Origin of the sequence: Bradyrhizobium iriomotense (assembly GCF_018130765.1) — a bacterium.
Lineage (GTDB): Bacteria > Pseudomonadota > Alphaproteobacteria > Rhizobiales > Xanthobacteraceae > Bradyrhizobium > Bradyrhizobium iriomotense_A.
In genome coordinates this window covers 113849-169093 of sequence record NZ_JAFCJZ010000010.1, presented here as the reverse complement: position 1 = coordinate 169093, position 55245 = coordinate 113849, and the positions used below count along the sequence as shown (strand labels likewise).

Here is a 55245-nt window from a genome sequence, read left to right as displayed (position 1 = left end):
CGCCAGGCCCGAGGCGATCAGCGCCGAGCGCACCCGCTCACGCGCCTCCGACACTGCCTTGTCCGGCAGGCCGACGATGGCGAACGCGGGCAGGCCCGGCGCGACCTGCACCTGCACGTCGACCGCGCGGGCCTCGATCCCCTCAAAGGCGACGGTAGAAACCCGTTGAACCATGCCCGAACCAGCCTGCCCTCTGCACAATCGAGGGTAGCAGGAGGCGCGGCGCTCCGCAAGAACAATACGGGAACATTTCCGGGACCGCGCGAGCCCTAATCAATCGTAAACGCGATCCCGACACTACGCTTCGAATGCGAGCTTCTGTTCTCAGCACATTCCAACGAATGTCCGCTACTCCTAGGGCTGCGGGATGGGCCGTGGTCTAACGGGTGAACAATTCAAATGCTGGTAAATCGCCGGAGAAGCGAACGTCGGGTGTGCAGCCGGCTCGCCAAGATTCATTTTGGGGCGGGCTCGCTGCCCAGGGACTGCACGATTACGGATATCTCGGACGGGGGCGTGAAAGTCGTGGCGGAGTTTCTGGAAGTGCCGCCGCAATTCACCATCATCTTCGCGCCGGATTATTCCCGCCAGTGCCGCCTGCGCTGGCGCATCGGCTGCGAATTCGGTGCGGAATTCACCGACTAAGTCCGATCGATACGCGTCCTTAACGGGACTTTAGCGTTAATCGGTAAGCATCTCTGATCAGTTGCCGAGTGATCAGAGTATGCCCAAGCGTTCGTCCCTCGCCTTCCCCCCGGCGAGATTGCTGCTTCCCGCCCTCATCGCGCTTGCCCTCGGTGGCTGTCAGACGACGAGCCTCGAGGACGTCACCGGCGCGCTCGGTGGCAAGCCGGAAACAGCCAGCAAGGCCGACGCCAAGCCGGGCATGGACGCGCTGCGCGAGCGCTATCGCGCCAAGCCCAGCGATCCCGCTATTGCGATCGAATACGGCAAGGCGCTGCGCGACAGCGGCCAGCGCGCCCAGGCGGTCGCGGTGCTCGAGCAGGCCGTGCTCGCCCATCCCAGCAACAAGGCGCTACTCGCCGGCTACGGCCGCGCGCTCGCCGACAACGGCAATTTCCAGCAGGCTTTCGACGTTCTGGGCCGCGCGCATTCGCCCGAGGATCCCGACTGGCGGATCCTGTCAGCGCAGGGCGCCGCGCTCGATCAGCTCGGCCGCAACGAGGAAGCGCAGCAATATTACGCGACCGCGCTGAAGATCGTGCCTGACGAGCCGCAGGTTCTGTCGAATCTCGGCCTGTCCTACATGCTGCAGAACAATCTGCCGAAGGCCGAACAGGTGCTCGGCCGCGCCTATCAGCGCAATCAGAACGATGTGCGGATCCGTGCCAATCTCGCGCTCGTGCTGGGATTGCAGGGCCGCGAGGCTGAGGCTGAAATCCTCGTGAAGGCAGATTTGCCGCCGGACCAGGCCGCAGCCAAGGTCGCGGCGCTGCGCCAGTTGCTGGCGAAGAAGCAGCAGCAGCGGGCTGAGAAGTAGCCCGCGCGCCGCGTTTTCTGTACGCGAAACCTACGACGCCTTGCGATGCGGGGCGGATCCGCGACCCGAGCGGCCCTTCAGCTTCTTCAGCAGCGGCGCGAGCAGCGAGCGCTTCGGCTTCCTCACCTCGCCGCGCCCGGCGAGGCGGTTGGCCATGATCTGGAACAGCTCGGTGGTGCGGTGGTTCTTGGAGACCTCTGCGATCATCTGGCCGTTATTGGCCGCGGTCGAGAACAGTTTCGAATCGAACGGGATCACCGCGATCGGCTGACTCTCCATGGTCTTGGCGAACGCCTTGACCTCGATCTCCGCGCGCTTGTGCATGCCGACCTGGTTGATGCAGTACAGCGGCGGCCGGTCGTTCGGCCGCGCCGCCTTCAGCACGCTCAGCATGTTCTTGGTGTTGCGCAGGTTGGCGAGATCGGGCTCGGCCACGATCACGATGTCGTCGGCATTGACCAGCGCGCGCTTGGTCCAGGCGGACCATTGATGGGGGACGTCGAGCACGATGCAGGGCGTGGTCATGCGCAGCGTGTCGAACACCGCATCGAACGCTTCGGCGCCGAAATCATAGACGCGGTCGAGCGTGGCGGGCGCGGCGAGCAGGCTGAGGTGATCGGTGCATTTGGCGAGCAGGCGCTCCATCAGCGCCGTGTCCGGACGGTCCTGCGACAGCACCGCATTGGCGATGCCCTGTGCCGGGTCCTGGTTGTAATCGAGACCCGCGGTGCCGAAGGCGAGGTCGAGATCGATCACGACGGAATCGAGCGAAAGGTCGCGGGCGATGGTCCAGGCCACGTTATGCGCGACGGTGGATGCGCCGACGCCGCCCTTGGCACCGACCACCGCGATGACGCGGCCGGTGATGATGGCTTCGGATGCCGAGAACAGGCTGCAGATCGAGCGGACCACGTCGAGCGTCTCGACCGGGCCGACCACGTAGTCGTTGACGCCGCGCCGCACCAGCTCGCGATAGGGCGCGGTGTCGCTGGGATTGCCGATCACGACCACGCGGGTGCCGGGATCGCAGACGCCGGCGAGATCATCGAGGCCTTCGAGGATGTCGCGCGTGCCGTCGGATTCGATCACGATCACGTTCGGCGTCGGCATCGATTCATAGGCTTCGATTGCCGCAGCTAAGCCGCCTTCCTTGGCGGTGAGATGCGCCTTGGCAAGCCGGCGATCCTCGCCCGCGGCGGTCACCGCCTTGAGCGTCTGGTCGGTCTCGCAAAAGGCCTGCACGGAGATGCGAGGAACCGGTGCAATGTGTTCCTCGGGGTGCCGCGGATCGTCCGCTTCTTCTTCGTCGTTGAAGCCTGTCATTTGCCTGTGTCGCTGAGTTTGGCCTTCTCGGCGTCGGGATTGGGAGTGGCGATCGGCGTGCCCTTGCGATAGCGCTCGAAGGCGACGTCGCGCCGCGCAGTGTAAACTGCCGTTTCAGAACGCGGCTGCTCGAGGTCGGCGGGATTGTCGATCATCGCCGCGAGGTTGCGCTGGCTGGCACAGCCCAGATTGAAGTACGGGTGGTTCTCGTTGTAGCCGGGGTCGAGGATGGACGGCCCGATATCCTCCGGCCACAGCCCGCAGGGGCCGGCGACCGCGGCGATCTTGGAATAGCTGAGGCGGATGGTGGGCAGCAGGCCGGGATCCTCGGGCCGATAGGGATGCTTGACGATGGCGCGCGACGGCACGCCGCCGGATGCCAGCACGGAACGGATTTCCTGATAGGTCGCCGCCGCGGCGCGCGAATTCGCGGTGTCGGTCGGCACGTCGACGACGACGGAACCGGTGCCTTCGCGCACCCAGTCCCGGGCGATGCCCGCGACGTCGGAGTGCTGCGCGTCCGAGAGGCCGCCGCGCGCCTTGCCGACGAAGATCACGATCGACTTCTTGCCTTCCTGCACCGCGATCGGGTGGCGCTGGCGATAGTCGGTCGGCACCGTCTGGGTGACGATCTCGCCGGTGGTGTTGCAGGCGCCGAGCATGACGGAGAGCCCCGTCAGTGCCAGCGCGATGCTTAAGCCGCGACGTCGATCCGCTGTCGTCTTCGTCATCGCTTGATCCCCTCTTGTCCCGGTCCCCAAACCGTTCGTTTCAGTCGATGATGAAGCCGAAATCGCCGCGATTGCCGTCGATTGGATCGACGCGCCGCGCGATGCCATAGAGGCGGTTCATGCGGCCGAGCAGCGCCGTCTGCGCGTCCGAGGCCGGCGCGAAGCCGTCGTCCGGCCGCGACAATTCCTTCTGGGCGACCGCGCGCACCACATAGGGCGTCACGATCACCATCAGCTCGGTCTCGTTGTTGACGAAGTCCTGGCTGCGGAACAGCGCGCCGATGATCGGCACCTGGTCGACGCCGGGCAGGCCGTTGATCGCCTGCTTGGTCTGCTGCTGGATCAGGCCGGCCATCGCCATCGAGCCGCCCGAGGGAATTTCCAGCGTGGTCTCGGCGCGGCGGGTCTGGATCGAGGGGATGGTGATCGAGCTGGTCGTGCCCGAGGACACCGCCTGCGTCACGGAGATGGCGTTCTGATTCGACAGCTCCGAGACTTCGGTCATCACGCGCAGGCTTATACGTCCCTCGCTGAGCACGACCGGCGTGAAGTTCAGGGAGATGCCGAACTTCTTGTAGGTAATCTGGGTGGTGCAGACGTGGGTGACCGGATCGCAGGAGTAGCCCGCAGGGATCGGGAATTCGCCGCCGGCGATGAAAGTGGCGGACTCGCCGGAGATCGCCGTCAGGCTTGGCTCGGCCAGCGTCCGCATCACGCCGGCGGTTTCCATCGCGCGCATCGTGGCGTTGACGGTGGCCACGCCTTTTGCGAGTCCGGTAACACCGAGCCCGTTGCTGCTGACGAGCGGGCCACCGGAGACCGAGAACGGGTTGGAGTTGTTGAAATTCACCACCGCGGTGCCGGCGTTCAGGCTGGCGCTGAGATCGACGCCGAGCTGCTTGACGATGTCGCGGCGCACTTCGCCGACGACGACCTTGAGCATCACCTGGTCACGGCCGCGCACGACGATGTTGTTGACGACCTTCTCGGCGCCGCCGACGAGCTTGGCGGCGACGTCGCCGGCCTGCTGGGCCTCGACCGGGCTCGACACCGAGCCGGTCAGCATCACGCTGTCGCCGACGCCTTCGATCTGCACGCCCGGCAGCGACTGGCGCAGCGCCGAACGCATGCCGTTGAGGTCGCGTTTCACCGCGATGTCGTAGGCGGCGACCTGCTGGCCGTCGGCGGTGAAGAACACGACGTTGGTCTGGCCGACCTGGCCGCCGATGATGTAGGCGCGCTGGGCCGAGCGGATCACCGCATTGGCGATCTTGGGATCGGCCACCAGCACGTCCTTGACCTCGCGCGGCAGGTCGATGACGACGGACTTGCCGACGCCGAGCGAGAGAAAACGCGTCTTCGCCGGCGCGATCGAGCCGACCGACGTCAAGCCGAGATCCGGCACCTGCATCGGTGCCTGGTCGCCGACCGGCGCATCTGCAGCAGCGCTGACCATGTCAGGAGCTGCGAGCAGCCCCAGCATCAGCATCGCCCCCGTCCAGAACGTGCTTGCGCGATTCCCCCGAATGCGCAGGCCCGTCCGATCATCCCCGTAGTTCATGCTATCCCCATCACTTCTGTGACGTCAGTTGCCGCACCTGCACCCCGTAACGGATCACGTTGACCCCACCGGAACGCTTGGCCGCCTGGTCCTCGACTGTGAGTTCGGTTGCGTTGACATCGACGATGCTGCGCAGCGCGAGCTGCAGCGTGCCGCCCTGGCGTGCGGCCGACAGCGTCGCAACCTGATCGGGCTTGAGCTCGAGCGTGACGGTCTTGCCGATCACGGCGGTCTGGCCGTCCTTTTCCTTCGGCGCCTGGTCGATCGCGAGCACGCGGATATTGGACAGGATGACCTCGGACACGATGAGGTCGTTGCCGGCGGTTGCGCCATTGGCGTCGGGATTCTTCAGGCGGCGCGTCAGGACGACGTCGACGCGGTCGTTCGGCAGGATGAAGCCGCCGGCGCCGGTCTCGGCTGAAATCTCGGTGGAGACGGCCCGCATGCCCGAGGGCAGGATCGCGGCCATGAAGCCGGAACCCTCGGCCCTCACCAGCTTCTGCTCGCGGATCGGCTCGCCCTGCAGCAACGGGACGCGTGCGATCGAGCCGGCGATCTGCATCTGCGCGTCGGGTCTCGCGTCGCGGCGGATGAAGGCGCTGCTCGCGGTCCCGGCCGGCCAGGACTGCCATTGCAGGTCGTCGGGCTTTACGGCCTGGCCGAGCTGGATGTCGTTCTTCGCGACGAGAACCTCGACCGTCGGCAGCTTCTCGGCGACGGGAGCGACGGGCGCGGGTGCATTCTGATATCCGCTCGCCAGATACGCAGCGACGCCGCCGGCGCCCAGCGCGATGACGAGAACGACAATGCGTGCGGTGTTCATACGCTTTTACTCTTACGCGGGGCACTCGAACCGCACCTGGCGGGTTCCCCTGCGTCGATGAGTAGGGAGTAAAAGTATAAGGGTTGTTGCGAGGCCGAATGCGCCGGCCGGTCACGATGCTGGTTTTCGGCAGATGGTGAACGTGGCGTTATTCAGTCGGCCAGCAACCCCGTAGATTCACGCATGCCGGCTCGCGCTTTTGCATGAGGGGCGGGGCGTCATGGTGAACGGGTGGTTAGTGACGCGTGCGATCGCGGTCACGGCGATACCGTAGCATACCGCGCTGATACCGATGATCCGTCATCCCCGCGCAACGGCGGAGCCGTTGTCGCTGGAGGTGCGAAGCTTGCGATGCAACGCATCGCAAGGTGAGCCTCGAAGGATGTGCGGCCGGGATGCAGCCGGGCCGTCGCCCTTCGAGGGCCGCTGAAGAAGCGGCCACCTCAGGGTGACGGTGATGGAGCGGCGACGAACTGACGGGCCGCTACCTCTTCCGCTTCTGCTCGATCACGTCCCAGATCTTCGCCGCCACGTCAGGGCCGCCGAGCCGTGCGATGGCGCGGATGCCGGTGGGCGAGGTCACGTTGATCTCGGTGAGGTTGCCGTTGATGACGTCGATGCCGACGAACAGCAGGCCCTTCTCGCGCAGCGCCGGGCCGACGGTGGCGCAGATCTCGCGCTCGCGCGGGGTGAGCTCGGTCTCCTGCGCGGCGCCGCCACGCACCATGTTGGAGCGGAGGTCGTCGGCGGCCGGCACGCGGTTCACGGCGCCGGCGAATTCGCCGTTGACGAGGATGATGCGCTTGTCGCCGTGCTTCACCTCGGGGATGAACTGCTGGATCACCCAGGGTTCTTTGAATGTCACCGAGAACATGTCGTACAGCGAGCCGAAATTCATGTCCTGCGGCATCACGCGGAACACCGCCGCGCCGCCATGGCCGTGCAGCGGCTTCATCACGACGGCGCCGTGCCTGTCGCGGAACGCGTTGATCTCGTCGAGATCGCGCGAGATCAGCGTCGGCGGCATCAGCTGCGGAAAGTTCATCACGAACAGCTTTTCCGGTGCGTTGCGCACCGAGGCCGGATCGTTGACCACCAGCGTCTTCGGATGGATCCGCTCCAGGAAGTGCGTCGAGGTGATGTAGGCGAGGTCGAAGGGCGGATCCTGGCGCAGCAGCACCACGTCGAAGCCGTTGAGCACCTCGCGCTTGGGCTCACCGAGGGTGAAATGGTCGCCGGGCTCGTCGCGCACCGTCAGGACCTGCACCGGCGCGACCAGCTCGTCGCCGACCATCGAAAGCTTGTCGGGCGTGTAATAGGACAGGCCATGGCCGCGCTTCTGCGCCTCCAAGAGCAGCGCAAAGGTGGAATCGCCCTTGATGTTGATGCGGGCGATGGGGTCCATCTGGACGGCGACGTTCAGTTTCATGGTGTGCCTTTCAGGTCGAGGCGTCGAATGCCGCCAACACATGGCGCGGAAGCGAGCGCGGCGCAATCAGCATGGCGTCGAATCGCAATTCGAATTCGGCATGCTCGGGATGCGCTACGAGCCAGCCTTGGGCGGCGTCGATGATGCGCTGCTGCTGGCGTGGGGTTACGGCAAAAGCGGCGTCATCCAGGCTCGCACGCGCCTTGACCTCGACGAAGGCGATGAGGTTACGGCGGCGTGCCACGATGTCGATCTCGCCATGCGGGGTGCGGTAGCGTTTGGCCAGGATGCGGTAGCCCTTGGCCATGAGATAGGCGGCGGCGCGGCTCTCCGCGGAGATGCCGGTGCGGAACGCGGCGACGCGCTTGGGCGAGGCGACTTTCGGTTCCGCCGGCACCTCAGCCTTCGCCATCGCCGCCCCGCAGATCTTTTGCAAGCTCGAGCGCGCGGGCATAGACCTCGCGGCGCGGCCGGCCCGATAGCGCGACGGCGTGCGCAACGGCATCCTTGACGCTGTGCGCGCCGAGCTGCTCGCGCAGGAGATGGTCGAGCGCATCCGATGTCAGCACCTCGACGTCGGCCGCCGGCGGAGCGATCACCAGCACGAACTCGCCTCGGGTCTCCAGCGTTGCAGCGTCGCGCGCCAGCTCGTGCAGCGTCGCGCGCGAAATCTCCTCGTGCAGTTTTGTCAGCTCACGGCAGATCGCGGCTTCACGATCGCCCATGATCTCGGCGAGCTCGGCCAGTGTGTCCTGGACGCGGTTGCCGGATTCGAACATCACCAGCGTCGCGTCGATGCGGGCGAGCTCGGCAAGGCGGCTGCGCCGCGCGGCGGATTTCGCGGGCAGAAAGCCTTCGAAGAAAAAGCGGTCGGTCGGCAGGGCCGCGACCGACAGCGCGGCCAGCACCGAGGAGGGGCCGGGCAGCGCATACACCGCGTGGCCGGCAGCGCAGACCTCGCGCACCAGCTTGAAGCCGGGATCGGAGATCAGCGGCGTGCCGGCATCCGATACCAGCGCCACCGAACCGCCCTGCGCCAGTGCCTCAAGGATCTTCGGGCGCGCGGCTTCGGCGTTGTGCTCGTGATATTGCCTGAGCTGCGCCGAGATGTCGTAGCGCTCGGTCAGCCGGCGCGTGATGCGGGTGTCCTCGCAGGCGATGACGTCGACGCCGGCGAGCGTCTGCAGCGCGCGCAAGGTGATATCGCCGAGATTGCCGATGGGGGTCGCGACCAGATGGAGGCCCGGCGCCGCCTTCGGGGCCGGGAGCCGATGGGCGTCGATGGAGAAGCCGCGCGGGGCGGCGTCTGTGGCTTCAGGCGTATTTATCGGGGCCGGCTTTGCGCGCATAATGAAGCCAACTTAGGCACGATCCCCATGGCTGGGAACTGCTCTTCGAAAAGATCGCGCCGAGGTGAAGGGGCGAGGAACGGACGGGAATGTGATCGACCCACGGTCACGTCGGGAGGGGGTTAGGGCCCTCATGCCATATTCGCGACGGAAACGCCGCCTTGATGCTGTGTGAGTAACGGCCAGCAGCTGGCCAGGACGGGAAGGCAGCCGCGTTAAGCGGTCATTATCCTTTTGTTTTGGTTAACTATTTGCCGACAATATGCCTGAATCCGCGGCTTGTGTCGCGGCAAAGAATGTTGTGACCGGCTGGCGAGAGCCGGCCGGAAGAGAAGCTGTCATGCTGGGCCCGCGTCATCCAAAATCTCCCGTTCCGGGGCCCCGATCACCGGGTGCGACCCGGCGGAGCGCGCTCGGCCTGTTGCTTGGTGCGCCCCTGCTGTCGGCCTGCGCAGGCGTGCAGCAAAGCCTCAGCCAGTTCTCCAACCCGTTCTCGAGCTCCTCCACTCCGCCGGCCCAGCCGGCCGGGCCGCAGCAGCAGGCGACGACGGCCGGCACCGGCGGGGTCAAGGTTGCGGTGATCCTGCCGCTCTCGGCCGCGGGCAATGCCGGCCTTGCCGCGCAGTCCATGCGCAACGCCGCCGAGATGGCGCTGGCCGAGTTCCAGAACCCGAACATCCAGCTCCTGATCAAGGACGACAATGGCAGCCCGCAAGGGGCGCAAGCCGGCGCGCAGCAGGCTGTCGAGGAAGGCGCCGAAATCATCCTGGGGCCGCTGTTCGCACAGTCGGTACCGGCGGTGGCGCAGGTCGCGCGCACCCGCGGCATCTCGGTGATCGCGTTCTCAACCGATTCCAGCATCGCCGGCCGCGGCGTCTATCTGCTCTCGTTCCTGCCGGAGTCCGACGTCAACCGCATCGTCGAATATTCCGCCAGTATCGGAAAGCGCTCCTTCGCCGTGCTGGTGCCCGACAATGCCTATGGCAATGTCGTCGAGGCCGCGGTGAAGGCGGCGGTGCCGCGGCGCGGCGGACGCATCGTCGCATTCGAGAAATACGGCGCCGACCGCGCCACGCCGGCACGGACCGTGGCGCAGCAGCTCGGCAGCGCCGACGCGCTGTTCATTGCCGATGACGGCGATGCCGTGGTTTCAGTGGCGGATGCGATGACCGCGGCAGGAGCGAACCTGCGCAACATCCAGCTGCTCGGCACCGGCCTGTGGGACAATCCGCGCGTCTATGCGAACGCGAACCTGCAAGGCGGCCTCTACGCCGCGCCCGATCCGGCCGGCTTCCGCGCTTTCTCCGGCCGCTACCGCACCAAATACGGCGCCGAGCCGATCCGCACCGCCACGCTCGCCTATGACGCGGTCGCGCTCGTCGCCGCGCTGGCGCGCACGCAAGGCGGCCAGCGCTTCTCCTCCGATGTGCTCACCAATCCTTCCGGCTTCGCCGGCATCGACGGCCTGTTCCGCTTCCGCCCCGACGGCACCAATGAGCGCGGCCTTGCGGTGATGAAGGTGACGACCGGCGGCGGCGTTGCGGTCGCGGGTTCGCCGAAGAGTTTTGGGGCGTAGCCACATCTTCCGTCGTCCCGGACAAGCGCGCCTCAAGCGCGCGCAGATCCGGGACCCATAACCACAGGACGTGGTTTGGCGAAGACTCGTGGTTGCCAGCTTCGTGCCGCGACTTCTCCCTGTGGTTATGGGTCCCGGATCGGCGCTTCGCTACGCTACGCTTGTCCGGGACGACGATGGGGAGAGAGTTCAGGCCGCCAAATCCGCGACCACCGCATCCAGCACCGGGAAACCGCTGTTGGTCACGCGCAACCGCCCCGTCGAATCCACCGTGATCGCGCCTTCCTCGCGCAGCAGCGCGATGCGCTTGGGATCGAGCGGGCGGCCGGAGAGGGCCTTGTAGCGCTCGGGGTCGATGCCCTCCGCCAAACGCAGTCCCATCAGCAAAAATTCGTCGGCGCGCTCTTCGCTGTTGAGGAGATCGTCGGTGACGACACCGTGGCCGTTGGTCTCGACGCGCAGCAGCCAGGCCTCGGGACGCTTCTCGGTGGCAGTGGCATGGCGCACGCCGTCGATATCGAGACGGCCGTGTGCGCCCGGGCCGATGCCGGCATATTCCTCGCCGCGCCAGTAGACCAGATTGTGCCTGCACTCGGCGCCGCGCCGCGCGTGGTTGGAAATCTCGTAGGCGGGGAGCCCCAGCTTGTCGCAGGTCTCCTGCGTGACGTCGTAGAGCGCGCGCGCGACCGCTTCGTCCGGCGTCTTCAATTTGCCGGCCTGGTGCAGGCCGAAGAACGGCGTGCCTTCCTCGATCGTCAATTGATAGAGCGACAGATGCTCGGCCGCTTCATCGATCGCGTGCCGCAGCTCATCGGCCCACATTGCCGGCGTCTGGTCGGGGCGGGCGTAGATCAGGTCGAACGAATAGCGGTCGAACGAGCGGCGTGCGATGGCGACCGCATCGAGCGCCTCGCGTGCGCTGTGCATCCGGCCCAGCGCTTTCAGCGAGGCATCGTCGAGCGCCTGCACGCCGAGCGAGACGCGGTTGACGCCGGCTGAGCGATAGCCGGCGAAGCGCGTGGCCTCGACGCTGGTCGGGTTCGCTTCCAGCGTCACCTCGACATCGCCGGCAACAGTCCAGTGCTTGCCGATCGCATCGAGCACGGCGCCGACGGTGGCCGGCTGCATCAGTGAGGGCGTGCCGCCGCCGAGGAAGATCGAAGTGACTTCGCGGCCGGGCGCGCGCTCGGCGGTCGTTGCGATCTCGCGCGCGAAGGCCGAAGCAAAGCGCGCCTCGTCGATCGCGGCGTGGCGGACATGGCTGTTGAAGTCGCAATAGGGACACTTCGACAGGCAGAACGGCCAGTGCACGTAAACGCCGAAGGCTTCCTTAGCGCGGCTCAAGGCAGATCTCCGCCAGTTTCACGAAGGCGCGGGCGCGATGCGACAGGCCGAGGCCGAGCGGTGGCAGGCCGTGCTTCTCGATGCTTTCCATCTCGCCAAAGGTGCGGCTGTGGCCATTGGGCAGGAACATCGGGTCATAGCCGAAGCCGGCGGTGCCGCGCGGCGGCCACACCAGCGTGCCGTCGACGCGCGCCTCGACCTCTTCGAGATGATCGTCGGGCCAGGCAACGCAGAGCGCGGAGACGAAATGCGCTGTGCGCTTCGCAGGTATGGCCGCACCGCGCTCCTGCAACAGCCGCTCGATCTGGGCCATCGCCGCGTTGAAATCCTTGGCTGGACCGGCCCAGCGCGCGGAGAAAATGCCGGGCGCGCCGTCGAGCGCGTCGACAACGATACCGGAATCGTCGGCGAAGGACGGAAGCCTGGTCGCTTTCGCGGCGGCGATGGCCTTGATCGCGGCGTTGCTGCGGAAATCGTTGCCGGTCTCGTCCGGCTCGTCCAGGCCGAGCTCACCGGCCGACACCGCCTCGATCCCGTACGGCGCAAGCAGCTCTTTCATCTCGGCGAGCTTGCCGGGATTGTGGGTGGCTATGACGAGCTTGTCCGTGATTCGGCGGTGCATGGGCCTATTGACTACGCGACGGCCAGTTTCTGCAAGTCCACGAGACGCGCGACGCCCTTGCGCGCCAGCGCCATCAGCGCCAGGAACTCGGCTTCCGTGAACGGTTCGCGTTCCGCGGTGCCCTGCACCTCGATGATGCGGCCATCGCCCGTCATGACGAAATTGGCGTCGGTCTGGGCTTCCGAATCCTCAGCATAGTCGAGATCGAGCACCGGCGTGCCGTTGTAGATGCCGCAGGAGATCGCGGCGACGTTGTCGCGGAGCACGTTGGCCTTGATCATGTTGCGCGCCTTCATCCAGTTGATGCAATCGGCGAGCGCGACCCAGGCGCCGGTGATCGAGGCCGTGCGGGTGCCGCCGTCGGCCTGGAGCACGTCGCAATCGACAGTGATCTGGCGCTCGCCCAGCGCTTCGAGGTCGACGATGGTGCGCAAGCTGCGGCCGATCAGGCGCTGGATTTCAACGGTGCGGCCGCTCTGCTTGCCGGCCGAGGCCTCGCGGCGGGTGCGTTCGGAGGTCGCCCGCGGCAGCATGCCATATTCGGCGGTGACCCAGCCGCGGCCCTGGCCCTTCAGCCATGGCGGCAGGCGGTCTTCCAGCGTGGCGGTGACCAGCACATGGGTGTCGCCGAATTTCACCAGGCAGGAGCCTTCCGCATATTTGACCACGCCGCGCTCCAGCGTCACGGGGCGCAATTCATCGGGCGCACGGCGGCTTGGCCGCATGGGAAATCCTCCAAAACTTTCGGAAAAGGGCTATTCGCGGTGCTTGTAGGTGGGGTGAGGGTGGGCGGCAAGGCCTTATTCGCCCCCGGTTTTCCACCCCGCAAACGCCACGCTTGTCAGAACCGTCCCGGATGGACAAATTATGAGCATCTGAGAGGAGTTACCGTCTGTGGCCCATCACGATCCGATCCATCTGATCGCGCCGCGCGCAGGCCTCGCCCAGCTCAACGAGCGTTCCCGCGACATCTTTCGTCAAATCGTCGAAAGCTATCTCGCGACCGGTGAGCCGGTCGGCTCGCGCAACATTTCCCGCCTGATCGCCATGCCGCTGTCGCCGGCCTCGGTCCGCAACGTCATGGCGGACCTGGAACAGCTCGGCCTGATCTATGCCCCGCACACCTCGGCGGGCCGGCTGCCGACGGAACTCGGCCTGCGCTTCTTCGTCGACGCCCTGATGCAGGTCGGCGATCTCAACGAGGCCGAACGGCAGTCGATCCAGGGCCAGCTTGCCACGGTCGGTCAGGCCCAGTCGGTCGAGGCGGCGCTGGACCAGGCGCTGACGCGGCTGTCGGGCCTGACCCGCGCCGCAGCGGTGGTGCTGACGCCGAAATCCAATGCGCGGCTCAAGCACATCGAATTCGTCCGCCTGGAACCGGAAAAAGCGCTGGTGATCCTGGTCGGCGAGGACGGGCAGGTCGAAAACCGCGTGCTGGCGCTGCCGCCGGGAGTTCCCTCCTCGGCCATCACCGAAGCCGGAAATTTCCTCAATGCAAGGATTCGCGGCCGGACCCTGGCCGAGGCGCGGCTCGAGCTCGAAACCGCGCTCGGGGAGGCCCGCGCCGAGCTCGATCAGCTGACACAGAAGGTAATCTCGGCCGGCATCGCCAGCTGGTCCGGCGGCGAGAACGAGGACCGCCAGCTCATCGTCCGCGGCCACGCCAATCTGCTGGAAGATCTGCACGCGCTGGAAGATCTGGAACGGGTGCGCCTGCTGTTCGACGACCTCGAGACCAAGCGCGGCGTCATCGACCTGCTCGGCCGCGCCGAGACCGCCGAAGGCGTGCGCATTTTTATCGGCTCGGAGAACAAGCTGTTTTCCTTGTCGGGTTCCTCCACCATCATCTCGCCCTATCGGGATGCCGCCGGCCACATCGTCGGCGTTCTCGGCGTGATCGGGCCGACACGGCTGAATTATGCCCGTGTGATCCCGACCGTGGACTATGCCGCCCGCATCGTCAGCCGCCTGCTGGGGGGCTGACCGGCATTTGCGCCGATCACGGGCGCTTGATTTTCGTGAGCTTAGGCACGATATCCGGGCCAACAATCCCTGGAAACGAGTTCGAGATTAGAGCCGATGACCGAGCAAGACCGGCAACCTCAAGACACGACTGCAGCGACCGGCGAGCCCGTGGTGTCGAAACCCTACATCATGCCCGACGATCCCGAGCCGGGCTCGGTCGAGACGTTGCAGAAGGAAGCCGCCGAGGCGCGCGACCGCATGTTGCGGACGCTGGCCGAGATGGAGAATCTGCGCAAGCGCACCACCAAGGAGGTCGCCGACGCGCGCCTCTACGGCATCACCGGCTTTGCCCGCGACGTGCTCGACATCGCCGACAATCTCCAGCGCGCGCTCGATGCCGTTCCAGCCGAGGCGCGTGCCACGGCCGATCCCGGCCTGATCTCGCTGATCGAGGGCGTCGAGCTCACCGAGCGCTCGCTGCTCAACGCGCTGGAAAAGCACGGCGTGAAGAAGCTCGATCCGCAGGGCCAGAAGTTCGACCCGAACTTCCACCAGGCGATGTACGAGGTGCCTGATGCGTCGGTGCCGTCGGGCACCGTGGTGCAGATCATGCAGGCCGGCTACACCATCGGCGATCGCGTGCTGCGGCCGGCGCTCGTCGGCGTCGCCAAGGGCGGTGCCAAGGCCGCGCCGGCGGCCAACAACAACGAGTCGAGCGGCGCGACGAACTGAGTTTTGGCGTCATTCCGGGGCGGCTCGAAGAGCCGAACCCGGAATGACAGCACGAAACGCTTACGCGCTCACCGCAATATCGCTCGACTGAATCCGCTTCACGCCGGCCTTGGCCATGTCGGCCCAGGCTTTCGCCAGCGAGCCCTGGGTGTCGATGCCGCGGCAGGCGTCCTCCACCACGTAGACCTCGAAGCCCGCCTTGCGCGCGTCCAGCGCGGTCCAGGCGACGCAGAAGTCTGTCGCGAGGCCAGCGACGAAGACGCGCTTGATCTTGCGGCCCTTCAGGTAGCCGGCGAGCCCGGTCGATGTCTTGCCGTCGGCTTCGAGGAACGCCGAGTAGCTGTCGACGTCCTTGTGAAAACCCTTGCGGATGATGAGCTCGGCATGCGGGATCGACAGGTCCTTCGACAGCGCCGCGCCATCTGTGCCCTGCACGCAATGGTCCGGCCACAGCACCTGCTTGCCGTAGGGCAGGTCGATGGTCTCGAACGGCTTCTTGCCGGAGTGGACCGACGCAAACGAAACGTGGCCGGGCGTGTGCCAGTCCTGCGTCATCACCACGTTCGCAAACGCTTTTGCCATCTTGTTGATGACAGGCACCACCTGCTCGCCTTCCTTCACGGCGAGACTGCCGCCGGGCAGGAAGCAGTTCTGCACGTCGATCACCAGCAGCGCGGATGCATCGTCCGGCTTGATCGATGCCGCCGCAAACAGCGCGGTTGGCGCGAGGGTCGCCAGCGCCGTCGTTCCAAGCGCTGCGAGGATTTGTCGTCGATCAAGCATCGTTCGCCTCCCTCCAGGATGATCCAACCGGGGAAGCCTAGTTCCGTTCGTATACGAACAGAAGCCCGAAAATGCAGCCGGCATTGGTGAGGGGTTGGGCTCTCGCGGCGTGCTCGGTGCACCTCTCCCGCTTGCGGGAGAGGTCGCTGCGCTCGCAGAGCGCGGCGGGTGAGGGCTTTCTCCTCTTGGGGGTTCTCGATTGCGGAGACACCCTCTCCCCAACCCTCCCCCGCAGGCGGGGGAGGGAGCGCATCTCGCGCGTGACTGCGCCTACCCCTTCGGCTGAATCCCGTCGCGCACGGCGCGGAAGCGGGTGAAGGCGGCTTGCCACTGGTCGCGCGGGGCGCTGGCGATGATGCGCAAAGAAGCGCCGCCGCTGGAGAAGCGGATCCACTGCACCACGGTCACCGGCGTCTTGTCCTTGCCGCTGACGCCGTCGATCCGGGTCTCAAAGCCCTGCTGGCCGTTGATGCGGATCGGCTCCGACATGGTGACGCGGGATTCGCGCACGCCGGGGATCTGCAGCGCGGCCTCCTGGGCGAAGCGGGCGCGATCGTCGGCGGCTTGGGGGGTGGCGCCGATCAGGCCGAGGATCATGAACGGCTTCGACTCGTAGCCTGCGCTCTCGTTGCCGTCGGCCAGGATGATGCTGGAGCCCGGCGCCAGCGTGCGGATGTCCTTGAAGTCGGCGAGATCGGTGATCTTGAACGGCATCAGCGCGATCTGCTCTTCGGCCGAGACCTGCTTGCGGGTGGTGGCGCTCGCGAACATCTGGCGCACCGCCTCGTCGGTGTAGATCTTGGTCGCATTCTCCGGGATCTGCACCGCGACATAGCCGGAGAAGCCGGCGCCGGGCACGATCATCGAATAGCGCTTCACCGGGGTCTCGCCGGCCTTGCCGCTCTCGGTGGTGAAATAGGCAAGGCCCGCGGGCGTCTCGATCTTGTCCTGCTTGACGCCGCCAGTGCCGGCCGGATTGGAATTGAAGGCGCTCACGACCTCGCCATAGGCGGCCGGCGGCAGCTCGGTGATCAGCACCTTGACGCTGCCGTCCTCGCTCTCGAAGCCCGGAAAGGTCTTTGCCGTGCTGAGGCCGACCAAGGGCACCATGCCGAGGCGCAGGCCGGGCGGGAAGACGGCGTCGGCAGCCAGGGCAGGAAGCGCGGAGGCAACGAGAAGGGCGAGCGCGGCGAGGGGACGGGTCAGCTTCATGGGCACTCTGATTGGTTCACATTGAGGCCGTTCGATGGTCGGCCACCGGGCGCTTTGTCGCGCGAGGCAGCGTTGGCGCCGCTGTCGGCCGGCCCGCCTTTTAGCGGGTTTGGCCCCGTCGTAACAGGGTGTGGCGGGTTGCCGGGGCGGCGTAGCGGATCGGCGGACCTGTTAATATTTCCTCACCCGCAAGGGCGGTTGAGCCCGGATATCAGCTCCTAAAACCCAATGTTTTCACGGCCGAAACGTTGCTTCGGTCCTTGCGGCCCCCTCCCCCCCTCCTATATGAGCCTCAATCATCGCAATATCGCGGATGTTTGATCTTAGGGGGTTTCGGTTCGGGTGCCTTCTGGGCCCAGCCAACCTGCCGCAAAAAGAAGGATATCAGGACCATGGGAAAGGTCATTGGGATCGACCTCGGCACCACGAACTCGTGCGTCGCCGTGATGGATGGCAAAAACGCCAAAGTCATCGAGAATTCCGAAGGCATGCGCACGACGCCTTCGATCGTCGCCGTAACGGACGACGGTGAGCGCCTCGTCGGCCAGCCTGCCAAGCGCCAGGCCGTTACCAATCCGGAGCGTACGTTCTTCGCAGTGAAGCGCCTGATCGGCCGCCGCTACGACGACCCGATGGTCGAGAAGGACAAGAAGCTCGTTCCGTACAAGATCGTGAAGGCTTCCAACGGCGACGCCTGGGTCGAGGCCGACGGCCAGACCTACTCGCCTTCGCAGGTCTCCGCGTTCATCCTGCAGAAGATGAAGGAGACCGCGGAAGCCCATCTCGGCCAGAAGGTCGACCAGGCCGTCATCACCGTTCCCGCCTACTTCAACGACGCCCAGCGCCAGGCGACCAAGGACGCCGGCAAGATCGCGGGCCTTGAAGTGCTGCGCATCATCAACGAGCCGACCGCGGCCGCGCTCGCCTATGGCCTCGACAAGACCAAGGCCGGCACCATCGCCGTGTACGACCTCGGCGGCGGCACCTTCGATATCTCCATTCTCGAAATCGGCGACGGCGTGTTCGAGGTGAAGTCGACCAACGGCGACACCTTCCTCGGCGGCGAAGATTTCGACATGCGCCTCGTGGGTTATCTGGCCGACGAGTTCCAGAAGGAGCAGGGCATCAACCTGCGCAACGACAAGCTCGCTTTGCAGCGTCTGAAGGAAGCCGCTGAAAAGGCCAAGATCGAGCTGTCGTCGACGACGCAGACTGAGATCAACCTGCCCTTCATCACTGCGGACCAGACCGGCCCGAAGCATCTGACGATGAAGCTCACCCGCGCCAAGTTCGAGGCGCTGGTCGACGACCTCATCCAGAAGACCGTCGAGCCCTGTCGCAAGGCGCTGAAGGACGCCGGCGTCACCGCCGGTGAGATCGGCGAAGTCGTGCTGGTCGGCGGCATGTCGCGCATGCCGAAGGTCCAGGAAGTCGTGAAGCAGCTGTTCGGCAAGGAGCCGCACAAGGGCGTCAACCCGGACGAAGTCGTGGCGATCGGTGCCGCGATCCAGGCCGGCGTGCTCCAGGGCGACGTCAAGGATGTGCTGCTGCTCGACGTGACCCCGCTGTCGCTGGGCATCGAGACGCTGGGCGGCGTGTTCACCCGCATCATCGACCGCAACACCACGATCCCGACCAAGAAGAGCCAGGTGTTCTCGACGGCTGAAGACAATCAGAATGCCGTCACCATCCGCGTCTTCCAGGGCGAGCGTGAAATGGCGGCCGACAACAAGATGCTCGGCCAGTTCGACCTGATGGGCATTCCGCCGGCCCCGCGCGGCATGCCGCAGATCGAGGTGACCTTCGACATCGACGCCAACGGCATCGTCAACGTCTCGGCGAAGGACAAGGCCACGGGCAAGGAGCAGCAGATCCGCATCCAGGCCTCCGGTGGTCTTTCGGAAGCCGACATCGAGAAGATGGTCAAGGACGCCGAGGCCAATGCCGAGGCGGACAAGAAGCGCCGCGAGGCCGTCACCGCCAAGAACGAGGCGGATGGTCTGGTGCATTCGACCGAGAAGGCGCTTGCCGAGCACGGTTCGAAGGTCGCCGAGACCGAGCGCCGCGCCATCGAGGATGCCGTCAGCGACCTCAAGGAAGCGCTGAAGGGCGACGATGCCGAGGCGATCAAGGCCAAGACCCAGACGCTGGCCCAGGCTTCGATGAAGCTCGGCGAGGCCATGTACAAGCAGCAGGCCGAGGCCGACGCCAAGAAGGACGCGGCCAAGGACGACGTCGTCGACGCGGAGTTCACCGAAGTCGACGACGACAAGAACAACAAGAAGTCCGCCTGAACCCCAAGAGGGTGATGATGCGGACAGCTTGGACCCCACACGCTTCTCTGGCTTCCCCCCTCAGGGGGGAGGCCGTCGTGTCGGGCTTAACGGGCGGGATGCCCGTTACGATCAATCAATTCCCAGCATCTATGTTCAACACTGCCATGCAGCCCTCTGCCGCAAAGCAGAAGGCTGCCTATATGGTCGCGTGGCGACGTTGTTTCGCTCCGACTTGATTCGCGATTGGATAGACCGAGCCCGCCATGTCCACCAAGCGCTGCTATTACGAAACCCTCGAAGTCGAACGCACCGCTGACGATTCCGTCCTGAAATCGTCCTTCCGCAAGCTGGCGATGAAGTTCCACCCCGACCGCAATCCCGGGGACGACACCAGCGAGGTCAAGTTCAAGGAAATCAACGAGGCCTACGAGGTCCTGAAGGACAAGGACAAGCGCGCCGCCTATGACCGTTTCGGCCATGCCGCCTTCGAGCAGGGCGGCGGCGGTGCCGGTTTCGGCGCAGGCTTCGCCTCTTCCTTCTCCGACATTTTCGAGGATTTGTTCGGCATGGCCGGACAGCGCGGCCGCGGTGGCCGTGAGCGCGGCGCCGACCTGCGCTACAACATGGAGATCACGCTCGAGGAAGCCTTTGGCGGCAAGACCGCGCAGATCGAGATTCCGGTCTCGGTCACCTGCGAGGCCTGCTCGGGCATCGGCGCCAAGGCCGGCACCAAGCCGAAGACCTGCTCGAGCTGCGGCGGCGCCGGCCGCGTGCGGCAGTCGCAGGGCTTCTTCACGCTCGAACGCACCTGCCCGGGCTGCCAGGGCCGCGGCCAGATGATCGAGGACGCCTGTCCGTCCTGCTCGGGACAGGGCCGCGTCACCCGCGAGCGCACGCTTTCGGTCAACATTCCCCAAGGCGTCGAGGACGGCACGCGGATCAGGCTCGCCGGCGAAGGCGAGGCCGGTGTCCGTGGCGGTCCGCCCGGCGACCTCTACATCTTCCTGTCGCTGGCCCAGCACCAGTTCTTCCGGCGCGACGGCGCCGACCTGCATTGCCGGGTGCCGATCTCGATGGTGACGGCCGCCCTCGGCGGCGAATTCGAGGTGCCGACCATCGACAAGGCCAAGGCCAAGGTGAAGGTGCCGGCCGGGACCCAGTCCAACCGTCGATTCCGCATTGCATCAAAAGGCATGCCGGTGCTGCGGTCGCGCCAGACCGGCGACATGTATGTCCAGGTCGTGGTCGAGACCCCGCAGAACCTCACCAAGAAGCAGCAGGAATTGCTGGCCGAGTTCGAAAAGCTCTCCTCCGGCAACACCCAGCCGGAATCCGAGGGTTTCTTCGCCAAGGTCAAGGACTTCTTCGGTAATCGGGCGAACTGAGTCGGCTTGACCGTATCGCCTGCGGCCTATACCTGTTTATGACCATTTTCTGACACGCCGCGGTCCCGCGGTCCCGTCCGGTCCAGACATGCCATTGCCATCGTCCGCGCGTGCGTTGAAGAAGCCTCGTCTCGATGACGAGGTGCGCTTTCTGAGATCGTGGATCGAAAAGCCGCTCCACATGGGCGCGGTGATGCCGTCCGGCAAGCTGCTGGCCCGGACCATGGCTCACTATGTCGATGTCGACTCCGACGCCCCGGTGGTCGAGCTCGGGCCCGGTACCGGCGCCATCACCTCGGCGCTGATCGAGCGTGGCGTCGACCAGAAGCGTCTCGTCCTCGTCGAATACAATCCCGGTTTCTGCGCGCTGCTGCGCGATCGCTACCCGCAAGCCAAGGTCGTGCAGGGCGATGCCTATCGCCTGCGTGACACGCTCTGGAACGTGCTGAGCACGCCCGCCAGCGCGGTCGTCTCGGGCCTGCCGCTGGTGACGAAACCGATGCTGACGCGGCTGCGGCTCATTCGCGACGCCTTCACGGCGCTCGCGCCCGGCGCGCCCTTTGTCCAGTTCACCTATGCGGTAGTACCGCCGATCCCGAAATCGCTGCCCGGCGTGTCCACAGAGGCCTCGGAACGGATCTGGATGAACCTTCCGCCGGCCCGCGTCTGGGTGTATCGCAAGCACTAATTCCGCCGGCATTGCTCTCTGCGCGGCGGGCTCGTTTCGCCGAACGCAATGGATCGGATGTCCGCACCCAAAATCCTGGTCATTCCCGGCTCGCTACGCACCGGCTCGCACAATGCGAAGCTGGCGGCGGTCGCCGCCTATGAATTCGCCCGGGCCGGCGTCGACGTCACCCGCATCTCGCTCGCCGATTTTCCGCTGCCGATCTACGACGGCGATCTCCAGGCCAAGTCCGGCGTGCCCAAGAACGCGATCAATCTCAAGCGCATGATCGGTGCGCATCACGGCGTGCTGATCGTCTCGCCCGAATACAATGCCTCGGTGCCGCCGCTCCTGAAGAACGCGATCGACTGGGTCAGCCGCGTCCACGATCTGCACGAGGTGCGCGGCGAGGTGTTCCGCAATCGCACCTTTGCGCTCGCCGGCGCTTCGCAGAGCCGGTTAGGTGCCGCCCGCGCGCTCCAGGCATTGCGGCTGATCCTGACCTCCTGCCACGCCAATGTGATTGCCAGCCAGCTCACGCTCGCCTTTGCCAACGATGCCTATGACGATATGGACAGGCTGAAGAACGAGGGCGATATCGCCGCGTTGAAGGAGCTGGTAGCGCAGTTGATCGACGTTTCCCAACGCATGATGTGAGGTGACATGCAGCCCGCCGAAATCGCCCCGAAAGACCGCCTGATCGTCGCACTCGATCTGCCCAGCGTCGATGCCGCGGAGGCGATGATCGCAAAACTCGGCGACAGCGTCTCGTTCTACAAGATCGGCTATCAGCTCGCTTATGCCGGTGGACTGCCGTTGATCGGCAAGCTCGCCGACAGGGGCAAGAAGGTCTTTGCCGATCTCAAGATGCACGACATCGGCAACACGGTGACGCGTGGTGTGGAGAGCGTCGCGAAGCTGGGCGCGACCTTCGTCACAGTGCACGCCTATCCGCAGACCATGAAGGGCGCCGTCGAAGGCCGCGGCAGTGCCAGCGTGAAGATTCTCGCCGTCACGGTGCTGACGTCCTACAACGACGACGATCTGCACGCCGCAGGTTATCGGCTCAGCGTCTCCGAGCTGGTCGAGGCGCGCGCGCAGCAGGCGCAGGTGCTCGGTGTTGATGGCCTCGTGTCCTCACCCGAGGAGGTAGGTAGCCTGCGCAAGATCGTCGGCCATCAGATGAGCCTCGTCACACCCGGCATTCGTCCGGCGGGCGCTGCCAGCGGCGACCAGAAGCGCATCATGACGCCCGGCCGTGCGATCACCGCGGGCGCCGATTATCTCGTCGTCGGACGGCCGGTGGTGGAAGCCACTGACCCGAAGGCTGTCGCGGACGCCATCCACGCTGAGATCGCGCAAGCGCTCGGCTAACCACCAACAACAAGGGAGAAGAAGAATGGCAAAAGGCTACTGGATCGGACGCGTCGACGTGAACAATGACGAGGGCTACAAGCCCTACGTCGTCGCCAACGGCCCAATCTTCAAGAAATGGGGCGGCCGCTTCGCCGTCCGCGGCGGCAAGTTCACCACCGTCGAGGGCGCCAGCCGCACCCGCAACGTCGTGATCGAATTCCCGGACTACCAGACCGCGATCGCCTGCTACAACTCGCCGGAATACCAGGCCAACATCAAGGTGCGCCAGCCGCACTCGATCGCCGACCTCATCATCATCGAGGGCTATGACGGCCCGCAGCCGCAGGACGGCTGAGGCCCATTGTCATTCCGGGGCGATGCGCAGCATCGAACCCGGAATCTCGAGATTCCGGGTCTGGTCCTTCGGACCATCCCGGAATGACGGCCTGTGATTCCCCCTCGGTTGCCGGAACTGCATCCCCCCGCTACAACGGCGTCCGAAGAGGATCACACCATGTCCGACATGCGCTTGATTGTTGCAGGAGCCGGCGGCCGGATGGGCCGCGCGCTGGTTCGGGCGATTGCCGAGAGCAAAGGCGCGGTGCTGGCGGGGGCGCTGGAGGCGCCGGGCTCCGACTTGCTCGGCAAGGATGCCGGCGTGCTCGCAGGCCTGCCGGCCAATGGCATCAAGCTCTCCGCTGATCTCTGGGCGATGTCCAAGGACGCCGACGGCATCCTCGATTTCACCGTGCCGGCCGCGACCATCGCCAATGTCGCGATCGCCGCCGAGCGCGGTATCGTGCATGTCATCGGCACCACCGGGTTGTCCGGATCCGACAACGCGGTGATCAAGAGCGTCACCAACCGCGCGGTGGTGGTGCAGTCGGGCAATATGAGCCTGGGCGTCAATCTGCTCGCCGCCGTGGTCAAGCGCGTCGCCAAGGCGCTCGACCAGACCTTTGACATCGAGATCGTCGAGACCCATCACCGCATGAAGGTCGATGCGCCCTCGGGAACTGCACTGATGCTGGGCCAGGCGGCAGCCAGCGGCCGCGGCGTTACCCTCGATGAACATTCCGAGCGTGGCCGTGACGGCATCACCGGTGCGCGCCGGCCGGGCAATATCGGTTTCGCCTCCTTGCGCGGCGGCACCGTGGCCGGCGACCACAGCGTGACCTTCCTCGGCCCGTTCGAGCGCCTGACGCTGTCGCATCAGGCCGAGGACCGCATGCTGTTCGCGCACGGTGCGCTCAAGGCAGCGCTGTGGGCGCACGGCAAGGCGCCGGGGCACTACTCCATGGCCGACGTGCTCGGCCTGTCCGACATCTGAACTGAACAACACGGAAAGCAGTTGATGAGTGAACGTCTCCTCGTGCTCGTGCGCCACGGCCAGAGCGAATGGAATCTGAAGAACCTGTTCACGGGCTGGAAGGACCCTGACCTCACCGAGCTCGGCGTGAAGGAAGCCAAGGAAGCCGGCCGCAAGCTGAAGGCGCAAGGCCTCGTGTTCGACGTCGCCTTCACCTCGGTCTTGACGCGCGCGCAGCACACGCTCGACCTCATCCTCGGCGAGCTCGGCCAGGAGGGCCTGCCGACCTCGAAGGACCTCGCGCTGAACGAGCGCGACTATGGCGATCTCTCCGGCCTCAACAAGGACGACGCTCGCAAGAAATGGGGCGAGGAGCAGGTGCATGTCTGGCGCCGCTCCTACGACGTGCCGCCGCCCGGCGGCGAAAGCCTGAAGGACACGCTTGCGCGGGCATTGCCCTACTACGTGCAGGAGATCCTCCCCGGCGTGCTCAACGGCAAGCGCACGCTGGTCGCCGCTCACGGCAATTCGCTGCGCGCGCTGATCATGGTGCTGGAGAAGCTGTCGCCGGAAGGCATTCTGAAGCGCGAGCTCGCCACCGGCGTGCCGATCATCTACCGGCTGAATGCGGATTCGACGGTCGCGTCGAAGCTGGATCTGGCATCGTAAGGCGCATCCAGAATCTCGGTGTCGTCCCGGCGAAGGCCGGGACCCATAACCACCGAACTGAATTTGGCGAAGACTCGCAGTTGTCCAGTCCCGCGCGGGATTGATACCGCCTGCCGCGGATAAATCACGCGGTATGGGTCCCGGCCTTCGCCGGGACGACGAGCTACTGCACCCCCACCCGCCCGGCTTCCCAGCCCAGCATCGCCTGCTTGCGGGTGATGCCCCAGTGGTAGCCGGTGAGTGTGCCGCTCTTGCCGAGCGCGCGGTGGCAGGGCACGACGAACGAGACCGGGTTCTTGCCGACGGCCGCGCCGACGGCGCGCGAGGCCTTCGGCTTGTCGATGTTGCAGGCGATGTCGGAATAGGACACCGCGCGGCCCATCGGAATCTTCAGCAGCGTCTCCCACACCCGCACCTCGAAATCGGTGCCGATCAGCACCACGCGCAGCGGCTGGTCGGGCCGCCAGAGCTTCGGGTCGAAGATGCGCGCGGCGAGCGGCGCGGTGCCTTCGTGATCCTCGACATAGGTCGCGTTCGGCCAGCGCCGCGTCATGTCGGCGAGCGCGATCTTCTCCTCGCCGGGATCGGCGAAGGCGAGGCCCGAGAGGCCACGGTCGGTCGCGATCACGATGGCGGTGCCGAACGGCGAGGGATGGAAGCCGTAGCGCAAGGTGAGCCCCGCGCCGCCGTTCTTCCATTCGCCCGGCGACATCGCTTCATGGGTGACGAAGAGATCGTGCAGTCGGCCCGGGCCTGAAAGCCCTGAGTCGAGCGCGGCGTCGAGGATGCTCGCGGAGTCCCGCAGCAAGCCCTTCGCATGGTCCAGTGTGAGCGCCTGCATAAAAGCCTTCGGCGTGATCGAGGCCCAGCGACGGAACAGATGATGCAGCTCATCGGGCGTGACGCCGGCCGCATCCGCCATCGCCTCGATGGTCGGCTGCGCACGCCAGTTCTCCGAGATGAACGCGATCGCCCGGCGCACGGAATCATAGTCGCGCAGCGCGGCGTTCTGGGAGCCCGGCTTGGCCAGGCGCTGGTCATGGATTGCGAGTGTCATCATGACCGGAAATGTAGGAGAGGGGCGGGTTTGAAACCACCCGATTTCCGACTGGGATCAGCTGATCGGGTTGTAGGTCGGGCCACGCTTGGCGGCGTTCAGAGCCTCAATCAAGCCTTTGTAAAAGCTAGCCTTTTCCTCCGGACCCAGGAATCTCGCGATCTGGATCTGGTGGCCGCGCGAGATCAGATAGAGATGCTCGATGCCGAAATCCTCGTCGACTTCCATGTCGAGGCGGACCCAGAGCGGATTGAAGGTCCATTCAGCGACCTGGCCGCGATGGCTGATGCGCCTCACGCGCAGCTCGGAGGTCGTGACGGTGATCTCCTCGCGCGCCCGCCCCGTGCCGAAATTGACCTTGAAGGCCCACCAGACCACGAGCACGTCGAGACCAAAGAAGCCGAGCACGGGCCAGGCGCCCTTCATCAGGAAGGCGAGGCCGGTGGCAAAGCTGACGACGCTCAGGAACAGCATCACGGCGAGGAAGCCGGTGCGGTTCAGCGAGCGGTGCGGCGTCAACAGCGCAGAGAAGATCTGCACCTCGTTCTCGCGCTCAATTTCGTTGCCTGTGCTCATCGTCCCTCAGTATATCCCGATCATGGCGAAAATCACCCGCAAGCCGGTCCCGCGCAAAGCCGCCGTGTCGATGAAAAAGGCAAAGGCGACCGCCGCCAAGCCGAGTGCCCCGGCGAAGAAATCGCTCAAGGCCATGAAACCGTGGACGCCCGCCGAGATCCGCGAGGTCTTCAGCCGCTTCCGCAAGGCCAATCCGGAGCCGAAGGGCGAGCTCGAGCACGTCAACCCGTTCACGCTGCTGGTCGCGGTGGTGCTGTCGGCGCAGGCGACCGACGCCGGCGTCAACAAGGCGACACGGGCATTGTTCGAGGTCGCCGACACGCCGCAGAAGATGCTCGATCTCGGCGAGGAGCGCTTGCGCGACTACATCAAGACCATCGGCCTCTATCGCACCAAGGCCAAGAACGTGATCGCGCTCTCGGCAAAGGTGCTCAGCGATTTCGGCGGCGAGGTGCCGCGCACGCGCGCCGAGATCGAGTCATTGCCCGGCGCCGGACGCAAGACCGCGAACGTGGTGCTCAACATGGCCTTCGGCGAGCACACCATGGCGGTGGATACCCATGTCTTCCGCGTCGGCAATCGCACGGGGCTTGCGCCCGGCAAGACGCCGCTCGAAGTCGAGCTTGGCCTCGAAAAGGTGATCCCGGCCGAGTTCATGCTGCACGCCCATCATTGGCTGATCCTGCACGGCCGCTATACCTGCCTCGCGCGCAAGCCGCGCTGCGAGGTGTGCCTGATCAACGATCTCTGCCGCTGGCCGGAGAAGACGGTCTGAGCCGCCCGCGCGCCGGCCGTCGTCAGCGCATCTGGCGCGCCGGCTCGATCAGCTCCGGTCGCGGGCCCGACAGCCGCTTGTGCATGTGGACCATGAAGGCCATGCCGAAGATCGGCGTCGCCAGATTGACGATCGGGATCGAGACGAAGGCGGCGATGAAGAGGCCGGCGGTGAAGATGGTCGCGGCATTGTCGCGCCGCATCGCCTTGGCTTCCTCCGGCGGGCGGAAGCGCATCGCGGCGAGCTCGAAATATTCGCGGCCGAGGAGCCAGGCGGCGGCGATGAAGAAGATCAGGAAGCCCGCGCCGGCGAACAACACCAGCGGCAGCGCGGCCAGGTAAACCAGGATGGCCAGCAGCGCGGTCTTGACGCCCTCGAGGATCGCCTGGCTGAACGGCAGCGCGACGCCCGGCCGCTCGGCGGGATAGTGCTCGCGCTCGACGATCTCGGCGACATCGTCGACGAACAGGCTCGCCACCACCGACGTGATCGCCGGCATCAGGAAGATGCCGCCGAACACGACGCCAAGCCCCGCCGCGATCGAGACGATCCAGGAGAGAACCTCGAGCGAGGAGTGCCAGCCCGGCCCGAGCAGGCCTTCCAGCCAGACCTCGCCGTAGGTCGCAAACCAGCTCAAGAGCCGCTGCAGGCCGATCGCCAGCACGGTGATCAGCACGAGCGCGAGCCCGATCGAACGCCACAGGATCGAGCGCATCGGCGGCGAGATCATTTGCGACAGCGCCTTCACGGCGGCATCCAGCATGGGGGATCCTCTGAGGTAAACACTTCGCGAGAGGTAGACACCGAATGCGGCTTCGGCAAGGGCGGGCGGCTTCCCTTCTCCCCTTGTGGGAGAAGGTGGCGCGAAACGCCGGATGAGGGGTATCTATCCGCGCGGAGTGCTCGGAGACATACCCCTCACCCGTCTCACCGCTCCGCGGTGAGCCACCCTCTCCCACAAGGGGAGAGGGGTCGGCACCGTGTGTGCGGCTCGTGCCTACTCGTGCCGGTGCCCGTGCTTGCGCGCCTTCACCTGCTTGCCGTCGCCGGTCGGGATCATCACCACGCGGCCGTAGCGCACGCCGCGTTCGGCGATGATGTGGTCGGCGAAATGCCGGACCTCATCGGCTGCGCCGCGCAACGCCGTCATCTCCATGCAATTGTTGTCGTCGAGATGGACGTGCAGCGTCGCCAGCGCGAGGTCGTGGTGGCCGTGGAATTCCTGCACCAGACGTTTCGACAGATCGCGTGCGGCGTGGTCGTAGACATAGACGAGACCGGCGACGCATTGGCCGGTCTGCGCGGTGTCCTCGGTGCTCTGCTGCAGCCCGGCGCGTGCGAGATCGCGGATGATCTCGGAGCGGTTCTGGTAACCGCGCGCCTCGGCCGCAGCGTCGATCTCCGCCAGGAGGTCGTCCTCGATCGTGATCGTTATCCGCTGCATCAGGTCCTCTCCGCGCATATCGCCGAATGGACCTGTTTTACACGGATTTTGCGACACTCACAGCCGCGTCGCACGAAGCCGCAGCGCGTTGCCGACCACGCTCACCGAGGACAGCGCCATCGCCGCCGCTGCGATGATCGGGGAGAGCAGCAGGCCGAACGCCGGATAGAGGATGCCGGCCGCGATCGGGATGCCGGCGGCGTTGTAGATGAAGGCGAAGAACAGGTTCTGGCGGATGTTGCTCATGGTCGCCTGCGACAGTTTTCGCGCGCGCACGATACCGACCAGATCGCCCTTGAGCAGGGTGACGCCGGCACTTTCCATGGCGACGTCCGTGCCGGTGCCCATGGCGATGCCGACTTCGGCGGCAGCCAGCGCCGGCGCGTCGTTGACGCCGTCGCCGGCCATCGCGACGCTGCGGCCGGCCTTTTGCAGCTTGGTCACCACCGCGCTCTTCTGGTCCGGCAGCACCTCGGCCTCGACCTCGGCGATGCCGAGCCGGCGCGCCACGGCCTCGGCCGTCGTGCGGTTGTCGCCGGTCAGCATGATCACCTTGATGCCTTCGCCCGCCAGCGCCTTCAGCGCCTCCGGTGTCGAGGCCTTGACCGGATCGGCGATCGCGAACAGGCCGGCAAGCCGGCCGTCGACGGCCATGTTGATCACGGTCGCGCCGTCGCCGCGCAGCCGCTCGGCCTCGGCGTCGAGCGCCTTGGTGTCGATACCGATCGACGACAGATATCTGGCATTGCCGAGCACGACGGTCTTGCCGTCCACCTTGCCGGTCGCGCCTTTGCCTGTCGGCGAATCGAACCCCTCGACCGTTCCGAGAGCGAGCTGCTTCTCCTTCGCCGCACGCACGATGGCGTCGGCCAGGGGATGCTCGCTGGCGCGCTCGACGGTGGCCGCGATGCGCAGGATGTCGTTTTCCGCAAAGCCGGCTGCCGGCACGATTCCGACCACCTTGGGCTTGCCCTCGGTCAGCGTGCCGGTCTTGTCGACCACCAGCGTGTCGATCTTCTCCATCCGCTCCAGTGCTTCGGCGTTCTTGATCAGCACGCCACCTTGCGCGCCGCGGCCGACGGCAACCATGATCGACATCGGGGTTGCGAGGCCCAGCGCACAGGGGCAGGCGATGATCAGCACGCTGACGGCGGCGACGAGGCCGAAGGCGAGCCGCGGCTCCGGTCCGAACCAGGACCAGGCGGCAAAGGCGGCGACGGCGACGACGATCACGGCCGGCACGAACCAGCCGGCGACCTGGTCGGCCAGGCGCTGGATCGGCGCACGCGAGCGCTGCGCATCCGCGACCATCTGCACGATCTGCGACAGCAGCGTCTCGCGCCCGACCTTGTCGGCGCGCATGATGAAGCTGCCGGACTGATTCAGCGTGCCGGCGATGACTTTCGCGCCGGCTTCCTTGGTGACCGGCATGGATTCGCCGGTGACGAGCGATTCATCCAGCGACGAGCGCCCCTCCAGGATGACGCCGTCGACCGGCACTTTCTCACCCGGACGTACGCGCAGCCGGTCGCCGGCATGGAGCGTGTCGATCTCCACCTCATGCTCGCTGCCGTCAGCGTCGACGCGGCGCGCGGTCTTGGGCGCGAGCTGCAGCAGCGCCTTGATCGCACCCGAGGTCGCATCGCGGGCGCGCAGCTCCAGCACCTGGCCGAGCAGCACCAGCACGGTGATGACGGCGGCCGCCTCGAAATAGATCGCAACCGCGCCCTCATGCCCGCGGAACGCGGCGGGGAAGATCTGCGGTGTGACCGTGCCGAGCACGCTGTAGACATAGGCAACCCCGGTGCCCATCGCGATCAGCGTGAACATGTTGAGGTTGCGCGTCAGCAGCGACTGCCAGCCGCGGACGAAGAACGGCCAGCCGGCCCACAGCACCACGGGTGTGGCGAAGACGAACTGGATCCAGTTCGACAGCGTCGGATCGATCCAGCTGTGGGGGCCTGCGAGATGGCCGCCCATCTCAAGCACCACCGGCGGCAGCGACAGCACGCCGCCGATCCAGAACCGCCGCGTCATGTCGGCGAGCTCCGGATTGGGGCCGGTCTCGAGGCTTGCGACCTCCGGCTCCAGCGCCATGCCGCAGATCGGGCAGGTGCCGGGGCCGACCTGACGGATCTCGGGATGCATCGGGCAGGTGTAGATCGTGCCCGCGGGCATCTCAGGCTCGGGTGCCTTCTCCTTGGCGAGGTATTTTGCGGGATCGGCGGCGAACTTGGTGCGGCAGCCGGCCGAGCAGAAATGGAAAGTCTCGCCGTGATGTTCGAAGCGATGCTTTGACGTCGCGGGATCGACCGTCATGCCGCAGACGGGATCTTTCACCTTGGTTCCGGCATCACCGTGGTCATGGCCGTGATGATGGGCATGGCCGGAATGATCGCCGTGGCCGCCGCAGCATGAGGAGGCTGCGGGCTTCGCTGCCGGCGTCGCCGCCTTCGTGGAACAGCCGCATCCGGAATGCGTTTCCGCGTCGTGATGATGCTCGTGTTCGTTCTTGTTCATTCCCATGCTCCGGTCCTGCACCTGGTCTCGTCCTTGGGTCTTGCAACCCATACCCGGTAGGGGTATATAGACCGCATGCGCAAAGACATCAAGGCATCTGTCGGAAAACGCCTCGGCCGGATCGAGGGCCAGGTTCGCGGCCTCTCGAAAATGGTAGAGGAAGACCGCTACTGCATCGACATCGTAACGCAGATCTCGGCGGTGCGCGCCGCGCTGCGCCGGGTCGAGGAGGAGGTCCTGAAGGACCACGTCGCCCATTGCGTCGAGCACGCCATCACCAGCGGCGACAAGGCCGACCAGCGCGCGAAGATCGCAGAGCTGATGGCGGTGATCGGACGGGCGGAGCGGTAGGGGCGTGCGCTGCCGCCTGTGAGGTGCGCACAATACCTCCGCGAGTCGTCCCGGCGAAGGCCGGGACCCATAACCACAGGGAGTGGTGTGGCGAAGACTAGTCGCTCGGTATTTCCATCGAGCATGATCGATAGATCACGCGGTATGGGTCCCGGCCTGCGCCGGGACGACACTGAGGATTAAGCCGCCACCACCCGCGCCCGCGCGCGGTACGTTGCGAGCTCGCTAAGCAGCACAAAATGCTCGGAGAAGGTCGCGCCCATCTCCGCGGGTTGCGCGTTCACTTCCTCAGCCGGAATTTCAGCCGGCGTCTCTTCGTCAACCGCTTCAGGAACGAGCGGCGGCGCACGGAGCGTTTCTGGAAACACACTGAATGTGCCCGCCACCTCCTCGAGCGGCTTTTGCTTGTCCGCCCAGTGCAGGGCGGTGTAGTCGAATCCGTTGACGATGGTCGGCTTCACCACCTCGAAATAGGGCGAGATGTCGAAGTCGCGGGGCATGTAGAGCGAGGAATCGCGGATGTGCAGGATCTCGCGGCGAGCGGCACGGCTGCCGGCCTTGGTGATCTTCGGCAGGATCGGATAGCGCACCGCGTCGAAAGCCTGCGCGATCAGCGCCGAGCAGATGATCTTGGTCGGGTCGCCCGAGCCGAGCGCGATCATGCGCCGCCGCCAGCGCTGCGGCACCGGCAGCGGAAACAGGAAGCGCATCAGGTCGAGGATGTTCTTGGTGTCGTAGCCGAAGCCGATGCGGTTGATCGCATAGCGGCAGACCGTGGTGCGGTCCTCATGGGACAGCCCGACCGGGCGGCAGACGCGGGTGTGATAAGGGAAATATTTCGACAGCGGTGCCGAGGTGACGCCTTCGCCGATATTGGCCTCGATCAGCACATGCGGCTCGCCGTTGGGCTCCGTGGCGCCCTCGACCGGACCGACATAGAGCGCGGCATGCGACCAGGTCGACTGCGTCAGATATTTGATGATGCCGGAGATGCGGTTGTTGCCCTCGACCAGCAGCACGTCGCCGGGCTCGATGATGCCGCGCAGATGCTCGGGGTCGCTCGGCGTGAACGGCTCATAGCCCGGCACCTCCTTCGAGAGGTACGCGGCAATCAGCTTGCCGACTGAATCAAGGACCGTCCCCATGTCGAACTCCCCCAAGGCCTTTTCCGGCCGTCTTTTTTCCCTTCTCTATCATGGTCGAAACGTGTTGCAATTCGGTTCATCACTCTGTGAGATCAAGCACGATTGATTCACCATGATGGTTGCCGTGCAACATCAGATGCGCCAAGGTTCGCTGGCTGTTCCCGTTCGCCGCAAGTCTCCGGAAACCATGACATGACAATCACGCGCCGCGGCTTCCTTTCGGCGTCGGCGGCCCTTGCCGCCATGCCGGCCCTGCGCGCAACCGCCGCACCTCTGCCGCGCGAGGCCGACATCGTGGTGATCGGCGCTGGCGCCGCCGGCATCGCTGCAGCGCGGCGCATCATGGCCGCCAATCGCAAGGTCGTGGTGGTGGAGGCGGCCTCGCAGGTCGGCGGCCGCTGCATCACGGATACCACGACCTTCGACGTGCCGTTCGACCGCGGTGCGCGCTGGATGCACAATCCCGAGACCAATCCGATGATCCGCCTGGCGCGCAGTGCCGGGCTCGACGTGGTGCAGGCGCCGGCCGGCCAGAAGATGCGCATCGGCCGCCGCAACGCACGCGCGGGCGAGACCGAGGAATTTCTGGCGGCGCTGGTGCGCGCCAACCGTGCCATCGACGAGGCCGCGCGCGGCAAGCTCGATACGTCCTGCGCGTCCGTGTTGCCGAAGGACCTCGGCGACTGGGCCGGCGCGGCCGAGTTCATGCTGGGCGCGAGCTTTGCCGGCAAGGATTTGAAGGAGCTGTCCGCGATCGACAAGGCGCGTGCGCAGGATCGCAATGCCGCGATCGCCTGCCGTCAGGGGCTGGGCACGCTGATCACCAAGCTCGGCGAGCAGGCGCCGGTCGCGTTGTCGACACCGGCGAGCCGGATCGCCTGGAGCAACCGCGACGTCAGCGTGGAGACGCAATCCGGCAAGATCGCCGCGCGCGCCGCCATCATCACGGTCTCGACCAATGTGCTGACCTCAGGCGCGATCAAGTTCGCACCCGATATCCCCAAGCGCACGCTCGATGCCGCGTCTAAGCTCTCCCTCGGCAGCTACGACCACATCGTGCTGCAGCTTCCCGGCAATCCGCTCGGCCTGTCGCGTGACGACATCCTGATTGAGCAGAGCAACTCGACCCGCACGGCGCTGATGTACGCCAACATAGGCGGCTCCTCGCTGTGCTCGATCGATGTCGGCGGCTCGTTCGGCCGCGATCTCTCCGAGCAGGGCGAGAAGGCCATGGCCGCCTTCGCGAAGGAATGGATCTCAAAGCTGTTCGGCAGCGAAGCGGCGGTCGCCGTGCAAAAGACCAGCGCGACGCGCTGGAATGCCTCGCCTTACGTGATGGGTGCGATGTCGGCGTCGTCGCCCGGCGGCCAGCTCTCGCGAAAGATCCTGACCGAGCCGATCGGCAATGTCTTCCTTGCGGGCGAAGCCACCCACGAGACATTGTGGGGCACCGTCGACGGCGCCTGGGAAAGCGGCGAACGCGCCGCGGATGCCGCCCTGCGCAAGATCGGCGCGATCAAGGACGAGCCGGCCGACGTGCCGACGCAGTCGACGAAGAAACGGCGGGCGCCAAGGCAGTAGGGCAACTAAGCTGCAACAAACTCCACCGTCGTCCCGGATCTGGGCTGACGCTTGTCCGGGACGACGGCTGAGATTGTCAGCGCAACACCCCGTCCAACGCCGGCAACCCAAAAATCACCGCCATCGCAATCAGCGCGTAGCAGATTCCGCGAAACACCTTTTCGCTGGCGCGGCCGAACAGCGAAGCGCCGAAGGCGACGCCGAGCGCATAGACCGGGCCGACGATCAGCGAGAGCACCAGCGATTCGCGGCTGATCAGGCCCGTGCTGGCGTAGCTGACCATCGAGAACAGATCCGAGGCGCCGAAGAACAGCACGATGTTGGCGCGCGCGACGATCGGCGCGATGGGACGACCGAGCCAGTAGCCGACGATCGGCGGACCGCCGGTCTGCGCGAGGCCGCTGCAGAAGCCGGAGAGGCCGCCGATGCCGACCGAGAGCCAAGCGTGGTCCTTGCCGCGATAGCGCCAGCCCGACAGCAGCAGAAGCAGCAGTGCCGCAACGAAGCAGGAGATGATCCAGCGCGTGGTGACGGGCTCGAGCACGCTGAGGAAATAGGTGCCGACGGGGACGCCGATCAGCGCGCCCAGCACGATCACGGCGGTGGCTTTACGATCCGCCTTCCGCCACGCATCCGGCAGCAGCGGCGCGGCCGCGACGAAATCGATCACCAGCAGCAGTGCGGCAACGAGCTGCGGCGCTGCGATGCTGCTCGCCAGCGGCATGAAGATCAGCGCCGAGCCAAATCCGGAAAAGCCGCGCGCGGTGCCCGAAACGAAAGCGACGGCGCAGAGCGCCGCCGCGATAGTGAGGCTGACGTCCTTCGGGAGGAAATCAGCGAGGGTCATCCGCGCAGAAGGCCGCCGGTCTTCTTGGTGACCTCGGCAACGATCTTCGCAGCGACGGCCTCGATCTCCTGATCGGTCAGGGTCTTCTCGCGCGGCTGAAGCGTGACCGCGACCGCGATCGACTTCTTGCCATCGTCGATGCCCTTGCCCTCGTAGACGTCGAAGACGTTGACGCCGGTGATCAGCTTCTTGTCGACGCCCTGCGCAGCGCGAACGATGTCGCCGGCCTTGACGCCGCGATCGACGATGAACGCAAAATCGCGCGACACCGGCTGGAAGGCCGAGAGCTCGATCAAGGGCTTGGCGCGGGTCGGCTTCTTCTTCGCCTCCGGGATGCGGTCGAGGATCACCTCAAACACCATCAGCGGCCCGTCGGCGCCGAGCGCTTCGAGCGCGCGCGGATGTACTTCGCCGAAGGTGCCGAGCACGTTCTGCGGCCCGATCTGGATCGTGCCGGAGCGACCCGGATGCAGCCAGGACGGTCCGCCGGCAACGATCTGCAGCGCTTGCATCGGCGCGCCGGCCGCGGCCAGCACCGCCAGCGCATCGGCTTTCGCGTCGAACACATCGGCCTGCGTCGAGCCGGTCCAGTGCCGTCCGAGACCTTCGGACGAAGCAAAGCCGCGGCGAACGCCACTCGCCGCCATGAACTGGTCCTGCGGGCGATCGCCCTTGAACACCTGACCGACCTCGAACAGCGCGACATCGCCAAAGCCGCGATCGGCATTGGCCTGCGCCGCCGCGATCAGGCCGGCGAGCAAGGTCGGACGCATGTCGGAGAGATCGGACGCGATCGGGTTGGCCACCTCGAGCACACGCTGGCCGCCGCCGAACAATTCGGCCGCAGGCTTGGCGATGAACGACCAGGTGACGGCTTCGACCATGCCGCGGCTCGCCAGCGCGCGCCGGGCGCGGCGGGTGCGCAGCTGCAGCGGCGTCAGCACGGGCTTGCGCGCGTCCTCGCCGCGCTCGAACGGCGTCATCGGCACCTTGTCGACGCCGAAGATGCGGACGATCTCCTCGACGATGTCGGCCTTGCCGTGCACGTCGGAGCGCCAGGACGGCACCGCGACCTTCACCACCGGGCCGGGGCCCGCCATCATGAAGCCGAGATGGGTCAGGATGCGCTTCATCTCGACCTGCGGCACCTCGATGCCGGACAGGCGCTTCACTTCAGTGATCGGGAAATCGATCACGCGGTCGTCGCCGAAGGCCTTGCCGACCACGACGTTCTCGGACGGCGCGCCGCCGCACATCTCCATCACGAGTTTCGTCGCGAGCTCGAGGCCGGGCACCATGAAGGCTGGATCGACGCCGCGCTCGAAGCGATAGCGCGCATCGGAATTGATGCCGAGCTTGCGGCCGGTCTGGGCGATGTTGATCTCGTTCCACAGCGCCGATTCGATCAGCACGTCGGTGGTGTTCTCGTCGCAGCCCGAGGCCTCGCCGCCCATGATGCCGGCGAGCGATTCGACGCCGTGCTCGTCTGCGATCACGCAAATGGCGGGATCGAGATTGTAGGTGCGGCCGTCGAGCGCCAGCAGCGTCTCGCCGTCGCGCGCGCGGCGCACGACGAGATTGCCCTTCACCTTCTTGGCGTCGAACACGTGCAGCGGGCGCGCGCGGTCGTAGGTCATGAAGTTGGTGATGTCGACCAGCGCGTTGATCGGGCGCAGGCCGATCGCGGTGAGCCGCTTCTGCAGCCATTCCGGCGACGGCCCGTTCTTGACGCCGCGCACGAGGCGGAGCGCAAAGCCCGGGCAGAGCGTGGCGTCCTCGACCGTGACCTTCACCGGACACGGGAATTCGCCCTTGATCTGCTTGATGGTCGGGTCCTTGAACTTGCCCATGTCGGCGGCGGCGAGATCGCGCGCGATGCCGTGCACGCCGGTGCAGTCCTGCCGGTTCGGCGTCAGGTTGATCTCGAGCACGGGATCGCCGAGCGCGGCCCATTCGGCGTAAGCAGCGCCGATCGGCGCGTCCGCCGGCAACTCCATGATGCCGTCATGGTCGTTGGAGATCTGCAATTCGGCCGCCGAGCACAGCATGCCCCGGCTCTCGACACCGCGAATGGTGCCGACGCCGAGCGTGATGTCCTTGCCGGGAATGTAGGTGCCGGGGGCTGAGAACACGCTGACGAGGCCCGTCCGCGCATTCGGCGCGCCGCACACGACCTGCACGGGCGCACCACCGTCGCCGGTGTCGACCATGCAGACGCGCAACCGGTCCGCGTTCGGATGCTGCTCGGCCGAGATCACCTTCGCAATGGTGAACGGCTTCAGCGCCTTCGCCTTGTCCTCGATGTTCTCGACCTCGAGCCCGATCATGGTGAGCTTGTCGGCGAGTTTTTCGAGCGGCTCGTCGGTCTCGAGATGGTCCTTCAGCCAGGAGAGGGTGAATTTCATGGCCGCTTTTTCTCCACGAGGACGGTCTGCTCCCTCTCCCGCTTGCGGGGGAGGGTTGGGGTGGGGGCTCTCTCCGCGACGGTGGTCGCGATTGTTTCGAGAACGCCGGCACGATTGGTCATGACGTCGAGATTGCTGAAGCGAAGCACTTTGAAGCCCTTCGCTTCGATCGCGGCAGAGCGACGCGCGTCGGCACGCTCGCCTTCGTCCGAGAAATGTTGGCCGCCATCAAGTTCGATAACGAGCTTTGCCGCGTGGCAGATGAAATCAGCGATGTAGTGCTCGATCGGCACCTGACGGCGAAAGCTCGCGCCATTCAGCCGGTTGCCGCGCAACTCCGACCAGAGGATTCGTTCTGCGTCGGTTGAGTCGCGCCTGAGTGCGCGAGCATTGGCACGCAGCTTGACCGTTACTTTCCAGCTCGGATGTTCAGGATCGACCATTGGCAACCCCATCGAGGAGAGACCCCCACCCCAACCCTCCCCCGCAAGCGGGAGAGGGAGTCCGACCGTCCTTGCGGCTGGAGCAATCGTATCCCGGCAAGCGTTCACGTGCTCAATCCTCCCGCCAGCGTCGGCACCTCCAGCGGCTTGAAGCCGTAGTGGGACAGCCAGCGGACGTCGCTGTCGAACAGCTGGCGCAAATCGGCGATGCCGTATTTCAGCATGGCGATGCGGTCGATGCCCATGCCCCAGGCAAAGCCCTGGTACTCGTCGGGATCGATGCCGCAGGCGCGCAGCACGTTCGGATGCACCATGCCGCAGCCGAGAATCTCCAGCCAGTCCTCGCCCTCGCCGAAGCGGATCTCGCCCTTGTCGCGGCGGCACTGGATGTCGACTTCCAGCGACGGCTCGGTGAACGGGAAGAACGAGGGCCGGAAGCGCATGTTGATGTGGTCGACCTCGAAGAACGCCTTGCAGAACTCGTGCAGGATCCATTTGAGGTGGCCGAGATGCGAGCCCTTGTCGATGACGAGGCCTTCGACCTGGTGGAATTGCGGTGTGTGGGTCGCGTCCGAATCGATGCGGTAGGTGCGGCCCGGGCAGATCACACGGATCGGCGGCTTCTGGCTCAGCATGGTGCGCACCTGCACCGGCGAGGTGTGGGTTCGCAGCAGCATGCGCGAGCCGTCCTCCTTCGGATGGAAGAAGAACGTGTCGTGCATCTCGCGCGCCGGATGGCCTTCCGGGAAATTCAGCTTGGTGAAGTTGTAGTCGTCGGTCTCGATGTCAGGGCCTTCGGCCACCGAGAATCCCATGTCGGCGAAGATGGTGGTGAGCTCGTCCCAGACCTGGCTCAGCGGATGGATGCGGCCGGCCTCGGCTGCCGCATCGCGCAGCGGCAGCGTCACGTCGATGGTTTCCGAGGCGAGCCGCGCATCGAGCGCTGCCGACTTCAGCACGTCGCGCTTTGCGGCGAGGGCCTGCGTGACGTTGTCCTTGGCGAGGTTGATCGCGGCGCCTTGCGTCTTGCGCTCGTCCGGCGACATCTTGCCGAGCGTGGCAAGCAGCGCCGAGATCGAGCCCTTCTTGCCGAGGGCCGCGACGCGCACCGTTTCCAGGGCGGCTTCATCGCCGGCGGTGGCGATCTGGTCGAGGATGGATGTTTCGAGCGTTGCGAGGTCGGACACAGTCAAATCCTTGCTGCCAAAATTCGGCTGGGTTGTCGCCGCCCGAAGGCCGTAACGTCAAGCAAAAAGCCGGTCATTTCGGGCACATGGCCGGCTGGGTTGAACCCTGCGCGGGGACCCGGCACCAAGGGGAATACGAGGAGACCTTTGCGATGCTTTCGAGACCCTGTCTTACCGCTCTTCCTGCCGTTCTGGCGGTCATCCTGTCGGTCGCAGGCACCCCTGCGCACGCCATGGTCTGCATGGAGACATCCATGACGCTGGATGAGGTCGTCGACACCATCAACAAGCAGAAGGGCTGCGAAAGCGCGATGAAGGTGTTTCAGGATTGCCAATTGACCGCGAGCGGCGATGTCCAGCTCGGCGCCGCCGTCGAGAAGAAGTGCGAGGCGGACTTCATGCCCGGTCTCACCACGGCGCAGCAGCAGGCTTACAAACGCGAGATGCGCGTCTGCGACCAGAAATACCGGAACAAGTCCGGCACCATGTATCTCTCGTTCGCAGCTTTTTGCCGGGCGGAGGTCGCCCAGCGCTATTCGCAACGCGCGCTGAAGGCCGCGGGCCCTAAGGCCCGCTAGCGCAAGCCTTAAGCAGCCAGAGCGGCCTTCGCCGTATTACGCCGCAAGGGCGGCTTTGGCCTTCTCGGCGATCGCCTGGAACGCGGCGGGCTCGCTGATCGCAAGATCCGACAGCACCTTGCGGTCCACGGTGATCCCGGACTTGGCCATGCCGTCGATAAATTTGCTGTAGGTCAGGCCGAACGGACGGACGGCGGCGTTGATGCGCTGGATCCAGAGCGCGCGGAACGTCCGCTTCTTACGCTTGCGGTCGCGGAAGGCGTATTGCTGGGCCTTTTCCACGGCCGGCTTGGCGGCGCGGATGGTGTTCTTGCGGCGGCCGTAGAAACCCTTGGCGGCCTTGTAGACTTTCTTGTGCTTGGCGTGGGCGGTCACACCGCGTTTGACGCGAGACATGACAAAAATCCTTCAGAGATGACTTCGGTTTCGGATCGCCGCGAAAGCTGCGGCGCGCGAGGTGGCAGTGATCGTGGACGCGATCAGGCGTTCGGCAAGAAGTACTTCTTGACGTTGTCGCCGTCGGTCTTGAACAGCACGCGGGTGCCGCGGAGCTGACGGATCTGCTTCTTCGTCCGCTTGATCATGCCGTGACGCTTGCCGCGCTGGGCGTGCATCACTTTGCCGGTGGCAGTCACCTTGAAGCGCTTTTTAGCGCCCGATTTGGTCTTCAGCTTGGGCATTTGGCTCTCCTAATGGCCATAGAGATCCGCCCGCGAAGGCGGCTGGCCGTCAAAAATGCTCGTTAGAGCGTTGATTGTGCTCAGGTTTTACGGACAAGCGCGAAACCCGCACGAAACACCGCCACGGCAGCCCTTAATCAGCCGGGCGATGAAGGCTGGGCTTATGACAGAGGACAAGCCAATTGGCAACGATGAACCGCCGAAACCTGCCCGCCGACTATTGGAGGTTGCTACCCTCATGTCCAAGTCTTGTCGCCTGAAGCAGGTCCAAAATGGCCCATTTCCCGCAATTTCTCTGCTCGCTGGCAGATTTCGCCCGCCCGCGCCATCTGGCGCTGTTCGCCGTGCTCGCCACGGCTGCGTTGCCGTCAACCGCCGACGCCCGCGCCGGCGGCTATGACGGCATCTGGAACGTCACCTTCGCCACCACCCGCGGCAATTGCAGCTCGGGCTACAGCGTTCCCTTCACCGTGATTGGCAGCCGCGTCTCGTCCGCCGGCGGTGGCCGGGTCTCGGGCCGGGTCAACCGCTACGGCGCTGTCGCCGTCCAGGTCTCGGTCGGCGCCTCCCATGCCAGCGGCGGCGGCCGCCTTGCCGGCGTGAACGGAGCCGGTTCGTGGAGAGGAATTATCTCCGGCGACCAGTGCAGTGGCACCTGGCAGGCGACGCGGACCTGACACACAAACGGCCCGCCGGAGATCCGGACGGGCCGTTGAATTCTTAAAGTCCTAACGAGCTGCTGTCAGCGCGGTGCCAGCACCATGACGACCTGGCGACCTTCGAACCGCGCGTCCTGCTCGACCTTGGCGAGTTCGGCAACGTCGGTCTTGATCTTGTCCAGCAGCTTGGTGCCGATCTCCTGGTGCGCCATTTCGCGGCCGCGATAGCGCAGTGTGATCTTGACCTTGTCGCCCTCTTCGAAGAACCGCTGCATCGCGCGCATCTTCACGTCGTAATCGTGGTCGTCGATCATCGGGCGGAGCTTGATCTCCTTGATCTCGACGGTCTTCTGCCGCTTGCGGGCTTCCGCGGCTTTCTTCTGAGCGGAATACTTGTACTTCCCGTAGTCCATGATCTTGCAGACGGGAGGGCTGGTATTCGGCGAAATCTCGACCAGATCCATGCCAACTTCCTGGGCCATCCGGATGGCGACGACGGTCTCGACCGTGCCTTTGTTATCACCGGTCTGATCGATCAGCTGGATCTGCGCATTGCGGATATCATCATTGATGCGCGGCCCGTCTTTGCTGGCAGCGGGCGGAGCTTTATTAGGACGGCGAATGGGTGGTTCTCCAAAGTTGTGAAAGAAGCGGCTATTTTGAAGGAAGATGCGTTTGCCGGCAAGCAAGTCGCTCGTGCCGCGGTCGAAATACCCTCAAATGCGAGGCATTTTGGCCACGCCCTCCGGCACGTTGACCGACATAGACACCTTGCTTCTGTTCCGCAAGCGTCCCAAAGGGCCAATGCCGATGCCGGGTGTGCTTTCGGAACAGGTCCGGACAGCTCAAACCGTACAGCCAGAGTAAACGTTCCATGACCAACGCAATTTCCGATGCCGTGCTCGACTTCATCGAATTGGGCGAGGGACCGTCCGCGCGCCGGATCGCGGTGCGCCACCGCGCCGGAAAAGGGCCCGGGCTGGTGTGGCTCGGTGGTTTCAAGTCCGACATGCAGGGCGGCAAGGCCGTGGCGCTGGACGCCTGGGGCAGGGATCACGGCCGCGCGGTGGTCCGGTTCGATTATTCCGGCCACGGCGAATCCAGCGGCGATTTCGCCGACGGAACCATCGGAAGCTGGCTCGAGGACAGCGTCGCCGTGTTCGAGCGGTTCTGCGACGGTCCACAAATCCTGATCGGCTCCTCCATGGGCGGCTGGATGGCGCTGCTGCTCGCGCGCGAGATCAAGAAGCGAAGCAGCAAGGGATCATTAGCAGGCCTCGTGCTGATCGCGCCGGCGCCCGACTTCACCGAGGAACTGATGTGGAAGAATTTTTCGCCCGCGGTGAAGAAGGAGATCGAGACCAAAGGCTTCTGGCTGCGGCCGTCGGACTATGGCGACGGCTCGCCCTATCCGATCACGCGGAAGCTGATCGAGGAGGGCCGCAATCATCTCGTGCTCGGCAGCGCCATCGATCTCGGCTGCCCCGTCCGCATCCTGCAGGGCGCGCAGGATCCCGATGTTCCGTGGCAGCACGCGTTCGCGCTGACGCATCGCCTGCCGGCCGACGACGTCGTGCTCACCATGATCCAGGACGGCGACCACCGCTTGTCACGCCCGCAGGATATCGCACGCATTCTTGCCGCGGTCGCCGAGATCGGGTGAGGTTGTCTTTCTTCCTTCTCCCCTTGTTGTGGGAGAAGGCGCGAAGCGCCGGATGAGGGGTTCTCTCCGCGTATTCGAATGAGAGTTGCGTTCGCGGAAGCAACCCCTCACCCGTCTCAATCGCGCCAGGCGCGATCGATCCACCCTCTCCCACAAGGGGAGAGGGGAAGAAGAATACCGGGAGGCAATTCGATGACCACCACCGCCATGCTGCGCGCCTTCTGCGACGCTGTCGAGCAGCGCAACGGCCGCGCGTTCGCCGAGCTGTTCACCGAGGACGGCGTCTATCACGACGTCTTCTACGGAGCGTTCGCGGGCCGCGAGAAGATCGCCGCGATGATCGACGATTGGTTCTATCGCACGGCGACCGACTTCCGCTGGGACATGCATGATCCCGTGTCCGACGGCATCACGCTCTATGCACGCTACACCTTCAGCTACAAATCGACCCTGCCCGAAGCGAACGGCGCGCGGGCGATGTTCGAGGGCGTCGCGATCATGACGCTGCGTGACGGCAGGATCGCTGGGTATCACGAAGTCGCCAACACCGCGCCGGCGTTCGTCGACCTGAAGTTCGCGCCGGAGCGCATCGCAAAGATCGTCGCCAAGCAGGGCGCCGAGCTGAAGGCGCGGCCGGAGATGAAGCGGCATCTGGCGTAGGCGCGCCTCTCTCCACATCGTCATTCCGGGGCGCGACGAAGTCGCGAGCCCGGAATCCATAACCACCATCGGGAGTATGGATTCCGGGCTCGCGCCCCAAGAGGGCGCGCCCCGGAATGACGGAGGGGAGAGGGGGCGCGGCCTATCGCTTGGACGGATTTGCCATCGGCTTGCGCTGCGCCAGCGCTGCGACCGTGGCGGTGCCGATCGGGCCCTGTTCGTCATAGAGCCAGCATTCGCCGATTGCGACGCCGTCGGTGGCGTGGTGGTTCACCACGTCGAAGCCGATCCAGTTCGTCACCGGCAGACGGTGCAGATAGATCGTGACGTCGCTGTTGATGTAGCCGAGTCCCTTGTCGCCGGCATTGGCGAAAGGGCTCGCGAAGTCGGCGCCGACAGCGACATGCACGAACGGCGTCATCGCAACGCCGGCAACGAGCTCGCGCACCTCGCTCATCCACAATCGGCGCGGCCCGAGCGAGCCCATGTGCCCGACGATCGGGCGCGTCGTCCATTTGCCGTTCATGCCGAGCCTGGGATCGGTCGGCTTTGGAATATCTGATGGCTTCGGCACCTCCCAGTTCGGCGGCGACCAGACATTGCCGTCGGGATTCTGGGTTTTGCGCAGCAGCTGGCACGAGGCGCGCGCCATGCTGACGCCGCCGGAGACGAACTCCGCTTCGACCACGCGGATGCGCAGTCCATCGCGGACGAGTCGTGTCGTCACTTCGATCGGCTTGTCGATGGTCGGCAGCCGGAACATGTCGACGGTGAGCCGCGCCGGCACGAAATCGGGACCGGAATGGCGCTCCTCGATGGCAAAGCCGAGCAGGCCGACGATGACGCGTCCGTGCAGCGATTTCGGGTCCCACGGACCATTGGCGACTTCCGTCGGATGGAATGTATCGCCCTCGCGGGTGAAGAAAGGCATGTTTGTCATGGCGCGCGACTTTGCGGGAACGGGTGGCGAAATCAAGTCAGGAAGCGGCCCGCCACTCCTGACGCACACTCTCGTCGTGCTCGTTGCCCGCCGCGGCAGATTTCATCGCCTCAAACTCTTGCCGCTCCACCAACTGCCCCAGCGCCCACACCGCAGCCCCGCGCACCAGCGCGCTCGCGTCATCCAGCAATCGCCGCGCCTCGTCCGCCAGCGCCACCTCGCCGGAGTTGCCGATCGCAATCAGCACGTTGCGCAGGAACCGGTCGCGGCCGATGCGCTTGACCGGTGACTTCGTGAACAGCGTGCGAAACGCCGCATCGTCGAGCCGCGCGAGTTCGGCAAGCGATGGCGCGCGCAGCTCGTCGCGCGCCGCGAGTTTTGCTTCGCGCCCCTCCTGCGCGAACTTGTTCCACGGACAGGCGGCAAGGCAATCGTCGCAGCCATAGATGCGATTGCCGATGCTTTTGCGAAATTCGTGCGGGATCGGTCCCTTGTTCTCGATGGTGAGATACGAAATGCAGCGCCGCGCATCGAGCTTGTAGGGCACGGGAAACGCCGCGGTCGGGCAGATGTCGAGACACGCCCGGCACGAGCCGCAATGATCGATCTCGGCATCGTCGCGCGGCAGTTCCAGCGTCGTGTAGATCGCGCCGAGAAACAACCACGAGCCGAACTCGCGCGAGACCAGATTGGTGTGCTTGCCCTGCCAGCCCAGATGCGCGGCCTGCGCCAGCGGCTTTTCCATCACCGCCGCGGTGTCGACGAACACTTTCACGTCCGACGGCGCGGTCGCGACCAGCCAGCGCGCCAGCGCCTTCAGTCGCTTCTTGATGAGGTCGTGATAGTCGTCGCCCTGCGCGTAGACCGAGATCGCCGCGCGCGTGCGCTGCTTCAGGATCGTCAGCGGATCGGAATCGGGACCGTAATTGACGCCGAGCATGATGACCGAGCGCACGTCCGCCCACAGCCCGCGCGGATCGACCCGGCGCTCCGGCTGCGCGGCGAGCCAGTCCATGTCGCCATAGCCGCCGGACGCGATGAATTCGAGGAAGTGCTTTCCGGCCGCCTCGATTGTTCCGGGCGCGGTGATGCCGATGCAGTCGAAGCCGAGCGCGCGCGCCTCGCGTTCGAGCGCCGCCTTCAGTTCAGTCGGATCGGAGCTCAGAAATCCAGGTCCACGTAGGTCCGCGACGCCGGCACGCCGGCCAGCCATTCGCTCAGCAGCGGGCGGAACGACGGGCGGGATTTCACCCGCGCGTACCACGCCTTTGCTGCGTCGTCCTCGCTCCATGGCACGTCGCCTAGATAGTCGATCGCCGAGAGATGCGCCGCGGCGGCGAGATCCGCGTAGGTGAGCCGGTCTCCGGCGAGGAAGTTGCGCGTCTGCGCCAGCCAGCCGATATAGGCCAGATGATAGCGCACGTTGGCCTTGGCCGCGCGCATTACGTCGGCGGAGGGCGCGCCCCCGCCATTCTCCTCGCTCATGAAGCGCTTGTAGATGCGCTCGGTGACGAGAGGATGCGAGACCTCCTCGAAGAACTTCTCGTTGAACCAGGCCATCAGCCGGCGCACCTCGACGCGCTCGGTGACCGTCTCCGGCATCAGGCGCTTGGGTCCCATCCCGGCGCCATAGGCCTCGTCGACATATTCGGCGATGATCGCCGCGCCCGGGATCGGCGGCTGCTCGTCGTCCACCAGCACCGGCGTCGTGCCTGCCGCGTTGAGCAGCAAAAATGCCTCGCGCCGTTCCCAGCTGCGCTCCTCGACCAGCTTGAGGTCGAGCCCGTATTCGCCCGCGATCAGGCGGATGAAGCGCGAATGCGGACAGAACGGATGATGAAACAGCGTAAACATGAAGCCTTTGACTATTTGATGGTGCTTAAGAATCCATCAATGTTTGTGCGGCGCCACACTAGTCCTTCAAAACCGCGAAGCAAGAGCGCGATGCCGCATTTAGCGATTGCAGCATTGGGGGGAATAGGCGAGAAGAGCCCCGCTTTTCCAGCGGAAATGGACCGTAAATATGTCAGACGCAATACGGGCAGTGATCCTCGGCATCATCGAGGGTGTGACCGAGTTCCTTCCCGTGTCCTCGACCGGCCACCTGCTGCTCGCCGAGCGTTTCTTCCATCTTGGTGAAGGCGCCTTCTGGGATTCGTTTACCGTCCTGATCCAGCTCGGTGCGATCCTCGCGATCGTCGGTCTGTATTTTAGGAAGCTCTGGGGTGTCGCGATCGGCATGTTCACGGGCGATGCCTATGCGCGCCGCTTCGTGATCGGCGTGCTGGTGGCATTCCTGCCCGCGGTCATCGTCGGCCTCGTTGCCGGCAAATACATCAAGAGCGTGCTGTTCAACCCCTGGGTCGTCTGCTTCACGCTGATCGTCGGCGGCGCCATCCTGCTCTGGGTCGACAAGCTCGACCTCAAGCCGCGCGAGCACGACGCCACCAGGTTCCCGCTGCTGATGTATCTCTATATCGGCATCGCGCAGTGCGTGGCGATGATCCCGGGCGTGTCGCGCTCCGGCGCCAGCATCGTTGCCGCGATGCTGCTAGGCGCCGACAAGCGCGCGGCGGCGGAATTCTCGTTCTTCCTCGCCATCCCCACCATGATCGGTGCATTCGCCTACGACTTCTACAAGAACCGCTCCGAGATGACGATGGACCATATGGGCATCGTCGCGATCGGCTTCATCGTGTCGTTCATCACCGCGATCATCGTGGTGAAGACGTTCCTGACCTACGTCACCCGCCACGGCTTCGTGGTGTTCGCCTGGTGGCGCGTCATCGTCGGCACGCTCGGCCTGATCGCGCTGGCGCTGGGGCGGTAACCTCTCGAATCTCGTCGAGACCTCAACATAATATAAGCTTTTGACCGGTAGGCAGTTTCCATAGCGAGGTGGTGCACGCACCTCGCACAGGAGCTGAACCATGACCCTCGTCTCCGGCTGGGGACGCTTCCCGGTCGTCGATACCGATCTGCTGCGTCCGCGGTCGTTCGAGGCCGTGGGCGGCGCCGTCGCTGATGTGACCGGCTCGGTGGCGCGGGGCAACGGCCGGGCCTATGGCGATGCAGCGATCGGTGCTGCCAGGACCGTCGCGATGACCGGCTTCGACCGGGTCAGGTCGTTCGATCCGGCCACGGGCCGTCTTCGCCTCGAGGCCGGCGTGCTGCTGGCGGACCTGATCGACACTTTTGGTCCGCGCGGCTTCCTGCCCTTCGTCGTGCCCGGCACGCGCTTCGTGTCGGTGGGCGGCGCCATTGCCGCCGACGTGCACGGCAAGAACCATCATTGCGAGGGCGGCTTCGGCCGCTATGTCGACAGCATTCAGCTAGCGACCGGCGAGGGCGAGATTATCGAGGTCTCGCGCGAACAGAATTCCGATGCCTTCTTCGCGACCGTCGGCGGCATGGGTCTCACCGGCGTGATCCTCGAAGCGACGATGCGGCTGCGGCCGATCGAAACGGGATGGATCCGCGAGCGGGTGATCTCCGCATCCGATCTCGACGCGGCGATGCGCGCGCTCGATGCGGGCGACACCGCGACCTATTCGGTGGCGTGGATCGATTGCGCCGCGCGCGGGCGAAGTCTCGGCCGATCGCTGATCTATCTCGGCGAGCACGCCAATAAGGATGAGCTCGCGGACGGTGCCGACGCATTTCCGGTCGGCAAGAATCCCGGCCTCAGCGTGCCAATCGACCTGCCGTCGATGACGCTGAACCGTTATAGCATCCGTGCCTTCAACGAGCTCTACTACCGCATGGGTGCGCGCCGCGCCGGCGGCAGCCATGTGGTCTCGCTCTATCCCTATTTCTTCCCGCTCGACAGCATTGCCGACTGGAATCGCATCTATGGCAAGCGCGGCTTCCTGCAGCACCAATGCGTGATCCCGGAAGCTGGCGCGCGCGACCTGCTCGGCGACATCCTCGACCGCGTCGCGCGGCGCGGCGATGCCTCCTTCCTCGCCGTGCTGAAGAAGCTCGGCCAGGGCGACGGCCTCCTGTCGTTTCCGCTGCCTGGCTACACGCTCGCGCTGGATTTCCCTGTGAAGGGCGACATCCTGGACTTCCTCGACGAGATCGACCGTCTGGTCGTCGCGGCCGGCGGCCGGCTTTATCTCGCCAAGGACGCACGCCAGTCGCGTGCCACGTTCGAGGCCGGCTATCCTGCCTTGCGCCGCTTCAACGCGATCCGCAAATCGCTCGATCCCAACGGCAACATCCGCTCGAAACTTTCGCAACGCCTGTTTGATGAGGTCTAGGCCGTGACGTCACGCAAGACAGTTTTGGTGCTGGGTGGCTCCTCCGATATCGGCCGCGCCGCCGCGCGCGCCTTTGCCAAGGCGGGCTACGATGTCGGCCTCGCAGGCCGCGACGTCGCCGCGCTGGAGCCTGACGCCTCCGATCTGCGCGCGCGCTACAGCGTCGATGTCGGTGTCTACAGGTTCGACGTGCTCGACACCGCCTCGTTCGAGAGCTTTGTCGGCAGTCTGCCGGCGCTGCCCGATGTCGTCATCTCGATCGTCGGACTGCTCGGCACGCAGGACAGCGCGCAGAGCGATCTCGCCCACGCCACCACGATCATGCGCTCCAACTACGAAGGGCCGTCGCTGATCCTCGGCCTGTTCGCGGAAAAGTTTTTAGGCCGCGGCAATGGCACGATCGTCGGCGTGTCGTCGGTTGCCGGCGATCGCGGCCGCGCCTCCAACTATGTCTATGGCTCGGCCAAGGCCGGCTTCTCTGCCTTCCTCTCTGGCCTGCGCGCCCGCGCCAGCCGTGGCGGCGTTCACGTCGTCACGGTGAAGCCCGGCTTCGTCCGCACCAAAATGACCGAGGGCATGAAGCTGATCGGCCCGCTCACTGTCGAAGCGCCGGTCGTCGGCGATGCGATCCTCAGTGCCGTCGAGAAGAAGACCGACGTCGTCTATGTCAGCGGCAAATGGCGCCTCGTGATGCTCATCATCAAGACGCTGCCGGAAGCGGTGTTCAAGAAGCTGAAGTTTTGACGTGTCGCCGCGCGGTCGGTGCGCTCCCTCTCCCGCTTGCGGGAGAGGGTAGGGGAGAGGGTGCCTCCACAAAGAGACTCCCCCAGAGGAGAAAGCCCTCACCCGGATTGCTTCGGACGATGCTTCGCATCGCCGAGCGCAATCCGACCTCTCCCGCAAGCGGGAGAGGTGAAACCAACTCACACGCTCATGCGCTGGAACTGACCGGCCGAGCGGAAGCGCCAGAGATATTGCGGAGCGATCGCCTCCAGCGAATCGGCCGCGATGCCGAGGCCTTCCAGCGTCAGCCCGGCCGCCTTCGCCGCATCCGACACCACATTGTCGCGCTCGAGCAGCGTGACCTGGTCCGGCGTCAGCTTGAACGCGCCCGGCGCGAATTGCAGGAAGTTGGCCTGGAAGCGGGCGAGGCCGAACGACAGCGGCACCAGCATGCGCTTGCGGGCGGTGATCTCGAGGATCGCCTCGATGATCTCGCGCATGGTCAGCACTTCCGGCCCGCCAAGCTCATAGGTCGCACCGGCCTTGGCCTTGCCGTCCACGGCATCCGCGATCGCGGTGGCGACGTCGCCGACATAGACCGGCTGCATCCTCGTCTCGCCGCCGATCAGCGGCAGCACCGGCGACATCCGGGCCAGGGCCGCAAAGCGGTTGGTGAACTGGTCCTCGGGGCCGAAGATCACGGAGGGACGGAAGATCGTGGCCGAGGGCACCGCGGCCAGCACGGCCGCCTCGCCGGCCGCCTTGGCCTTGGCATAGTGCGAAGGCGATTCGGCGTCGGCGCCGATCGCGGAGACATGCACGAGGCGCGCGCCGGCGGCCGCGGCCGCCTTGGCGACGGTCTCGGCGCCCTTGGCCTGGACAGCGTCGAAGGTCTGCGCGCCGCTTTCGGCCAGAATCCCCACGAGGTTGATCACGACGTCCGAATCACGCAGCGCCGCCTCGACCGAGGCCGGATAGCGCAGATTGGCCTGCACGACATGGACCTGCCCGACCTTGCCGGAGGGCTGCAGGTATCCGGCCAGTTCCGGCCGCCGCACCGCAACACGGACCCGGTAATCCCGCCGGCACAGCTCCCGGACGACATTCCGGCCCAAAAACCCCGATCCGCCGAAAACCGTGACGAGAGTTTCCAGATTCGATGCCATGGGGTCTGATCCTGCAGGAAGAGTGCGTATTATCAGGCTTGTATCGGGCCGGTTTGCGATGCGCAATCCGCATCACAACGCATGAATTGACAACGGCGTCACCGAACCGTAGTAACCGCCTCCGTGCCCCAAACGGCATGCCCAGGTGGTGGAATTGGTAGACGCGCTGGCTTCAGGTGCCAGTGGCTTAACGGCCGTGAAGGTTCGAGTCCTTTCCTGGGCACCACTCCCTTTTCAATTTGACGAAATCGCTGATTTGCCGGCTCGGGGGTGTCTCGCTTAGGGGGGTACCCGCCGCCGGCTGGCCGCGAACGAATCCCGGCGTGGGTTGGCGACCCCAAGGGAGGGTTGGCCGAGCAGGGTGTGGCATTGCTGCCACGCTGGTGAGGATTTTTCGACGCGGCCTCCGCGCAAGGATGCAGCCCGATCAAGGGCAGCTTCATCCTCCCGTTGCTCATCGGTGGCTCTTCGGTTCCATTTGGTGGTAGCAAACGATTCCATTGGCCAATCGCTCTCAACCATCGCGATGCCGAACACGCGATGCACGCAGACCTTTTGAGCGACACGCCATGAACGCCACGACCCGGGAAGACATCCATCGCGTCTGGGACGAACTGTCCGATTTCGAAGTCGCTCAGTCCGCGCAGGCCGTCGCTCACCTGATGGCGTTCCTCTGCGATCAGGGTGACGCGTCGAACGCCACCTGGGCCGGTGCGATCCGCGTCGACGGGAATCGCAATGACGATCCGCTGCAAGGGTGGCGCGTTGGTGCGGTTCAGGCGCTCCACGCGATCGCCCCTCATCCCGATGAAGAACATTTCAAGGAAATTCTGCAGGTCTGGGATCGGCGCGAGATCGATCCTTCCTTTCTTCTCCCGATGCGAGACGTCGGCGCCTTCAGGACCTATTCGTTCCGGAGGGAATTGCCGGCGGATTGGTTCGGATCGCCCTTCTATGAGCGTCATTACGGCTCCGTTGGTACGTTCGATGCTGTCTTCGTTGCGTTTCCCCTCAATGAGGACTGCGAGTCGCATTTCGGCTTCTACTCGCGCAAGACGTTTACCGACGAGGAGATTGCGCTGCTCGCCTATGCGCTGCGCGGAATCAAATGGTTTCACCGCTATCTGATGCTGAGCCACGGTCTGCTGATGGCGTCCTCGCCGCTGACGCCGGCCGAGCGCAAGGTGCTGCAGCTCTTGCTGACCGATGCCACGGAGAAGCACATTGCCCATCGGTTGGAGATCGCGGCGTCCACGGTCCATCAGTACATCGTCGGCATCTACCGCAAATTCGGCGTGCGCAGCCGCGCGGGCCTGATGAGCCTGTGGCTGAACCGCGCCGGCTGATACCGTTGACGTGCCGGCGAAGTCGACCCCTACTGTTTAGTGGATATGACGTTCCCGCACCGGCCCGGTATTCACGGATTCAACCCACGGCGATGAAGCCGGCCAAGGCGTGTTTCGCGCCGACGCGGGGGTGACGCATGTCGTCGAATTGGGGGTGGGGATTTGATCGGGGTATTTCAACTTGCGCGCCGGACGCAGGCGCCGCGCATCGCGCAGTCATCCGTCGAGGAGCGCGCAACCGATCGGGGCGGGCCCGGCAAGGCCGAGATGTCAGGGAACGGGTCATTCTCGCTCGCCCGCAGGCACGCGCCGTGTATTCCCCGTGCCCTGCTTGCCACCACGTCCATGGCCGCGCTTGGACTGGCCCTGGCGACGACGCCGTCGTTCGCCAGCGACTGGACCGGCGCGACCTCAACCGACTGGTTCGATGGCACGAACTGGTCCGCCGGCGTTCCGAGCAGTGGAGTCGATGCGAAGATCGACACAACCACGCCCAACGCGACGGTCATCAGCACGGCCGGGGCGAACGCGCCAGGAGTCTTTGTCGGCTATTCCGGCACCGGCACCGGCACGCTGACGATCCAGAACGGCGGCACGCTGAGCGTTGGCCAAAGCGAAATCGGCAACTTTGCTGGCGCGGCCGGCACCGTGACAGTCACCGGCAACGGCTCGTCCTTGACCAATACGTTTCTCTTCGTCGGCAATATGGGCACCGGCACGTTGACGATCCAGAATGGTGGCAAGGTCAGCAGCGCCGTTGGCTGGATTGGCACCACAAGTAGCGCGACCGGTAGCGTGACGATCGACGGCGCGGGCTCGTCCTGGACCAATTCCGGCCATTTCTACCTGGGCAATGACGGCGCCGGCACGCTGACAATCCAGAACGGCGGCACGGTGAATGCTGGCGGACCTGTGCGCGTTGCCTGGGACCTCGGGTCCGCCGGAACTCTGAACATCGGTGCCGCCTCCGGTCAGACCGCAGTGGCGCCCGGCACGCTGAACGCCTCCTCCGTTGTCTTCGGAGCCGGCACCGGCCGCATCGTGTTCAACCACACCGCCTCGGATTACATTTTTGCTCCGGCCGTTTCGGGCGCGGGGTCGGTGACGGTCGAGGCCGGCACCACCATTCTCACGGCTGCCAACACCTACACCGGCCCAACCACGATCAATGGCGGCGCGCTGGCCGTCGAGGGCTCGATCACATCGGGCACGACGGTGAACGCGGGCGGCACGCTGTCCGGCGTCGGCACGGTCGGCAGCGTCGTCATCAACACGGGCGGCGCTCTGGCGCCGGGCAGCCCAATCGGCACGCTGACGATCAATGGCGATCTGACGTTCAACCCCGGCAGCTTCTACCGCGTCGCTCTCTCGCCGGCGTCGGCCAACGTCTCGGGCACGGCGACGCTGTCCGGCGCCAGCGTGCAGGCGGCGGTCGTCCCCGGCAGCTCTGTCGTCAAGCAGTCCACCATCCTGCACGCGGCCGGCGGCCTCGGCGCCACCACCTTCAGCGGCGTCAGCGCGCCGAACTTCGTCGCCAGCCTGAGCTACACGCCGACGGACGTGCTGCTGAATCTTACCGCCGCGCTCGGCGCCGGCGCGGGGCTGAACACGAACCAGCAGAACGTCGCCAACACGCTGAACACTTTCTTCAACGATGTCGGCACACTGCCGGCGAATTTCTCCGGCGTGTTCGGCCTGACCGGCAACAACCTCGGCACCGCGCTGTCGCAGCTCTCGGGCGAAGCCGCGACCGGCGCGCAGCAGGGCGCGTTCCAGTTCATGGGCCAGTTCTTCGGGCTGATGCTCGATCCGTTCATCGATGGGCGTGGTGGCACGCCCGGAATGGGCGGCGCGCTCGGCTTTGCGCCCGAGCGCGAAGTGCTGCCGGACGATGTCGCGCTCGCCTACGCCAAGGTGATGAAGGCACCGGCTTACAAGGCGCTGCCGGCTGGCTTCGAGCAACGCTGGACGGCGTGGGCAAGTGGATTCGGTGGCTACAACAAGACCAGCGGCGATCCGGCCACTGGCAGCAACGATCTCACCGCACGGGCTGCCGGCGTTGCCGCGGGCCTCGACTACCGCGTCAGCCGCGATGCCGTGATCGGCTTCTCGCTCGCCGGCGGCGGCACCAGGTGGGACCTGGCGCAGGGGCTCGGCGGCGGCAAGAGCGACACGTTCGCAGGCGGCGTCTATGGCGCTGTGCGGTCCGGTCCGGCCTATGTCGCCGCATCGTTTGGTGGCGGCAATCATTGGCTGTCCACCGACCGCTTCGCCGCGTTCGGCGATCATCTCACCGCGCGCTTCAACGGCGAGAGTTTTGGCGGCCGCATCGAGGGCGGCTATCGCTTCGGTGTCGGTTCCGGCGGCCTCACGCCTTATGCCGCGCTGCAGACCCAGAGCTTCCACACGCCGACCTACAGCGAAACGGACCTGACCGGCGGCGGCTTCGGCCTCACCTACCAGGGTCGCACCGCGACCGACACACGCAGCGAACTGGGCGCCCGTTTCGATCAGGTGGCGCTGGTCAATCCGAATGCGGTGCTCATCGTCCGCGGCCGGCTCGCCTGGGCGCATGATTGGGTCAGCGATCCGGCGGTCGCAGCCGTGTTCCAGGCACTCCCCGGCGCGAGCTTCATCGTGAACGGCGCGGCGCCCGCAAAAGACACCGCACTCGTCTCAGCCGGCACCGAGCTGAAGCTTGCGAAGGGGATCAGCCTGCTCGGCAAGTTCGACGGCGAGTTCGCCGGCCGCGCACAGACCTATGCCGGAACCGGCACCATCCGTTTGAGCTGGTAGGGCGGGGGCTCAACAGACCAGATCCCCGCCGCCCCTCACACCACCCGCTTCCCCGCCCGCTCCGCCACCGCCTTCTGCACGAAATACATCGCGACCAGCGTGACGATCGTCGTCATGACGACGACGTAGCCGATCCGGTCGAAATGGATCAGCGCGCCGTCGGGCGCCTGCGCGATGATGGCGCCGGCGAGCACCGAGCCGAGGCCGCCGGACAGTTGCTGCAGTGAGGCGCTGACGGCGCTGAACGAGCCGCGCTGGCTCGCGTCGGGGATCGCCGACATCAGCGCCTGCGACGGGATCATGCGCGAGAAGATGCCGACGAACATCAGCACGTTGACGGTGATCGCGGTCACGAGCGAGACGTGCCCGAGATGGGTGTAAATCAGCACCATGACGACGGTCATCGCGCAGCCGAACACGAAGGTCGGATATTTGCCGAAGGCGTCGCTGGCCCGCCCGACCAGCGGTCCGGTGACGATGCTGAACAGGCCGGAGACGAGATAGATCGTCGGCAGATGCAGCATGTCGATGCCGAGATTGTGCACGGTGTAGGCGCTGGAGAACGGCATCAGCATGTAGCCGCCGGTCGCAAGCAGCGTCGTGACCGCGAAGGCCAGCGTATAGCGCGGCTCGAAGACCGTCGCGATCAGATGGTGGAACGGGTTTCTGTCCTGCTTCAGCTTCAGATGTGCATCGACCGGCTCCATGACGAAGGCGATGATGGCGATCGTGACGATCGACAGACCGACGATCGCGACGAAGCAGACCTGCCAGCTCCAGTGATTGGCGAGAAACAGCCCGGCGGGAATGCCGAGCACCTGGCTCGCG

At 65.5% G+C, this 55245-nt stretch carries 55 protein-coding genes, 1 tRNA gene and 1 pseudogene (2 of these 57 only partly in view); 26 read left to right on the top strand and 31 right to left on the bottom strand.

The features are described 5' to 3' along the window. Window positions 1-174: pseudogene (locus JQ635_RS18970) on the bottom strand (magnesium chelatase domain-containing protein); its annotated part reaches 471 nt to the left of the window's first position; the annotation flags it as partial. Between the two features lie 225 nt (window positions 175-399). On the opposite strand from JQ635_RS18970, the gene JQ635_RS18965 reads away from it, so the two are divergent. Both JQ635_RS18965 and JQ635_RS18960 read left to right on the top strand, forming a co-directional pair. Beyond that, window positions 400-645 (top strand): PilZ domain-containing protein, encoded by a 246-nt coding sequence (locus JQ635_RS18965; RefSeq protein ID WP_130364001.1) that lies wholly within the window; start codon window positions 400-402, stop codon window positions 643-645. 79 nt (window positions 646-724) lie between these two features. Continuing rightward, a complete protein-coding gene (locus tag JQ635_RS18960; RefSeq protein WP_211411342.1) occupies window positions 725-1501 on the top strand; it encodes a tetratricopeptide repeat protein in 777 nt (258 codons plus the stop codon). Window positions 1502-1531: 30 nt separating this feature from the next. Here the strand turns inward: JQ635_RS18960 and JQ635_RS18955 are convergent, their stop codons facing one another. The 7 genes from JQ635_RS18955 to rsmI form a co-directional block, all read right to left on the bottom strand. Next, window positions 1532-2824: an AAA family ATPase gene (locus JQ635_RS18955; RefSeq protein ID WP_211411341.1), complete on the bottom strand. Its 1293-nt coding sequence runs from the start codon at window positions 2822-2824 to the stop codon at window positions 1532-1534. Continuing rightward, window positions 2821-3555: a CpaD family pilus assembly protein gene (locus JQ635_RS18950; RefSeq protein ID WP_211411340.1), complete on the bottom strand. Its 735-nt coding sequence runs from the start codon at window positions 3553-3555 to the stop codon at window positions 2821-2823. The genes JQ635_RS18955 and JQ635_RS18950 overlap by 4 nt, the downstream gene beginning before the upstream one ends. A 40-nt stretch (window positions 3556-3595) precedes the next feature. Then, complete coding sequence (locus JQ635_RS18945; protein ID WP_211411339.1) at window positions 3596-5116, bottom strand: type II and III secretion system protein family protein; 1521 nt, start codon at window positions 5114-5116, stop codon at window positions 3596-3598. Window positions 5117-5126: 10 nt separating this feature from the next. After that, entirely contained in the window at window positions 5127-5939 is an 813-nt protein-coding gene (gene cpaB / locus JQ635_RS18940) for a Flp pilus assembly protein CpaB (RefSeq protein ID WP_211411338.1), read from the bottom strand. Between the two features lie 484 nt (window positions 5940-6423). Next, entirely contained in the window at window positions 6424-7368 is a 945-nt protein-coding gene (gene gshB / locus JQ635_RS18935; protein ID WP_211411337.1) for a glutathione synthase, read from the bottom strand. Between the two features lie 10 nt (window positions 7369-7378). After that, on the bottom strand, window positions 7379-7780 hold the full coding sequence (locus JQ635_RS18930) for a YraN family protein (RefSeq protein WP_211411336.1): 402 nt from the start codon (window positions 7778-7780) through the stop codon (window positions 7379-7381). Next, window positions 7767-8717, bottom strand: a complete 951-nt coding sequence (gene rsmI, locus JQ635_RS18925; RefSeq protein WP_211411335.1) for a 16S rRNA (cytidine(1402)-2'-O)-methyltransferase — start codon at window positions 8715-8717, stop codon at window positions 7767-7769. Before rsmI ends, JQ635_RS18930 begins: the two co-directional genes overlap by 14 nt. Window positions 8718-9057: 340 nt before the next feature. On the opposite strand from rsmI, the gene JQ635_RS18920 reads away from it, so the two are divergent. Then, window positions 9058-10293, top strand: a complete 1236-nt coding sequence (locus tag JQ635_RS18920) for a penicillin-binding protein activator (RefSeq protein ID WP_211411334.1) — start codon at window positions 9058-9060, stop codon at window positions 10291-10293. A gap of 189 nt (window positions 10294-10482) precedes the next feature. Here JQ635_RS18920 and hemW read toward each other — a convergent pair whose 3' ends face one another. From hemW to rph, 3 genes are read right to left on the bottom strand one after another with little or no spacing between them, the layout of a single operon-like run. After that, entirely contained in the window at window positions 10483-11637 is a 1155-nt protein-coding gene (gene hemW, locus JQ635_RS18915) for a radical SAM family heme chaperone HemW (protein ID WP_211411333.1), read from the bottom strand. After that, window positions 11624-12259, bottom strand: coding sequence for an RdgB/HAM1 family non-canonical purine NTP pyrophosphatase (rdgB, locus tag JQ635_RS18910; RefSeq protein WP_211411332.1), 636 nt, complete (start codon window positions 12257-12259; stop codon window positions 11624-11626). Before rdgB ends, hemW begins: the two co-directional genes overlap by 14 nt. 11 nt (window positions 12260-12270) lie before the next feature. After that, window positions 12271-12984 (bottom strand): ribonuclease PH, encoded by a 714-nt coding sequence (rph, locus tag JQ635_RS18905; RefSeq protein WP_080133847.1) that lies wholly within the window; start codon window positions 12982-12984, stop codon window positions 12271-12273. A gap of 169 nt (window positions 12985-13153) precedes the next feature. Here rph and hrcA point away from each other — a divergent pair, with 169 nt between their 5' ends. Together hrcA and grpE are read left to right on the top strand one after the other, a co-directional pair. Further along, window positions 13154-14242, top strand: coding sequence for a heat-inducible transcriptional repressor HrcA (gene hrcA, locus JQ635_RS18900; RefSeq protein WP_211411331.1), 1089 nt, complete (start codon window positions 13154-13156; stop codon window positions 14240-14242). A 96-nt stretch (window positions 14243-14338) separates the two neighbouring features. Beyond that, window positions 14339-14956, top strand: a complete 618-nt coding sequence (gene grpE, locus JQ635_RS18895; RefSeq protein WP_211411330.1) for a nucleotide exchange factor GrpE — start codon at window positions 14339-14341, stop codon at window positions 14954-14956. A 60-nt stretch (window positions 14957-15016) separates the two neighbouring features. On the opposite strand, the gene pncA is transcribed toward grpE, so the two are convergent. Continuing rightward, on the bottom strand, window positions 15017-15739 hold the full coding sequence (pncA, locus tag JQ635_RS18890) for a bifunctional nicotinamidase/pyrazinamidase (protein WP_211411329.1): 723 nt from the start codon (window positions 15737-15739) through the stop codon (window positions 15017-15019). A 270-nt stretch (window positions 15740-16009) separates the two neighbouring features. Continuing rightward, complete coding sequence (locus JQ635_RS18885; RefSeq protein ID WP_211411328.1) at window positions 16010-16951, bottom strand: hypothetical protein; 942 nt, start codon at window positions 16949-16951, stop codon at window positions 16010-16012. A 392-nt stretch (window positions 16952-17343) separates the two neighbouring features. Here JQ635_RS18885 and dnaK point away from each other — a divergent pair, with 392 nt between their 5' ends. The 8 genes from dnaK (at window position 17344) to JQ635_RS18845 (ending at window position 24613) form a co-directional block, all read left to right on the top strand. Next, window positions 17344-19245 carry a molecular chaperone DnaK gene (gene dnaK, locus JQ635_RS18880; protein WP_018645013.1) on the top strand — a complete coding sequence of 634 codons (1902 nt, stop codon included), beginning with the start codon at window positions 17344-17346 and terminating at the stop codon, window positions 19243-19245. A 245-nt stretch (window positions 19246-19490) separates the two neighbouring features. After that, entirely contained in the window at window positions 19491-20612 is a 1122-nt protein-coding gene (gene dnaJ / locus JQ635_RS18875) for a molecular chaperone DnaJ (protein ID WP_211411327.1), read from the top strand. A gap of 88 nt (window positions 20613-20700) precedes the next feature. Further along, window positions 20701-21300: a class I SAM-dependent methyltransferase gene (locus JQ635_RS18870; protein WP_211411326.1), complete on the top strand. Its 600-nt coding sequence runs from the start codon at window positions 20701-20703 to the stop codon at window positions 21298-21300. A 57-nt stretch (window positions 21301-21357) separates the two neighbouring features. After that, the gene (locus tag JQ635_RS18865; RefSeq protein ID WP_211411325.1) at window positions 21358-21936 is read left to right on the top strand and encodes an NADPH-dependent FMN reductase; all 579 of its coding nucleotides are present in this window, start codon (window positions 21358-21360) and stop codon (window positions 21934-21936) included. Window positions 21937-21942: 6 nt separating this feature from the next. Continuing rightward, window positions 21943-22653, top strand: coding sequence for an orotidine-5'-phosphate decarboxylase (pyrF, locus tag JQ635_RS18860; protein WP_211411324.1), 711 nt, complete (start codon window positions 21943-21945; stop codon window positions 22651-22653). Between the two features lie 25 nt (window positions 22654-22678). Then, window positions 22679-22990: a DUF1330 domain-containing protein gene (locus JQ635_RS18855; protein ID WP_211411323.1), complete on the top strand. Its 312-nt coding sequence runs from the start codon at window positions 22679-22681 to the stop codon at window positions 22988-22990. A 159-nt stretch (window positions 22991-23149) separates the two neighbouring features. Further along, window positions 23150-23965, top strand: coding sequence for a 4-hydroxy-tetrahydrodipicolinate reductase (dapB, locus tag JQ635_RS18850; protein ID WP_211411322.1), 816 nt, complete (start codon window positions 23150-23152; stop codon window positions 23963-23965). A 24-nt stretch (window positions 23966-23989) separates the two neighbouring features. Further along, on the top strand, window positions 23990-24613 hold the full coding sequence (locus JQ635_RS18845) for a 2,3-bisphosphoglycerate-dependent phosphoglycerate mutase (RefSeq protein WP_211411321.1): 624 nt from the start codon (window positions 23990-23992) through the stop codon (window positions 24611-24613). 163 nt (window positions 24614-24776) lie between these two features. Here JQ635_RS18845 and JQ635_RS18840 read toward each other — a convergent pair whose 3' ends face one another. Together JQ635_RS18840 and JQ635_RS18835 are read right to left on the bottom strand one after the other, a co-directional pair. Continuing rightward, a complete protein-coding gene (locus tag JQ635_RS18840) occupies window positions 24777-25673 on the bottom strand; it encodes a methylated-DNA--[protein]-cysteine S-methyltransferase (RefSeq protein WP_211411320.1) in 897 nt (298 codons plus the stop codon). Between the two features lie 54 nt (window positions 25674-25727). Further along, window positions 25728-26246 carry a DUF2244 domain-containing protein gene (locus tag JQ635_RS18835; protein ID WP_211411319.1) on the bottom strand — a complete coding sequence of 173 codons (519 nt, stop codon included), beginning with the start codon at window positions 26244-26246 and terminating at the stop codon, window positions 25728-25730. 22 nt (window positions 26247-26268) lie between these two features. Here JQ635_RS18835 and nth point away from each other — a divergent pair, with 22 nt between their 5' ends. Beyond that, window positions 26269-27021: an endonuclease III gene (nth, locus tag JQ635_RS18830; protein ID WP_211411318.1), complete on the top strand. Its 753-nt coding sequence runs from the start codon at window positions 26269-26271 to the stop codon at window positions 27019-27021. A 22-nt stretch (window positions 27022-27043) separates the two neighbouring features. Here the strand turns inward: nth and JQ635_RS18825 are convergent, their stop codons facing one another. From JQ635_RS18825 to JQ635_RS18815, 3 genes are all read right to left on the bottom strand, one after another. Next, on the bottom strand, window positions 27044-27784 hold the full coding sequence (locus tag JQ635_RS18825) for a sulfate transporter family protein (protein WP_211411317.1): 741 nt from the start codon (window positions 27782-27784) through the stop codon (window positions 27044-27046). Between the two features lie 234 nt (window positions 27785-28018). Then, window positions 28019-28465 (bottom strand): nickel-responsive transcriptional regulator NikR, encoded by a 447-nt coding sequence (nikR, locus tag JQ635_RS18820; RefSeq protein WP_211411316.1) that lies wholly within the window; start codon window positions 28463-28465, stop codon window positions 28019-28021. Window positions 28466-28522: 57 nt separating this feature from the next. Then, window positions 28523-30985: a heavy metal translocating P-type ATPase gene (locus JQ635_RS18815; protein WP_211411315.1), complete on the bottom strand. Its 2463-nt coding sequence runs from the start codon at window positions 30983-30985 to the stop codon at window positions 28523-28525. A 75-nt stretch (window positions 30986-31060) separates the two neighbouring features. Between JQ635_RS18815 and JQ635_RS18810 the strand changes: the two genes are divergently transcribed. Beyond that, window positions 31061-31336, top strand: coding sequence for a metal-sensitive transcriptional regulator (locus JQ635_RS18810; RefSeq protein ID WP_028172468.1), 276 nt, complete (start codon window positions 31061-31063; stop codon window positions 31334-31336). Window positions 31337-31515: 179 nt separating this feature from the next. Here JQ635_RS18810 and JQ635_RS18805 read toward each other — a convergent pair whose 3' ends face one another. Then, window positions 31516-32481 (bottom strand): YiiX/YebB-like N1pC/P60 family cysteine hydrolase, encoded by a 966-nt coding sequence (locus JQ635_RS18805; protein WP_211411314.1) that lies wholly within the window; start codon window positions 32479-32481, stop codon window positions 31516-31518. A gap of 192 nt (window positions 32482-32673) precedes the next feature. Here JQ635_RS18805 and JQ635_RS18800 point away from each other — a divergent pair, with 192 nt between their 5' ends. Then, the gene (locus JQ635_RS18800) at window positions 32674-34062 is read left to right on the top strand and encodes a flavin monoamine oxidase family protein (protein ID WP_211411313.1); all 1389 of its coding nucleotides are present in this window, start codon (window positions 32674-32676) and stop codon (window positions 34060-34062) included. A 76-nt stretch (window positions 34063-34138) separates the two neighbouring features. On the opposite strand, the gene JQ635_RS18795 is transcribed toward JQ635_RS18800, so the two are convergent. From JQ635_RS18795 to pheS, 4 genes are all read right to left on the bottom strand, one after another. Further along, the gene (locus JQ635_RS18795) at window positions 34139-34909 is read right to left on the bottom strand and encodes a sulfite exporter TauE/SafE family protein (RefSeq protein WP_211411312.1); all 771 of its coding nucleotides are present in this window, start codon (window positions 34907-34909) and stop codon (window positions 34139-34141) included. Then, window positions 34906-37314 carry a phenylalanine--tRNA ligase subunit beta gene (gene pheT, locus JQ635_RS18790; protein ID WP_211411311.1) on the bottom strand — a complete coding sequence of 803 codons (2409 nt, stop codon included), beginning with the start codon at window positions 37312-37314 and terminating at the stop codon, window positions 34906-34908. Before pheT ends, JQ635_RS18795 begins: the two co-directional genes overlap by 4 nt. Further along, on the bottom strand, window positions 37311-37757 hold the full coding sequence (locus tag JQ635_RS18785; RefSeq protein ID WP_211411310.1) for an endonuclease domain-containing protein: 447 nt from the start codon (window positions 37755-37757) through the stop codon (window positions 37311-37313). Before JQ635_RS18785 ends, pheT begins: the two co-directional genes overlap by 4 nt. A 104-nt stretch (window positions 37758-37861) precedes the next feature. Then, complete coding sequence (gene pheS / locus JQ635_RS18780; protein ID WP_211411309.1) at window positions 37862-38944, bottom strand: phenylalanine--tRNA ligase subunit alpha; 1083 nt, start codon at window positions 38942-38944, stop codon at window positions 37862-37864. 152 nt (window positions 38945-39096) lie between these two features. Here pheS and JQ635_RS18775 point away from each other — a divergent pair, with 152 nt between their 5' ends. Beyond that, on the top strand, window positions 39097-39522 hold the full coding sequence (locus JQ635_RS18775; RefSeq protein WP_211411308.1) for a hypothetical protein: 426 nt from the start codon (window positions 39097-39099) through the stop codon (window positions 39520-39522). A gap of 36 nt (window positions 39523-39558) precedes the next feature. Here JQ635_RS18775 and rplT read toward each other — a convergent pair whose 3' ends face one another. Together rplT and rpmI are read right to left on the bottom strand one after the other, a co-directional pair. Next, entirely contained in the window at window positions 39559-39918 is a 360-nt protein-coding gene (rplT, locus tag JQ635_RS18770) for a 50S ribosomal protein L20 (protein WP_008143961.1), read from the bottom strand. Window positions 39919-40001: 83 nt separating this feature from the next. Then, entirely contained in the window at window positions 40002-40202 is a 201-nt protein-coding gene (gene rpmI / locus JQ635_RS18765) for a 50S ribosomal protein L35 (protein ID WP_008539890.1), read from the bottom strand. A gap of 272 nt (window positions 40203-40474) precedes the next feature. Here rpmI and JQ635_RS18760 point away from each other — a divergent pair, with 272 nt between their 5' ends. After that, window positions 40475-40879 carry a hypothetical protein gene (locus tag JQ635_RS18760; protein ID WP_211411307.1) on the top strand — a complete coding sequence of 135 codons (405 nt, stop codon included), beginning with the start codon at window positions 40475-40477 and terminating at the stop codon, window positions 40877-40879. Between the two features lie 65 nt (window positions 40880-40944). Here the strand turns inward: JQ635_RS18760 and infC are convergent, their stop codons facing one another. Continuing rightward, the gene (infC, locus tag JQ635_RS18755) at window positions 40945-41484 is read right to left on the bottom strand and encodes a translation initiation factor IF-3 (protein ID WP_074447655.1); all 540 of its coding nucleotides are present in this window, start codon (window positions 41482-41484) and stop codon (window positions 40945-40947) included. Window positions 41485-41735: 251 nt separating this feature from the next. Here infC and JQ635_RS18750 point away from each other — a divergent pair, with 251 nt between their 5' ends. Both JQ635_RS18750 and JQ635_RS18745 read left to right on the top strand, forming a co-directional pair. Next, window positions 41736-42524 carry an alpha/beta hydrolase gene (locus JQ635_RS18750; RefSeq protein WP_211411306.1) on the top strand — a complete coding sequence of 263 codons (789 nt, stop codon included), beginning with the start codon at window positions 41736-41738 and terminating at the stop codon, window positions 42522-42524. A gap of 192 nt (window positions 42525-42716) precedes the next feature. Then, window positions 42717-43184 carry a nuclear transport factor 2 family protein gene (locus JQ635_RS18745; protein ID WP_211411305.1) on the top strand — a complete coding sequence of 156 codons (468 nt, stop codon included), beginning with the start codon at window positions 42717-42719 and terminating at the stop codon, window positions 43182-43184. A 142-nt stretch (window positions 43185-43326) separates the two neighbouring features. On the opposite strand, the gene JQ635_RS18740 is transcribed toward JQ635_RS18745, so the two are convergent. Genes JQ635_RS18740 through JQ635_RS18730 form a run of 3 tightly spaced genes read right to left on the bottom strand, consistent with a single transcriptional unit; the run spans window position 43327 to window position 45978 of the window. After that, window positions 43327-44124 carry an acyl-CoA thioesterase domain-containing protein gene (locus tag JQ635_RS18740; RefSeq protein WP_211411304.1) on the bottom strand — a complete coding sequence of 266 codons (798 nt, stop codon included), beginning with the start codon at window positions 44122-44124 and terminating at the stop codon, window positions 43327-43329. Window positions 44125-44161: 37 nt separating this feature from the next. Next, entirely contained in the window at window positions 44162-45337 is a 1176-nt protein-coding gene (queG, locus tag JQ635_RS18735; RefSeq protein WP_211411303.1) for a tRNA epoxyqueuosine(34) reductase QueG, read from the bottom strand. Then, on the bottom strand, window positions 45286-45978 hold the full coding sequence (locus JQ635_RS18730; RefSeq protein ID WP_211411302.1) for a glutathione S-transferase family protein: 693 nt from the start codon (window positions 45976-45978) through the stop codon (window positions 45286-45288). Before JQ635_RS18730 ends, queG begins: the two co-directional genes overlap by 52 nt. A gap of 169 nt (window positions 45979-46147) precedes the next feature. Here JQ635_RS18730 and JQ635_RS18725 point away from each other — a divergent pair, with 169 nt between their 5' ends. The 3 genes from JQ635_RS18725 (at window position 46148) to JQ635_RS18715 (ending at window position 49130) form a co-directional block, all read left to right on the top strand. Then, window positions 46148-46954: an undecaprenyl-diphosphate phosphatase gene (locus tag JQ635_RS18725; protein WP_211411301.1), complete on the top strand. Its 807-nt coding sequence runs from the start codon at window positions 46148-46150 to the stop codon at window positions 46952-46954. Window positions 46955-47054: 100 nt separating this feature from the next. Beyond that, complete coding sequence (locus JQ635_RS18720; protein ID WP_211411300.1) at window positions 47055-48386, top strand: FAD-binding oxidoreductase; 1332 nt, start codon at window positions 47055-47057, stop codon at window positions 48384-48386. Between the two features lie 3 nt (window positions 48387-48389). Continuing rightward, the gene (locus JQ635_RS18715) at window positions 48390-49130 is read left to right on the top strand and encodes an SDR family oxidoreductase (protein WP_211411299.1); all 741 of its coding nucleotides are present in this window, start codon (window positions 48390-48392) and stop codon (window positions 49128-49130) included. 179 nt (window positions 49131-49309) lie between these two features. Here JQ635_RS18715 and JQ635_RS18710 read toward each other — a convergent pair whose 3' ends face one another. Beyond that, window positions 49310-50275 carry a complex I NDUFA9 subunit family protein gene (locus JQ635_RS18710; RefSeq protein ID WP_211411298.1) on the bottom strand — a complete coding sequence of 322 codons (966 nt, stop codon included), beginning with the start codon at window positions 50273-50275 and terminating at the stop codon, window positions 49310-49312. Between the two features lie 139 nt (window positions 50276-50414). Between JQ635_RS18710 and JQ635_RS18705 the strand changes: the two genes are divergently transcribed. The 3 genes from JQ635_RS18705 to JQ635_RS18695 all read left to right on the top strand — a co-directional run bounded on the left by JQ635_RS18705 (window position 50415) and on the right by JQ635_RS18695 (window position 54417). Then, window positions 50415-50501: transfer RNA gene (locus tag JQ635_RS18705), tRNA-Leu, on the top strand. Window positions 50502-50844: 343 nt separating this feature from the next. Further along, entirely contained in the window at window positions 50845-51621 is a 777-nt protein-coding gene (locus JQ635_RS18700; RefSeq protein ID WP_211411297.1) for a helix-turn-helix transcriptional regulator, read from the top strand. A gap of 162 nt (window positions 51622-51783) precedes the next feature. Next, the gene (locus JQ635_RS18695; protein ID WP_211411296.1) at window positions 51784-54417 is read left to right on the top strand and encodes an autotransporter outer membrane beta-barrel domain-containing protein; all 2634 of its coding nucleotides are present in this window, start codon (window positions 51784-51786) and stop codon (window positions 54415-54417) included. 35 nt (window positions 54418-54452) lie between these two features. On the opposite strand, the gene JQ635_RS18690 is transcribed toward JQ635_RS18695, so the two are convergent. Beyond that, window positions 54453-55245: the 3' portion of an MFS transporter gene (locus JQ635_RS18690; protein ID WP_211411295.1), read on the bottom strand. It continues 479 nt past the right edge of the window; the window shows 793 of its 1272 coding nt (coding positions 480-1272); its start codon lies off the right edge, out of view; the stop codon is at window positions 54453-54455.

Excerpts from the sequence above, each read along its gene's own strand:
- JQ635_RS18785 (WP_211411310.1), bottom strand. The coding sequence starts at position 37,757 with ATGGTCGATCCTGAACATCCGAGCTGGAAAGTAACGGTCAAGCTGCGT.
- nikR (WP_211411316.1), bottom strand. The coding sequence starts at position 28,465 with ATGCAGCGGATAACGATCACGATCGAGGACGACCTCCTGGCGGAGATC.
- JQ635_RS18825 (WP_211411317.1), bottom strand. The coding sequence starts at position 27,784 with ATGCTGGATGCCGCCGTGAAGGCGCTGTCGCAAATGATCTCGCCGCCG.
- nth (WP_211411318.1), top strand. The coding sequence starts at position 26,269 with ATGGCGAAAATCACCCGCAAGCCGGTCCCGCGCAAAGCCGCCGTGTCG.
- JQ635_RS18955 (WP_211411341.1), bottom strand. The coding sequence starts at position 2,824 with ATGACAGGCTTCAACGACGAAGAAGAAGCGGACGATCCGCGGCACCCC.
- JQ635_RS18745 (WP_211411305.1), top strand. The coding sequence starts at position 42,717 with ATGACCACCACCGCCATGCTGCGCGCCTTCTGCGACGCTGTCGAGCAG.
- JQ635_RS18870 (WP_211411326.1), top strand. The coding sequence starts at position 20,701 with ATGCCATTGCCATCGTCCGCGCGTGCGTTGAAGAAGCCTCGTCTCGAT.
- JQ635_RS18930 (WP_211411336.1), bottom strand. The coding sequence starts at position 7,780 with ATGGCGAAGGCTGAGGTGCCGGCGGAACCGAAAGTCGCCTCGCCCAAG.
- rplT (WP_008143961.1), bottom strand. The coding sequence starts at position 39,918 with ATGTCTCGCGTCAAACGCGGTGTGACCGCCCACGCCAAGCACAAGAAA.
- JQ635_RS18815 (WP_211411315.1), bottom strand. The coding sequence starts at position 30,985 with ATGAACAAGAACGAACACGAGCATCATCACGACGCGGAAACGCATTCC.
- JQ635_RS18920 (WP_211411334.1), top strand. The coding sequence starts at position 9,058 with ATGCTGGGCCCGCGTCATCCAAAATCTCCCGTTCCGGGGCCCCGATCA.
- JQ635_RS18960 (WP_211411342.1), top strand. The coding sequence starts at position 725 with ATGCCCAAGCGTTCGTCCCTCGCCTTCCCCCCGGCGAGATTGCTGCTT.
- JQ635_RS18835 (WP_211411319.1), bottom strand. The coding sequence starts at position 26,246 with ATGAGCACAGGCAACGAAATTGAGCGCGAGAACGAGGTGCAGATCTTC.
- JQ635_RS18725 (WP_211411301.1), top strand. The coding sequence starts at position 46,148 with ATGTCAGACGCAATACGGGCAGTGATCCTCGGCATCATCGAGGGTGTG.
- dnaJ (WP_211411327.1), top strand. The coding sequence starts at position 19,491 with ATGTCCACCAAGCGCTGCTATTACGAAACCCTCGAAGTCGAACGCACC.
- rph (WP_080133847.1), bottom strand. The coding sequence starts at position 12,984 with ATGCGGCCAAGCCGCCGTGCGCCCGATGAATTGCGCCCCGTGACGCTG.
- JQ635_RS18775 (WP_211411308.1), top strand. The coding sequence starts at position 39,097 with ATGCTTTCGAGACCCTGTCTTACCGCTCTTCCTGCCGTTCTGGCGGTC.
- JQ635_RS18840 (WP_211411320.1), bottom strand. The coding sequence starts at position 25,673 with ATGATGACACTCGCAATCCATGACCAGCGCCTGGCCAAGCCGGGCTCC.
- JQ635_RS18865 (WP_211411325.1), top strand. The coding sequence starts at position 21,358 with ATGTCCGCACCCAAAATCCTGGTCATTCCCGGCTCGCTACGCACCGGC.
- JQ635_RS18810 (WP_028172468.1), top strand. The coding sequence starts at position 31,061 with ATGCGCAAAGACATCAAGGCATCTGTCGGAAAACGCCTCGGCCGGATC.
- JQ635_RS18710 (WP_211411298.1), bottom strand. The coding sequence starts at position 50,275 with ATGGCATCGAATCTGGAAACTCTCGTCACGGTTTTCGGCGGATCGGGG.
- dnaK (WP_018645013.1), top strand. The coding sequence starts at position 17,344 with ATGGGAAAGGTCATTGGGATCGACCTCGGCACCACGAACTCGTGCGTC.
- JQ635_RS18805 (WP_211411314.1), bottom strand. The coding sequence starts at position 32,481 with ATGGGGACGGTCCTTGATTCAGTCGGCAAGCTGATTGCCGCGTACCTC.
- dapB (WP_211411322.1), top strand. The coding sequence starts at position 23,150 with ATGTCCGACATGCGCTTGATTGTTGCAGGAGCCGGCGGCCGGATGGGC.
- rpmI (WP_008539890.1), bottom strand. The coding sequence starts at position 40,202 with ATGCCCAAGCTGAAGACCAAATCGGGCGCTAAAAAGCGCTTCAAGGTG.
- gshB (WP_211411337.1), bottom strand. The coding sequence starts at position 7,368 with ATGAAACTGAACGTCGCCGTCCAGATGGACCCCATCGCCCGCATCAAC.
- cpaB (WP_211411338.1), bottom strand. The coding sequence starts at position 5,939 with ATGAACACCGCACGCATTGTCGTTCTCGTCATCGCGCTGGGCGCCGGC.
- JQ635_RS18855 (WP_211411323.1), top strand. The coding sequence starts at position 22,679 with ATGGCAAAAGGCTACTGGATCGGACGCGTCGACGTGAACAATGACGAG.
- JQ635_RS18965 (WP_130364001.1), top strand. The coding sequence starts at position 400 with ATGCTGGTAAATCGCCGGAGAAGCGAACGTCGGGTGTGCAGCCGGCTC.
- JQ635_RS18795 (WP_211411312.1), bottom strand. The coding sequence starts at position 34,909 with ATGACCCTCGCTGATTTCCTCCCGAAGGACGTCAGCCTCACTATCGCG.
- JQ635_RS18800 (WP_211411313.1), top strand. The coding sequence starts at position 32,674 with ATGACAATCACGCGCCGCGGCTTCCTTTCGGCGTCGGCGGCCCTTGCC.
- JQ635_RS18760 (WP_211411307.1), top strand. The coding sequence starts at position 40,475 with ATGGCCCATTTCCCGCAATTTCTCTGCTCGCTGGCAGATTTCGCCCGC.
- JQ635_RS18720 (WP_211411300.1), top strand. The coding sequence starts at position 47,055 with ATGACCCTCGTCTCCGGCTGGGGACGCTTCCCGGTCGTCGATACCGAT.
- JQ635_RS18945 (WP_211411339.1), bottom strand. The coding sequence starts at position 5,116 with ATGAACTACGGGGATGATCGGACGGGCCTGCGCATTCGGGGGAATCGC.
- rdgB (WP_211411332.1), bottom strand. The coding sequence starts at position 12,259 with ATGCACCGCCGAATCACGGACAAGCTCGTCATAGCCACCCACAATCCC.
- pheT (WP_211411311.1), bottom strand. The coding sequence starts at position 37,314 with ATGAAATTCACCCTCTCCTGGCTGAAGGACCATCTCGAGACCGACGAG.
- JQ635_RS18750 (WP_211411306.1), top strand. The coding sequence starts at position 41,736 with ATGACCAACGCAATTTCCGATGCCGTGCTCGACTTCATCGAATTGGGC.
- JQ635_RS18950 (WP_211411340.1), bottom strand. The coding sequence starts at position 3,555 with ATGACGAAGACGACAGCGGATCGACGTCGCGGCTTAAGCATCGCGCTG.
- pncA (WP_211411329.1), bottom strand. The coding sequence starts at position 15,739 with ATGCTTGATCGACGACAAATCCTCGCAGCGCTTGGAACGACGGCGCTG.
- rsmI (WP_211411335.1), bottom strand. The coding sequence starts at position 8,717 with ATGCGCGCAAAGCCGGCCCCGATAAATACGCCTGAAGCCACAGACGCC.
- JQ635_RS18730 (WP_211411302.1), bottom strand. The coding sequence starts at position 45,978 with ATGTTTACGCTGTTTCATCATCCGTTCTGTCCGCATTCGCGCTTCATC.
- JQ635_RS18740 (WP_211411304.1), bottom strand. The coding sequence starts at position 44,124 with ATGACAAACATGCCTTTCTTCACCCGCGAGGGCGATACATTCCATCCG.
- pyrF (WP_211411324.1), top strand. The coding sequence starts at position 21,943 with ATGCAGCCCGCCGAAATCGCCCCGAAAGACCGCCTGATCGTCGCACTC.
- queG (WP_211411303.1), bottom strand. The coding sequence starts at position 45,337 with ATGGCTGGCCGGCGTGCCGGCGTCGCGGACCTACGTGGACCTGGATTT.
- JQ635_RS18885 (WP_211411328.1), bottom strand. The coding sequence starts at position 16,951 with ATGAAGCTGACCCGTCCCCTCGCCGCGCTCGCCCTTCTCGTTGCCTCC.
- JQ635_RS18700 (WP_211411297.1), top strand. The coding sequence starts at position 50,845 with ATGAACGCCACGACCCGGGAAGACATCCATCGCGTCTGGGACGAACTG.
- grpE (WP_211411330.1), top strand. The coding sequence starts at position 14,339 with ATGACCGAGCAAGACCGGCAACCTCAAGACACGACTGCAGCGACCGGC.
- JQ635_RS18845 (WP_211411321.1), top strand. The coding sequence starts at position 23,990 with ATGAGTGAACGTCTCCTCGTGCTCGTGCGCCACGGCCAGAGCGAATGG.